Origin of the sequence: Ornithinibacillus bavariensis, assembly GCF_018333235.1 — a bacterium.
Taxonomy (GTDB): Bacteria; Bacillota; Bacilli; order Bacillales; family Amphibacillaceae; genus Ornithinibacillus; species Ornithinibacillus bavariensis.
In genome coordinates this window covers 1-51199 of record NZ_BORP01000010.1, presented here as the reverse complement: position 1 = coordinate 51199, position 51199 = coordinate 1, and the positions used below count along the sequence as shown (strand labels likewise).

Annotated in this window: 47 protein-coding genes and 1 other annotated feature; of the genes, 13 read left to right on the top strand and 34 right to left on the bottom strand. The window is 35.8% G+C overall.

Features of this window, described 5'->3' with window-relative positions:
- Nucleotides 1-152 precede the first annotated feature (152 nt).
- The 5 genes from KI338_RS17435 to refZ all read right to left on the bottom strand — a co-directional run bounded on the left by KI338_RS17435 (nucleotide 153) and on the right by refZ (nucleotide 5452).
- Nucleotides 153-356, bottom strand: coding sequence for an alpha/beta-type small acid-soluble spore protein (locus tag KI338_RS17435; protein ID WP_212922307.1), 204 nt, complete (start codon nucleotides 354-356; stop codon nucleotides 153-155).
- A gap of 127 nt (nucleotides 357-483) precedes the next feature.
- A complete protein-coding gene (gene thiI, locus KI338_RS17430) occupies nucleotides 484-1686 on the bottom strand; it encodes a tRNA uracil 4-sulfurtransferase ThiI (RefSeq protein WP_212922306.1) in 1203 nt (400 codons plus the stop codon).
- 6 nt (nucleotides 1687-1692) lie between these two features.
- Entirely contained in the window at nucleotides 1693-2832 is a 1140-nt protein-coding gene (locus KI338_RS17425; RefSeq protein WP_212922305.1) for a cysteine desulfurase family protein, read from the bottom strand.
- 95 nt (nucleotides 2833-2927) lie between these two features.
- The gene (gene ezrA, locus KI338_RS17420; protein ID WP_212922304.1) at nucleotides 2928-4619 is read right to left on the bottom strand and encodes a septation ring formation regulator EzrA; all 1692 of its coding nucleotides are present in this window, start codon (nucleotides 4617-4619) and stop codon (nucleotides 2928-2930) included.
- Between the two features lie 224 nt (nucleotides 4620-4843).
- Complete coding sequence (gene refZ / locus KI338_RS17415; RefSeq protein WP_212922303.1) at nucleotides 4844-5452, bottom strand: forespore capture DNA-binding protein RefZ; 609 nt, start codon at nucleotides 5450-5452, stop codon at nucleotides 4844-4846.
- Nucleotides 5453-5601: 149 nt separating this feature from the next.
- Here refZ and msrC point away from each other — a divergent pair, with 149 nt between their 5' ends.
- Entirely contained in the window at nucleotides 5602-6087 is a 486-nt protein-coding gene (gene msrC, locus KI338_RS17410; protein WP_212922302.1) for a free L-methionine (R)-S-oxide reductase MsrC, read from the top strand.
- Nucleotides 6088-6138: 51 nt separating this feature from the next.
- Here the strand turns inward: msrC and KI338_RS17405 are convergent, their stop codons facing one another.
- The gene (locus KI338_RS17405; protein ID WP_212922301.1) at nucleotides 6139-8040 is read right to left on the bottom strand and encodes a sensor domain-containing diguanylate cyclase; all 1902 of its coding nucleotides are present in this window, start codon (nucleotides 8038-8040) and stop codon (nucleotides 6139-6141) included.
- Nucleotides 8041-8372: 332 nt separating this feature from the next.
- Here KI338_RS17405 and rpsD point away from each other — a divergent pair, with 332 nt between their 5' ends.
- Complete coding sequence (gene rpsD / locus KI338_RS17400) at nucleotides 8373-8975, top strand: 30S ribosomal protein S4 (RefSeq protein ID WP_212922300.1); 603 nt, start codon at nucleotides 8373-8375, stop codon at nucleotides 8973-8975.
- Nucleotides 8976-9241: 266 nt separating this feature from the next.
- On the top strand, nucleotides 9242-10297 hold the full coding sequence (locus tag KI338_RS17395; protein WP_212922299.1) for a P-loop NTPase family protein: 1056 nt from the start codon (nucleotides 9242-9244) through the stop codon (nucleotides 10295-10297).
- A gap of 117 nt (nucleotides 10298-10414) precedes the next feature.
- Here KI338_RS17395 and KI338_RS17390 read toward each other — a convergent pair whose 3' ends face one another.
- From KI338_RS17390 to tyrS, 3 genes are all read right to left on the bottom strand, one after another.
- Nucleotides 10415-11371, bottom strand: coding sequence for an acetamidase/formamidase family protein (locus KI338_RS17390; protein ID WP_212922298.1), 957 nt, complete (start codon nucleotides 11369-11371; stop codon nucleotides 10415-10417).
- Nucleotides 11372-11675: 304 nt separating this feature from the next.
- Complete coding sequence (locus tag KI338_RS17385) at nucleotides 11676-13361, bottom strand: methyl-accepting chemotaxis protein (protein WP_212922297.1); 1686 nt, start codon at nucleotides 13359-13361, stop codon at nucleotides 11676-11678.
- A gap of 331 nt (nucleotides 13362-13692) precedes the next feature.
- Nucleotides 13693-14964: a tyrosine--tRNA ligase gene (tyrS, locus tag KI338_RS17380; RefSeq protein WP_212922296.1), complete on the bottom strand. Its 1272-nt coding sequence runs from the start codon at nucleotides 14962-14964 to the stop codon at nucleotides 13693-13695.
- Between the two features lie 55 nt (nucleotides 14965-15019).
- Nucleotides 15020-15238, bottom strand: a binding site (T-box leader).
- A gap of 121 nt (nucleotides 15239-15359) precedes the next feature.
- Here tyrS and KI338_RS17375 point away from each other — a divergent pair.
- The 4 genes from KI338_RS17375 (at nucleotide 15360) to KI338_RS17360 (ending at nucleotide 20928) form a co-directional block, all read left to right on the top strand.
- Nucleotides 15360-18320, top strand: a complete 2961-nt coding sequence (locus tag KI338_RS17375) for a transglycosylase domain-containing protein (RefSeq protein WP_244853735.1) — start codon at nucleotides 15360-15362, stop codon at nucleotides 18318-18320.
- A gap of 153 nt (nucleotides 18321-18473) precedes the next feature.
- Nucleotides 18474-19127, top strand: a complete 654-nt coding sequence (locus tag KI338_RS17370) for a GNAT family N-acetyltransferase (protein WP_212922294.1) — start codon at nucleotides 18474-18476, stop codon at nucleotides 19125-19127.
- Nucleotides 19127-19777: an acetoin utilization AcuB family protein gene (locus KI338_RS17365; RefSeq protein WP_212922293.1), complete on the top strand. Its 651-nt coding sequence runs from the start codon at nucleotides 19127-19129 to the stop codon at nucleotides 19775-19777. Before KI338_RS17370 ends, KI338_RS17365 begins: the two co-directional genes overlap by 1 nt.
- Nucleotides 19774-20928, top strand: a complete 1155-nt coding sequence (locus KI338_RS17360) for an acetoin utilization protein AcuC (protein WP_212922292.1) — start codon at nucleotides 19774-19776, stop codon at nucleotides 20926-20928. The genes KI338_RS17365 and KI338_RS17360 overlap by 4 nt, the downstream gene beginning before the upstream one ends.
- 13 nt (nucleotides 20929-20941) lie before the next feature.
- Here the strand turns inward: KI338_RS17360 and motS are convergent, their stop codons facing one another.
- From motS to KI338_RS17340, 4 genes are all read right to left on the bottom strand, one after another.
- Nucleotides 20942-21727: a flagellar motor protein MotS gene (motS, locus tag KI338_RS17355; protein WP_212922291.1), complete on the bottom strand. Its 786-nt coding sequence runs from the start codon at nucleotides 21725-21727 to the stop codon at nucleotides 20942-20944.
- Nucleotides 21717-22541, bottom strand: coding sequence for a flagellar motor protein MotP (motP, locus tag KI338_RS17350; protein WP_212922290.1), 825 nt, complete (start codon nucleotides 22539-22541; stop codon nucleotides 21717-21719). The genes motS and motP overlap by 11 nt, the downstream gene beginning before the upstream one ends.
- Before the next feature lie 48 nt (nucleotides 22542-22589).
- On the bottom strand, nucleotides 22590-23585 hold the full coding sequence (gene ccpA / locus KI338_RS17345) for a catabolite control protein A (protein ID WP_212922289.1): 996 nt from the start codon (nucleotides 23583-23585) through the stop codon (nucleotides 22590-22592).
- 177 nt (nucleotides 23586-23762) lie between these two features.
- The gene (locus KI338_RS17340) at nucleotides 23763-24848 is read right to left on the bottom strand and encodes a bifunctional 3-deoxy-7-phosphoheptulonate synthase/chorismate mutase (RefSeq protein ID WP_212922288.1); all 1086 of its coding nucleotides are present in this window, start codon (nucleotides 24846-24848) and stop codon (nucleotides 23763-23765) included.
- A 165-nt stretch (nucleotides 24849-25013) separates the two neighbouring features.
- On the opposite strand from KI338_RS17340, the gene KI338_RS17335 reads away from it, so the two are divergent.
- A complete protein-coding gene (locus tag KI338_RS17335) occupies nucleotides 25014-27143 on the top strand; it encodes a cell division protein FtsA (RefSeq protein ID WP_212922287.1) in 2130 nt (709 codons plus the stop codon).
- A gap of 97 nt (nucleotides 27144-27240) precedes the next feature.
- On the opposite strand, the gene KI338_RS17330 is transcribed toward KI338_RS17335, so the two are convergent.
- The 8 genes from KI338_RS17330 to KI338_RS17295 form a co-directional block, all read right to left on the bottom strand.
- Nucleotides 27241-27564, bottom strand: coding sequence for a YtxH domain-containing protein (locus tag KI338_RS17330; protein WP_212922286.1), 324 nt, complete (start codon nucleotides 27562-27564; stop codon nucleotides 27241-27243).
- Between the two features lie 15 nt (nucleotides 27565-27579).
- A complete protein-coding gene (locus KI338_RS17325; RefSeq protein ID WP_212922285.1) occupies nucleotides 27580-27981 on the bottom strand; it encodes a DUF948 domain-containing protein in 402 nt (133 codons plus the stop codon).
- Nucleotides 27982-28258: 277 nt separating this feature from the next.
- Nucleotides 28259-29566 carry a UDP-N-acetylmuramate--L-alanine ligase gene (gene murC / locus KI338_RS17320; protein WP_212922284.1) on the bottom strand — a complete coding sequence of 436 codons (1308 nt, stop codon included), beginning with the start codon at nucleotides 29564-29566 and terminating at the stop codon, nucleotides 28259-28261.
- A gap of 143 nt (nucleotides 29567-29709) precedes the next feature.
- Complete coding sequence (locus KI338_RS17315; RefSeq protein WP_212922283.1) at nucleotides 29710-30852, bottom strand: nicotinate phosphoribosyltransferase; 1143 nt, start codon at nucleotides 30850-30852, stop codon at nucleotides 29710-29712.
- 73 nt (nucleotides 30853-30925) lie between these two features.
- Entirely contained in the window at nucleotides 30926-33166 is a 2241-nt protein-coding gene (locus KI338_RS17310; protein WP_212922311.1) for a DNA translocase FtsK, read from the bottom strand.
- A 113-nt stretch (nucleotides 33167-33279) separates the two neighbouring features.
- The gene (gene ytpR, locus KI338_RS17305) at nucleotides 33280-33885 is read right to left on the bottom strand and encodes a YtpR family tRNA-binding protein (RefSeq protein ID WP_212922282.1); all 606 of its coding nucleotides are present in this window, start codon (nucleotides 33883-33885) and stop codon (nucleotides 33280-33282) included.
- 19 nt (nucleotides 33886-33904) lie between these two features.
- Nucleotides 33905-34708, bottom strand: a complete 804-nt coding sequence (locus KI338_RS17300; protein WP_212922281.1) for a DUF1444 domain-containing protein — start codon at nucleotides 34706-34708, stop codon at nucleotides 33905-33907.
- A 198-nt stretch (nucleotides 34709-34906) separates the two neighbouring features.
- The gene (locus KI338_RS17295; RefSeq protein ID WP_212922280.1) at nucleotides 34907-35413 is read right to left on the bottom strand and encodes a hypothetical protein; all 507 of its coding nucleotides are present in this window, start codon (nucleotides 35411-35413) and stop codon (nucleotides 34907-34909) included.
- 154 nt (nucleotides 35414-35567) lie between these two features.
- Here KI338_RS17295 and KI338_RS17290 point away from each other — a divergent pair, with 154 nt between their 5' ends.
- Complete coding sequence (locus KI338_RS17290; RefSeq protein WP_212922310.1) at nucleotides 35568-36008, top strand: YtoQ family protein; 441 nt, start codon at nucleotides 35568-35570, stop codon at nucleotides 36006-36008.
- Between the two features lie 72 nt (nucleotides 36009-36080).
- Here the strand turns inward: KI338_RS17290 and KI338_RS17285 are convergent, their stop codons facing one another.
- Entirely contained in the window at nucleotides 36081-36587 is a 507-nt protein-coding gene (locus KI338_RS17285; RefSeq protein ID WP_212922279.1) for a DUF84 family protein, read from the bottom strand.
- Nucleotides 36588-36666: 79 nt separating this feature from the next.
- Nucleotides 36667-37731, bottom strand: coding sequence for a M42 family metallopeptidase (locus tag KI338_RS17280; protein ID WP_212922278.1), 1065 nt, complete (start codon nucleotides 37729-37731; stop codon nucleotides 36667-36669).
- Nucleotides 37732-37906: 175 nt separating this feature from the next.
- Between KI338_RS17280 and KI338_RS17275 the strand changes: the two genes are divergently transcribed.
- Nucleotides 37907-38221 (top strand): PepSY domain-containing protein, encoded by a 315-nt coding sequence (locus KI338_RS17275; RefSeq protein ID WP_212922277.1) that lies wholly within the window; start codon nucleotides 37907-37909, stop codon nucleotides 38219-38221.
- A 58-nt stretch (nucleotides 38222-38279) separates the two neighbouring features.
- Here the strand turns inward: KI338_RS17275 and KI338_RS17270 are convergent, their stop codons facing one another.
- Entirely contained in the window at nucleotides 38280-39134 is an 855-nt protein-coding gene (locus KI338_RS17270) for a YtnP family quorum-quenching lactonase (RefSeq protein WP_212922276.1), read from the bottom strand.
- A 157-nt stretch (nucleotides 39135-39291) separates the two neighbouring features.
- On the bottom strand, nucleotides 39292-39933 hold the full coding sequence (trmB, locus tag KI338_RS17265; RefSeq protein ID WP_212922275.1) for a tRNA (guanosine(46)-N7)-methyltransferase TrmB: 642 nt from the start codon (nucleotides 39931-39933) through the stop codon (nucleotides 39292-39294).
- Nucleotides 39934-40013: 80 nt separating this feature from the next.
- On the opposite strand from trmB, the gene KI338_RS17260 reads away from it, so the two are divergent.
- Entirely contained in the window at nucleotides 40014-40301 is a 288-nt protein-coding gene (locus tag KI338_RS17260; RefSeq protein ID WP_212922274.1) for a YtzH-like family protein, read from the top strand.
- Here KI338_RS17260 and KI338_RS17255 read toward each other — a convergent pair.
- From KI338_RS17255 to KI338_RS17230, 6 genes are all read right to left on the bottom strand, one after another.
- Nucleotides 40293-41099, bottom strand: a complete 807-nt coding sequence (locus tag KI338_RS17255; protein WP_212922273.1) for a phosphotransferase family protein — start codon at nucleotides 41097-41099, stop codon at nucleotides 40293-40295. The two genes, KI338_RS17260 and KI338_RS17255, sit on opposite strands and share 9 nt — an antisense overlap.
- Nucleotides 41100-41251: 152 nt before the next feature.
- Nucleotides 41252-42175, bottom strand: a complete 924-nt coding sequence (locus KI338_RS17250) for a diacylglycerol/lipid kinase family protein (RefSeq protein ID WP_212922272.1) — start codon at nucleotides 42173-42175, stop codon at nucleotides 41252-41254.
- Between the two features lies 1 nt (nucleotide 42176).
- Complete coding sequence (locus KI338_RS17245; protein ID WP_212922271.1) at nucleotides 42177-43100, bottom strand: NERD domain-containing protein; 924 nt, start codon at nucleotides 43098-43100, stop codon at nucleotides 42177-42179.
- 14 nt (nucleotides 43101-43114) lie between these two features.
- Nucleotides 43115-43672 (bottom strand): RNA 2',3'-cyclic phosphodiesterase, encoded by a 558-nt coding sequence (thpR, locus tag KI338_RS17240; protein ID WP_212922270.1) that lies wholly within the window; start codon nucleotides 43670-43672, stop codon nucleotides 43115-43117.
- Between the two features lie 16 nt (nucleotides 43673-43688).
- Entirely contained in the window at nucleotides 43689-44402 is a 714-nt protein-coding gene (locus tag KI338_RS17235) for a pseudouridine synthase (RefSeq protein WP_212922309.1), read from the bottom strand.
- Nucleotides 44403-44414: 12 nt separating this feature from the next.
- Nucleotides 44415-46037: a putative polysaccharide biosynthesis protein gene (locus tag KI338_RS17230; protein WP_212922269.1), complete on the bottom strand. Its 1623-nt coding sequence runs from the start codon at nucleotides 46035-46037 to the stop codon at nucleotides 44415-44417.
- Nucleotides 46038-46218: 181 nt separating this feature from the next.
- On the opposite strand from KI338_RS17230, the gene KI338_RS17225 reads away from it, so the two are divergent.
- Together KI338_RS17225 and KI338_RS17220 are read left to right on the top strand one after the other, a co-directional pair.
- A complete protein-coding gene (locus KI338_RS17225; protein WP_212922268.1) occupies nucleotides 46219-47487 on the top strand; it encodes a BaiN/RdsA family NAD(P)/FAD-dependent oxidoreductase in 1269 nt (422 codons plus the stop codon).
- A 57-nt stretch (nucleotides 47488-47544) separates the two neighbouring features.
- A complete protein-coding gene (locus tag KI338_RS17220; RefSeq protein ID WP_244853733.1) occupies nucleotides 47545-47757 on the top strand; it encodes a hypothetical protein in 213 nt (70 codons plus the stop codon).
- 323 nt (nucleotides 47758-48080) lie between these two features.
- Here the strand turns inward: KI338_RS17220 and KI338_RS17215 are convergent, their stop codons facing one another.
- From KI338_RS17215 to KI338_RS17205, 3 genes are all read right to left on the bottom strand, one after another.
- Complete coding sequence (locus KI338_RS17215) at nucleotides 48081-48776, bottom strand: response regulator transcription factor (protein WP_212922267.1); 696 nt, start codon at nucleotides 48774-48776, stop codon at nucleotides 48081-48083.
- Nucleotides 48776-49870, bottom strand: coding sequence for a sensor histidine kinase (locus KI338_RS17210; protein ID WP_244853731.1), 1095 nt, complete (start codon nucleotides 49868-49870; stop codon nucleotides 48776-48778). The genes KI338_RS17215 and KI338_RS17210 overlap by 1 nt, the downstream gene beginning before the upstream one ends.
- A gap of 433 nt (nucleotides 49871-50303) precedes the next feature.
- The gene (locus KI338_RS17205) at nucleotides 50304-50705 is read right to left on the bottom strand and encodes a hypothetical protein (protein ID WP_212922265.1); all 402 of its coding nucleotides are present in this window, start codon (nucleotides 50703-50705) and stop codon (nucleotides 50304-50306) included.
- Nucleotides 50706-51199: the final 494 nt, after the last annotated feature.

Genomic DNA, 51199 nt, shown 5'->3' with positions numbered 1-51199 from the left:
AATTATTGTGTGGTAACTTTAATTTTATCAAAAGGTGTCCTTTTTGTGTGCATAAAAAGAGTGGTATTCACCTGTTTAGGTAAGTACCACTCTTTTTTTTATTTACTGGGGTTTTGTCCCAGCCTCTAGCCATTTATGCTATTAAATTGTCATTAACCGTTCATTCCACCAAACTGTTGTTCAGCCATTTGAACTAAACGCTTAGTGATCTCTCCACCAACAGAACCGTTAGCGCGAGAAGTAGTATCAGCACCAAGATTCACACCAAATTCTTGAGCGATTTCATATTTCATTTGGTCTAATGCTTGTTGAGCACCAGGTACTACCAACTGATTTGAATTGTTGTTGTTTGCCATGGTATCTCACCTCCTTGGTACACTTATATTGTGTAAAAAAGAGGTTCTTCATTCGAAAAATTATTGGTAAGTGTTGCTAAATATCTAAAAAATTATATCATCAATAAATCAATTCAAGATTGCTAAATTAGAATAACCCTTCAAACACATCCTCTGCTCTTTTCTTCTCTGATATTTCAATGACCTCGATACCATCTATTGCTTCCTGTATTAATTCTTCATAGTCATAATTGGATTCATAATAGTTTACCCGATCCCTTTTTGGCTTTGTTTTTGGTGCTTTGGGGACAAATATGGTACAGCAATCCTCATACGGCCGAATAGAAATATCAAAGGTATCAATTTTTTTTGATATCTCTATAATTTCATCCTTGTCCATTGTTATTAAAGGTCGAAGAATAGGGTAGTTTGTAACTTCATTGATTGTATACATGCTAGTCATTGTTTGGCTTGCAACCTGGCCTAAATTTTCCCCGGTTGTCATCGAAAGAATCCCTTCCTTTTGACAAACACGCTCACTAATCCGAAGCATCATTCTTCTCATTACCGTCATTCCATAGTTATCCGGAGTTTCTTGAAAGATCTTTTGTTGTAATTTAGTAAATGGTACAACATGTACATTAATTTTAGAACCATAGCTTGTTAACTTTTCAGCTAGGTCAATAACCTTTTGTTTTGCACGATCACTTGTAAATGGTGGTGAATGAAAATGAATAGCCTCAATTTCTACTCCACGCTTCATAGCCAAGTAACCCGCAACAGGGCTATCAATACCACCTGATAACAGTAGAAGTGTTTTTCCAGAGGTACCAACAGGAAGACCACCAGAGCCACGAATAATACTAGATGTAATATAGGTTGCTTCCTGACGAATCTCAACCTTCACATCTATATCTGGGTGGTGAACATCGACAGTATAATCTTCTGTATTACTTAATAAATGTCCACCTAGTATTTGATTTAGTTCTTGTGATCGTATAGGAAAACTCTTATCTATGCGCTTTACTGTTACTTTAAAAGTTTTTATATTTTCTCCATTTTTCAACGCGTATAGTGCTGCTTCCTTTATTTTCTCTAAATCATTCTCAACTTTTATCGCTAAACTAAAGCTATGAATACCAAATATATTCTTACATTTTTCTAGGACTTCGTGAGGATCATGCCCATTAAGCAAAACAAACATCCTTCCTTGTGTCCTTTTAACTTTTACATTTTCAAATTCTTGAAGCTTATGACGGATATTTTGTTGTAGTTTCTCTACAAAACTTTTGCGATTTTTACCTTTTAAGGCTAATTCACCATAGCGAATTAATATATGATCATATTCCATAATTATCTACTCCATTACTTCTTTTAATTGGCTCAGTGCCTCTTTTAACTGCTTTAAAAATATCTTTATTTCATCCATCGTATTGTCATAGGTTAAACTTACTCGAAGAGCTGATTTTGCTCGTTCCGATGAATATCCACACGCTTTAACTATCCTACTTTCGTCAAGGCTCTTTGAGGAGCATGCAGATTTAGTTGAAATATAGGTACCTTGCTTACCTAGAGTATGAATCATTACCTCTGGTTTTAAGCCAGGGATAGAAAAATTCACAATATGCGGGGCAGAATTCGCTGGGCTATTAAGTTGAACGAAATCAATTTTTTCCAGCTCTGCTGCCAAATACTGATGCAATTGGCGTAATTTATCCCCATCATTTACTTCTCGTTCTTTTATTAGTCTTAGTGCCTTTACAAATGAGACCACTCCTGCTAAATTCTCAGTTCCCGAACGTATCATTCTTTCCTGCTCTCCACCATGGAATAATGGAAATAGCTTGACTCCTCTACGACAATACAATATTCCAGTACCTTTTAAACCGTGAATTTTATGACCTGACATTGAACAAAGGTCAATACCACTATTCTCAAGAGTAAGAGGAACTTTACCAAGGCCCTGAACATGATCCACATGAAAAAACAGTTTAGGATACTTTTTAGCTAGTTGACCAATTTCTTGAATTGGTTGGATTGAGCCGATTTCATTATTGACATGCATGATGCTTATTAAAATAGTATCTTTCCGTATGGCTTCTGTAACATCCTTTACTGATACTACACCATTTTGGTTCACTGGTAAATATGTTACTTCAAATCCTAAAGATTCTAAACTTTTACATGCCTCATAGACAGAAGGATGCTCAATTTCAGTCGTGATAATATGTTTTCCACGACCCTGATGCTGTAGAGCAATACCTTTAATTGCAGTATTGTTCCCTTCCGTTCCACCAGAGGTAAAGATAATCTCATCTTCATGCACACTAAGAAGCTTTGCAGCCTGTTGTCTTGACTTTATAAGTAGCTTTTCGGTCTCTCCACCTAATTGATGAATCGATGAAGGATTTGCAAAAAACCTTGTTGATACTTCTTGAAAGCTTTTTAATACTTCTGGATGTGGATTCGTTGTTCCACTATTATCTAAATAAATCACTAAAATTTCTCCTTTAAGTAGAAAATGGAAAGGCTGACTTTAGGAAAACTTTCTTCCATAAAGCAGCCCTTGACTGTAATCGTTATTTTCAATTCTTAATGTAAAATTAATTGATTTTCCTCAATTCGTTTTAATGCTCCTGGCTCCACTTCTTCTAGTGCTTTAGCAGCATTTTCTAGAGCAACCTCATATTCATAATTGCGAAAAAGTGCTTCTGATTCAGCTAACTTAGCTGCAAGTAAAGGAAATTTACTACGATAACGGTTAGCATATTGAATTACCTGTTCTGTTAAACGTGCTTGATCCAACATAATCTCTGTTTTCTCTAATAGCATCTCAACAGAACTCTTGGCTGCAAATAAAGCCCGTTGAACTTCCCCAATATCTAAAGGACTCTTTTCCAATGAAGTTAACACATGATTACATTTTTCCGTTGCCTCTTCCATTGCGTTCCATATATAACTTGGAACACCAGGAATATTACTCTTTTTAATTCTTCGATTCGTATCATTAATTTGATCACGAATTTCGTTTAATTTTTCCTTTGCTTCTAATTCATCTTTTCGAAGGTTAAAGACACTTTTCTTAAAGTCATGATGTTTCTCTTGAATTTCTTGAAGTTGGTTTAATCCACTTTCTAGCTTAGCCCTTAAATCCGAATGAGGAATATTGTCATTTTCTAATCCTTCGACAACTTCATCGTAAATCTTTTGTAGCTGTGTAATCTTTTTATCTAGTGCTAAATACTTCTCCATATCTGAATCTTCGAAGTAATAAGCGTCTCTTAAATTATCTACCTCATCCTTTGTTTCTTCAAAGGATGCTACTATTTCCTCTATAGACTTTTGATAACCTGGTACCTGAGATTCCGTAAAGCTCTTATCAATAGCTTCCTTCTCTAAAAGTTGATACATTTCTTGGATACGGTCTTCCACCTCAGTCCGAAGTGCCTTTGCATCAATAGCTTTCCCTTTTTCAAGAGCATCCACACAATCAATTAATCGTTGTTGATAACCCTGTAATTCCTTTTCAAATCCAAGATGGTCTATACGGTAGCCATCTTCCTTCATTTCCCTAATGCCTGCATAAAGGTCATCGATTTGGGAAGGAATATCCTGTTTACATGCTCGATAAATGTCAGGGAACTCGTCAATTTCGACCTGCAAGAGTTCTAAACGTTCCTTTAAATCATCAACTACCGTTTTTGCCTCAATATAATTACCTGAATCAACTAGATCATGATAATGTTGCAGTGCGTCTTTGAGCTCATCTAGCTCTACCTCAAAACGCACCTCTGCTTTACCATATTGGAATCTATTTTGTGAAATCTTCTTATTCAATTCTTTAATAGCGGGCTGAATGGTTTCTACACCTTTACGGCTGGATTCCTCTGAATCAACCAACTCGTCAAGCTCCAATAGTATTTTTTCTATATCTTTTTCAACTGCTTGTAAATTTTGCTCTGTTTTGCGCAATATCTTTTTCGCAGAAGAGAATCGGAACTTATCTGCCGCTTCTTCAGCATCAAATAACAGCTCTTCTATATCCGGTAGCTCTCTCGAGAGTATAAGCTCCCAACGGTCCTTCCAGGATTCAAATCGGTCCTGTGTCTCACCAGATAAATTAAGCGTCTTAATTCTAGTTAGCTCAGAAGAAACATTCCTATTCATAATTTCTAATTTCCAACTATCTAGACGATCAACATTATCGTAGACCCTCTTACGCATAATAAGGCTTATGATAATTAACGCAATAATGACTAGTATAATTCCAATAATAATCTCCATCGTAAAGCCCCCTAAAAAAATCCAAAACATATTCCATCTTTTTCACGTAAAACTATGTATTCTATTCCCTATGATACCATGTATTTGCGAATTTTGGCTAAGAATTTCCATGAAAACAGGAGTTTTTTTAAATTTTTTGTCGCTATTTGCTTTTTTTCAGACTTTATATGCTATTTTACTTGTTTTAGAAAGCAAAAAGGCTGTTTGGAAAACAACCTTTTCTTTTATCTTGCAATATAATCCAACCAATTACAGATTGTTTGTACATACCTTTTAATAAATAAAGAATGGGAATATTCTCCAACTATTTGGCTTCTCCATTCATTGTGTAAAATATACGGTGTTACTAACATTCCTTTTAGCTGCATGAGAAGATATTGTCTATCAGGTTTGCTCTTATCTTCAGTTTTGTTCTTAAATAACGCTGAAAAAGCATTGCCAATAATATAATTTTCCTTAGCAAGATACGTTACTGCCATTTCACGAACAAATACAGAATCCATTGATAATTCACGATGGATAAAACAGGATAATTGTAGATTCATATGCTTATATTGTATAATCTTATATATTAAATTTTTTAAACTTTCGAGCGCATCTAGTTCGATAGACTCTTCAAGAGTTGTTTCAATGATGGAAAGATACTCTTCGTAATAATTAGATACTGCAAATTCTAAAAGACCTTGTTTCCCCTTAAAATAGTAGCTTATAGAGGATACATTGACAGAGGCCTTTTCAGCAATATCCCGTACAGAGGTACCGTGGAATCCTTTTTGATAGAAAAGAGCAGATGCTGCCTCCACTACCTTTCGTTTCGTTGGGATATCATTCATTGATATCAACTCCTTATGGGTAGAAATAGGTGACTATATGTATATATACGACAAAGAGATCGTTTTTCCTGCATTTTTTTATTTTCAACAGCCCATACGATAGTTATCATATAAAGCGATTATATTCAAATACTGAAGGGAAGAATACTATGTTTCAAACGACAGCTTATTCAGGAGATAAAGTGAAAGATTATGAATTAGTCATCAAACAACTCGAAGCACTGCTTCATGATGAGACCGATACAATAGCCAATCTCTCGAACGCTTCAGCATTACTAAATCAATTTCTTGACCAAGTTAATTGGGTTGGCTTTTATCTCTGGAAAGAAGATCAGCTCGTGTTAGGTCCATTCCAAGGGCTACCTGCCTGTATTCGAATTCCTTATGGAAAAGGCGTTTGTGGTACAGCAGTTAAAGAAAGAAAAACAATGCGTGTAGAGAATGTTAACCAATTTCCAGGCCATATTGCCTGTGATAGTGCTAGTCAATCAGAAATTGTAATTCCACTAGTTAAGAATAATGAAATACTAGGTGTTTTAGATATTGACAGCCCAATTCTTAACCGTTTTGATGAAATCGATCAGCATTTTTTAGAGAATTTCGTAGAAGCTTTAATAAATCATATTTTCAACTAATAAACTAAAAAGGTCTGTCTTTCCAATTAATTTGGAGGGTCAGACCTTTCATTATTCACGAATCAGTTCATCTGTATTCTCATCTACACTATATCTTACAACACAGTTCTTCCCAAAACCTTTTGCTTCATATAAGGCTTTATCTGCATGAATGAAAAAGCTCTTCGGAGTAACCTTCCTTTTGTTTGACCAGGAGGATACACCAGCTGATAACGTTACCCGTGGCTCTGTAAAAGATTCCACTTGATCTCCAATGTTTCGTGCTACTTGCACTGCTTCGTCTATTTCTGTATTGGGTAAATATACTGCGAGTTCTTCCCCACCCCATCTAGCTGGAATATCACGATCTTCAATAGTAGACATAATAATCTCTGCCACTTGTTTAATTACCTCATCACCAATATAGTGACCATACGTATCATTCACCTTTTTAAAATCATCAATATCGAACAAGATTAATGTACCATATTCGCCATTTTTCATATGTTCAACAATTTTCTTATCTAAATAGTTTCGTGAAAATAACTGTGTTAAATAATCAGTTGAAGCTGCCTTTTGCAACTTTTCCTTCAATATGGTATTGATAAATGCTAGTGTTGAATGACGCAATATCGATTGTAATAATTTATATTGTTCAAAAGAAAAAGCATATGGCTTACGATGTAGAATGATTACTAAACCATTGATTGAACCACTGTTTTCCATTGGTATTGCCATAATGGAACGAAAAGGTATATCCTCACTCTTAAGCTTAAATTCACCAGAAAAAATAGCCTCCTGCTGAAGTTCAACTTCTCCGAGCAAGTATTTAATAAATCCTTTTCCCTCAACTGTATCAAAAAATGCTGTACTACCTTCTAACGTTTCAAATAATCTGGTGTTCTCTTGAATGTTGTATACAAACCCTATTTCCTCTGGAGCACAAAGTAGCGTAATTTGATTTCGAATTATTTTGGTAATTTCTGTTAAATTCAGATTAGAATTTAATTGATGAATTAAATCATTAATCATTGTTAAATCTGATACAAGATGCTTTGAATTCAGGTATAGTGTCGTACTTTCTATTGCTTTTCCAGCAGCATTTGCAAACCTTGAAATATAGTCTACTTCAGCTTTTGGAATATCCAAAAGCTTTGGAATAATAATTTGTAATACCCCATAAACTCCCTGCTGTCCCGCTAAAGGAGCATACACATACGTCATATTCGCGTCTAACTGATTTTCAATCTGTATTTCGGCAGTTAAAAAAGCTGTTGAACTGGAGCTTTGAACATCATTCCTAATCTCTAGAAGCTTTACAGGGAGATCTGTATTTTTTTCATATTCTTGGGATAGATGAAGATAAAAGTCAAAATTAGGATAGACCTTTTTTAATGCAGTAATAATCTCTGTAAAAATTTCTGTTTTTGTTTTTAGGTTTAAGAAATGCGAGATCATGTCAAATAGAACCTGATTCTTTTTCTCATTCTTATCTCTTTGTTCAATGATATAAATATAATCTAACAGTAATTCTACTTCTTTCCTTATTACTTGCTGTATCCCCTCTGAAATGGCGCTTCCGTTCTCCATTCCGACAACCATCATGCCGATAGGACCATTTGTCGGTTTTAGAGGGATGAGTTGATAGTTCATATGCGATGAGCTCACTGTAAATAAGTCATTATCATTTATCCTTAATTTCTGTTCATCTGCAATTGCCCGTCGATATGTGAGTGTAGGATCATATATCATCTGATTTAACAGTATTCTATTTTGCTGAATGTTTTTCGTTTTTAAAAAGAAACTATTTGTCCACTGATCAAACAAATAGATTACTAGAAAAGATGATTCTAGTAGTCCACTTATTTGATAAGAGAGTTTTTCATAGAGATTCTCACTCATAGGTGATGTTGTCATCAGTAACTCATAATTAATTAATTGTAATTTTATTTGTATTGTCTTCTCATCTATCATTTATATATCACCCGGAGTAATAACTAATATATTTTCATTATATAATAAATATAGATTTTTCTCCTACTTTGAGTTAATGAATTCAACAATATTTTAAAATTTTTATAGAATGTTTGACTAAACCTCTGAAAAATTATATACTATTCTTTGTGTAAAATAATATGGCAGCCTAAGTGAATCACCACTCGACCATTTTATTCCTCTTCCATATGAGGTGTATCGTGTAACTCTCTGCTGCTGGAGCGATGGTACATGAAAATAAAATGGCGTGAGGAACGATCACGGTTGGATTTTTATTTTATGCAAATAAAATAAAAAGGAGGAAATGTCCCATGGCACGATATACTGGTCCAGAATGGAAAAAATCACGTCGTCTTGGCATTTCACTAACAGGAACTGGCAAAGAGCTAGATAAACGCCCTTATGCTCCAGGGCAACACGGAGCAAACCAACGCAGAAAGCTTTCTGAATATGGTTTACAGCTACAAGAAAAACAAAAACTACGCTTTATGTATGGTTTAAACGAACGTCAATTCCGTACACTATTTAATAAAGCTGGTAAAATGAAAGGTGTTCATGGTGAGAACTTCATGGTTCTTCTTGAATCTCGTCTTGATAACCTTGTTTATCGTCTAGGTCTTGCACGTACTCGCAGACAAGCTCGTCAGCTTGTAAACCATGGTCACGTGACAGTTAATGGATCTCGTGTAGATATTCCATCATACCTAGTAAAACCTGGTCAAACAATTAGCCTTCGCGAAAAATCAAGAAATCTTGATATCGTGAAAGAAGCAATCGAAGTAAACAACTTCGTTCCAGATTATTTAACATTTGATGCTGATAAACTAGAAGGAACTTTCAATCGTTTACCAGAACGTTCTGAGCTTCCATCTGAAATCAGCGAACAGTTAATCGTTGAGTTCTACTCTCGTTAATCTGTATAATTATTATGCATCAATGCCCTTGAAATATTGTTTTATCAATGTTTCAGGGGCTTTTTTATGTTATAAAATAAAGAGATAAATTCTTATTTGGAGAAAACAATACTATTATGCATGAGGGGATTATTCTTTCAGTAAAAATATCTAATAGTGTAAGATGAAGTAAATTACCTTTAATTAATACTGAAACAAACATTCTTGTTACACTATGATTAGAGATTTAAAATATACATATCCAAGAAGTAAGGGAGCATCAGTCAGTGGATAATTTAAAACTTAATGTTTCATTACTGCGAAAGCGAGTTCCTAATTTAACGATAGCAGCTAAAGAAAAAGGATTGCGCCCTGCAACCGTATCTAATTTATGTACTGGCAAGACTCCGTTAGAACGTGCAGAAGTGCGAACGTTAGTAGCATTAGCAGAACTTGCAGAGTGTAAAGTCGATGATTTAATCATTCGTGGGAATAATGTGCAAATGATTGAAACTGGTATTAAAGCATTGGATTTTTTAGCTCCGATAACGAAAGGAGGAATAAATGGTTTCATCGCTAGACCGGGAATGGGACAATTGGTACTACTAGCTGAAATATTTTATCGGTTAAAAGAAAGAAATTATGCTACTGTACTTTTAATGCCAAGGTTGGATAGTCTTGAATTAAACGAGGTTAGAGAATCTGCAAATATTCTTTGCCAAGACACAGAAAGCGCATATGAGAAAATGATGCGACTAAATGACAAACAAGATGTAGCATTAGCTACTGATCGATCCTTAGTTGTCTCAGGAGAAATCTATTCATTACTCGAAAAAGTGAAGCTACCTGAAGGAAAAACGATTACGACATTCCTTATCGACCCTACTGGAGAAGCGGTAGATGAAGAACTTCCATATGGACCTTTAGATACACTCATGATTTTTGATGCAGAACAAGTGTCAAGAAAACTTTTTCCAGCAGTAAATCCTGTTTCTTCTACCTCCGTAATGATTGAAGATGCTCAACTTGATAAAAAGCATTTCAATCTTCAACAAAAAACACGGAAGATTATGCGCCGGTATCGGGAATTACGTTTTTTAGTTAATGCTCTTGGTTTTGATAAATTACCATTTGCAGACAAGGAAATTTATAAGCGAGGCGAGCGCCTTGAAGCCTACTTCACGCAACGTTTTTTTGTTGCAGAACCCTTTACTAAAAAGAAAGGTGCTTCGGTATCATTATCGAATACATTAGATGATGTCAGTCGCATTTTGGAAGGTTATTTAGATAACGTAACCCCTGACAATTTGTTCTATATAGGAACATTAAACGATGGTATATAAATAGTTGGAAAGTTAATAGTTAGCCGGCCAAAAGAGCGTAACAAATAAATAACAGACTTCCATAGCCACGGAAGTCTGTTATTTTGTTTTAGCTGAAAAAAATAATAGATTAATCTATCACTTTAAGGCATCAAAAGGTAAAAAAGCATGGACTCCTTTTGAGAAATTGACAATTTGTGTAACACGTAAATCCACCACTAATGTTGCGTAAGCATAAGCTTCTGTTCGGGAAATATTGTATAGCTCCGACATTAAATCCAGCATATCATTTAATGCAAGCCACATAGCTTCATCCAGGTCTTCATGAAATGCCATGGTGATCCATCCTGAATTCGTTTTTGCTCGTGGTCTCTCTATTTTTATGTCATCTCTAACACAAAAAGTTAAACTCACCCGTTCCATTGGGCACTCTAACGCAGGGCCCGCCACTTCACCATCCCCTTGAGCTGCATGACCATCTCCTGTAGAAAAAAGACCACCCGGAACAGATATCGGTAAAAACAAAGTACTCCCTGCTTGTAATTCTTTGCAATCGATATTTCCGCCAGTTTCTCGAGGAACGAATGTAGAATGTTGACCTTCTTCCTCTGGGGGCATACCCATAATCCCCATGAATGGATGTAACCCAACAGTGTAGTCAAAATCGCCAAATTGACTTGTACCCACCATTTTTTCAATATCAAGTTCGAAATCCAGAAGTACTTCTTTCTCTTGATCCAAGCCTAGCTTTTTATTCCAGTAACTCGGAAATCCTCCTCCTGAAGTCCATCCCCATGAGCCTGGAATAATCTCATTAACCTTTACCTCTAAAGTAAGTCCTGGCTTTGCACCATGAATGTAGACTGGGCCAACTAATGCATGGCCAAATTGCTCCGCTTGTCGTTCTGTCTTAATCTCTGTAAATCGCTTTCTTTGTGCACCCGGAGATAAACGCTTTTCTAATCCCCATGCCGAATCTAATGTTTGAAAAATAACAGTATCTCCTGAATGAATGTGTAATGCAGGTTCTATATCTTTGCTAAAAAATCCATGCAAGGTGTCAGAAGTAGGATCTAACTCATAAATTTTGGACATAGATTTAACCTCCATAGAAAAATATGGTTTGGATGAAGGAATAACACGGCTTCTTGTGGTCCGGACACATGAAAATGTAATATGTTTTCATCCAGTACAACTTAATTATAGAGTAATAATATTTACTTTGTAAAGTAAATATTATTCTGAATCTTTATCAATTGGTTGAAAGGTTACAAATCCTTGTTTTAATGCTAGTAGGTAAAATACTTCTATTTTCCCTTCTCTAAAGTACTTATATAAAGTTATTAGAAAAACTAGAAAAGGAAAGTCACTTTATTCCTCAGTGCTTTCCTTTTCTTGTCTATAGCTTAAATTGACGTGTTAAATTATTCAGTTGCTCGGCTAATTTAGCAAGTTCTTCTGAGCTTTTTGCTACTTCCTCCATCGAACTGCTTGTCTGTTCAGAAGCTGCAGAGGTTTCCTCTACACCAGCTGCTGATTCTTCTGATATGGAGGCAATTTCCATAATATTAGCATTCATTTCTTGACTACTAGCCAAAATATCGGATAAATTGTGGGACACCGTATTTATGTTATTTACCATACCTATTACTGCCTTACTAATATCTTCAAAGGTTTGACTAGTCTTCTTAATTTGTCCAGTTCCTTGGGCTACTTCCTTGTAGCCACCTTCTAATGATTCTGATACACGTTGAGATTCATTCTGAATGTTCGTAACGATATTGGTAATATCCATAATAGACATGGACACCTCTTCTGCAAGCTTTCTTACCTCGTCCGCAACTACTGCAAATCCTTTACCAAGTTCTCCTGCCCTTGCTGCTTCTATTGCCGCATTAAGTGCTAATAGATTTGTTTGCTCCGATATATCTTTAATTACATATACTAGCTTCGTAATTTCTTTAGCATGAATGTCCAAGCCTTTAACACGTTGAACAGCATCATGTACAATACCATCCACTAATGCCATCTGATTTGTAGACATCTCCATTAATTTACTACCCTCGGTAGTCATTTCAAGAACTTCATTTGAATTATGTAGAGCCCCTTCCCCATTTCTGTTCGCATCTTCGACCTTAACTGTAAATGTATTCATGGCAGTAGATAAATCACTTGCATGGTTAGCTTGGGCTTCTGCCGCTGAAGCTAGTTCTTGCATTGTTACAGCTACTTGCTCGGAACCAGACTTCACTTCATTTGTTGTTTGCGTTAATTCTTCACTATGACCGCTAACAGTCTCTGAAACGATTTGAATTTGATTTAGTAAATCTCGCATCTTACTATTCATTTCATTTGTTGCCGCAATTAGCTGTCCTGATTCATCTTGCAATTTAGTTTCTAGTGGCTTATTACTTAAATCTCCACCTGCAATTGCCTTCATTCGATTCATAACTAATCGTATAGGATTCGTAATGGAAGAAGCTGTAAATAAAGCTACTACAAGCGAAAGTATAACTATACTAATAGGTATAACAGTCTCAAGTACTAGATTCGTCTTACCACTAGCTACAATAGAGTCACCAGCATCATTTATTTCTTCTTCCATTTCAGTAGCTAGTTTTTCATACCCTTCTCTTAATTCCCTCGCAGTTACGCTATTAGCTTCCAAGTTTTTGATTGCTTGGTCCTTATTGCCTTTTTCATACTCAGCAAATACTTGTTCCTTTATAAATTGTCGCCATTCAACTGTTTGATTAATAAGCTCATCAAATTCCTTCGAATCTGCTAAACTTTTAAATAGCTCTTCATATTCTGTACCTTTCTCTGTATATTGGTCAAAGATGTCTTTATATTCCTGCTTGCCAAATAGTACATATCCTCGGGCTGCAGCAATTCTGTTCGACATGGTTGAAGACATCTGTTCATTAGCTATTAATAATTGAACCTTCCGATCAACCATTTCGGTTGTTTCCTGATTCATTTTATACACCGAAATGAAATTATACACTCCTAGAAATATAACTAATATAATTACCACTGAAAATCCTAGTAGCATCTTTTGTTTTATACTTTTAAAATTTAGCATTATGCTCTCTCCTTAGTTGTCTTTAGTTTAATGTTTCTCCTATGTATAATGCCTAACTACTACCAAAATGATTAATACCTTTTCATTCCCTTCCTTTCATATGAATCAAAATACCTATATAGTATTTAAAATCTACTCTTTAATGGGTTAATTTGAATAGTTAGGAAATCTGTTTTAATTGACCATTCATATTTATAGGTATTTAGAACTAGCACTACGTAATAGTAATGCAACCTAGATATCTTTTCAACCATTAAGCATATCAGTTAACCATCTTGAAACTATCAAAAAAAGCTGTTCAAAGATCTAAACCTTTGAACAGCTTTCCTTCCTAATTATATCGAATCATAAAATACTTCTTCTTCCCTCTTCTAATAATGGTAAACTTCCCTTCAATCTGATCCGCTTCCGATAATACATAGTCTAAATCCTGTTGTCTTTCACCATTAATATAAATAGCACCATTCGTAATGTCCTCTCTTGCTTGGCGCTTAGAAGACGAAATGTTCGCATTAACAAGTAAATCAACTAATCCTAAATCTTCTCTATTCATTTGGAATGTAGGTACATCCTTAAATCCTTGTTCAATTTCACTTGCAGATAAAGCTTTAATATCCCCACTAAATAAAGAAGCTGATATTTTTTGCGCCTGCTCAACTGCCTCTTGACCATGAACCATCCTGGTAACTTCTTCGGCTAATCTAGTTTGAGCCACTCGCTTTTCTGGACGAGTGTCTACCTCCTGCTCTAATTCAGCAAGGGCTTCTTCACTTAAGAAAGTGAAGTAACGTAAAAATTTCATTACATCACGGTCATCCGTATTAATCCAAAATTGATAAAATTCATAAGGACTGGTTTTCTCAGCATCTAACCAAACTGCATTACCTGCTGATTTACCAAACTTAGTTCCATCCGCTTTCGTTATGAGTGGAACCGTTAGCCCAAATACCTTTACATCTTCCTCTTCATTTTCTCGTCCACGACGAATTAATTCCATACCAGCAGTTATATTTCCCCACTGGTCACTACCACCAATTTGTAAGGTACAATTATCCTTCATGTATAGCATTTGAAAATCTAGAGATTGAAGAATCATATAACTAAATTCCGTGAAGGAAATCCCCTGTTCGATACGTGCTGAAACAGATTCTTTTGCCAACATATAGTTAACACCAAAGTGTTTACCAGCATCACGTAGGAAGTCAATAACAGTCATGCTTCCAAGCCACTCGTAATTATTTCTAACAACCACTGGATTTTCATCTTGATCTACTTCTAGAATTTTCGAAATTTGTGCTCTTAAGCTGTCACTATAGCCCTTTACCACATCTTCTGTATTTAACGAACGTTCCGTAGAACGACCACTCGGATCTCCAATCATACCAGTTCCACCACCGACTAAAGCAATTGGTCGATGTCCAGCCTTTTGGAATCGTTTTAGCATCATGAGTGGTACTAAATGTCCGATGTGTAAGCTATCTGCTGTAGGATCAAATCCACAATATAAGGTTACTACATTTTCAGAAAGATGCTTTTCTAAACCTTCTCTATCTGTCACTTGATTAATAAGTCCTCTACGCGCCAAATCCTCTAAAATATGCATAGTTTCACCCTCCAACTTTTCTAAAAATAAAATAAAAAAACTCATTCCTCTATAATAAAGGGACGAGTTTTAACACGCGGTACCACCCTTGTTGCAATTGAAATTGCCACTTTGGGGTTGTTAACGATGACTACACCGTCTTAATTTCACCTATTTGGCTCATTAAGAATGCTCCAGAATTGTAATTCGCAAGCAAATATATACTGGTTTCCACCTACCACCAGCTCTCTTGAATAGGGATTTGCATTACTACTATTTCTATCATAGCTTTTAAATATAGTATTACTTCTTATCATATTAAATAATATTAGAAAATGCAATTATTTTATTTTTCGTCTACCTCCCTTTACATCGTCTATGCTATAATTAATCTTGGTAAAATAGGGGGGTTAAACGTGGACTTTAAACAAATTCTCCATAACTTTGTAAAAAAGACAAAATCCATGTGGAGCACAGGTAAAATACAACGTGCTTCTCGAATTACATATGATGTTATTTGGAATGTTATTCTATTCTTCATTGCAATTGGAATCATCGGAATGTTCTTTGGGGTTGGAATAGGATTCGGATATTTTGCATCCTTGGTAAAAGATGAACCAATCCTATCATATGAAAACATGGAAAAGGATATTTACAATTATGAAGAAACATCAAAATTATATTTTGCAGGAGATGTATATATCGGTGATATTCAATCCGATTTACACCGTGAAGAAACAAAATTGGAAGATATCTCTCCGACTTTAATTGACGCTGTTGTTGCTACTGAGGACGAATACTTCTTTGAACATAATGGTGTTGTACCTAAGGCAATTGTCCGAGCTATAGTACAAGAAATTACCAATTCTGACCTAAAATCTGGTGGTAGTACGTTAACCCAGCAGCTAATTAAAAATCAAATTTTAACAAATGAAGTATCTTTTGAACGGAAGGCAAAAGAAATTTTATTAGCAATGCGCTTGGAACAGTTTTTTGATAAGGAACAAATATTAGAAGCGTATTTGAATATTATCCCATATGGCCGTGGACCAAATGGTCGTAATATTGCTGGAGTTCAGACTGCAGCTAGAGAAATTTTTGGCATAAATGCAAATGAAGTAAATTTACCTCAGGCTGCCTTTTTAGCTGGATTACCGCAGAGCCCATCATACTATACTCCATTTGAAACTGGTGGTGGATTAAAAAGTAAAGAAGGTATAGAGCCTGGTATAAATCGTATGAAAGTTGTTCTTAGCCGTATGTATGAGTTAAATTACATTACGGAAGATGAGTACAACAAAGCAATGAATTATGATATTACTGCAGATTTCGTCTCAGAATCCGAGTCACCAATGGAAAAATATCCTTACCTAACGTTTGAATTAGAGAAACGAGCAAAAGAAATTATCATGTATATACTAGCTGAAAAGGATGGATATTCAAAAGAGGATTTAGCAGAAAATGATGAACTTCGTGAGCAGTATATGATACTTGCATATCGAGACTTACGTAGAAATGGTTATAACATTCACTCCACGATTGATAAGGATATATATGATGCATTTCAAGAGGTGGCAAAAAACTTTAAACATTATGGACCCGATTGGACGGGTACAGTGAAGGATCCAGTTACTGGAGAAAAGAAACGGATTACCCAGCGCGTTGAGGCTGGTGCCATTCTTATTGAAAACAATACAGGAAGAATAATTAGCTTCTTAGGTGGACGTGGGTTTAGTTTAGAGAATCAAGTAAATTATGCTACTGGAGCAATACGCCCCAATGGTAGTACCATGAAGCCTTTACTAGTATATGCCCCTGCGATGGAAATGGGTGTCGTTCAACCAGGTACTCCTGTTGCGGACGTAAAAACTACGTTTAATACTGGTAGCGGGCCATATAATCCAAATAACTTTGATTATAAATTTCATGGACTCCTTTCGGTACGGGCAAATTTAAAGGATTCCTATAATATTCCAGCAATTAAGGTATATACACAAATCATGAATGATAATATCGTTGATAAATATCTTCGGAAAATGGGGATAACATCAATCATGGATAACGAGTATGGGAATCCTGCTTTGGCAATTGGTGGAACAACCTATGGTATATCCATAGAAGAAAATACAAATGCCTATGTTACTTTTGCAAATGGTGGTAAGTTTGTAGATGCATACATGATTGACAAGATTACCACACAGGATGGAGAAGTAATTTTTGAACAAAAGAGTGAACCTGTGGATGTATTTTCTCCGCAAACAAGCTATTTAACGTTAGATATGATGCGGGATGTTATTTCAAATGGTTCTGCAGCCTATCTTCCATCACAGCTAAAATACAAGAATGTTGATTGGGCTGGAAAAACTGGTACTTCACAAAATACACAGGACGTACATTTTGTAGCTAGCAACCCAAATGTTACGATGGGCGCTTGGCTAGGATATGATATTCCTCAATCATTAGTATGTAATAGCTGTCAATTGTACCATGGCGATCGAAATATAAAACTATGGGCAGAGCTTATAAATGCTGCCTCAGATATACGACCAGACTTAGTAGCACCTAGCAAAAGATTTCAACAGCCATCTGGAATAGTATCTCGAAATATTTGTGCTACATCTGGAATGCTTCCATCGAAATTATGTTCACAGGTAGGACTTGTTTCCAGTGATATATTTAATGTTAATTTTGTACCAACAAAGGTAGATGATAGTTTAATCCAAGGATCCTATGTTCTCGTGGATGGTAAGGCAGTTCCTGCAGGACCAAATACGCCAAAAGAATTCGTTCAAGATGATGGGGTTTCGTTTAATCCAGATTGGTTAAAACGTAACGGTTATGATCTCTTAAAGGATATAACGCAGCTGTATCCTTCATTTAGAAAGGAAGCATGGGAAAAAGTAAGTATGCCAAGCATAAAAGGACTAAGCACCATAGTAAATGACGATGGAAAAGCTCCAACTGTTCCGACATCCTTAAAAAACAGTGGTCGTGCACTAACCTGGACGGCTTCAAAGAGCAAAGATGTCATTGGATATCGAATCTATCGTGCATCAGAGCCAGGTGAAGAATTTAAGCTAATCGGAATTTCCGTTGAGACAAAATTTAATGCTCCTAGTGGTAATGGTGTTTATGTTGTAAAAGCAGTCGATTATTCTGGTTTAGAATCAGCCGGATCCAATGAATTAATCATAGGAAAATTCACGAAACCTGATGATTCTAAGAAACCAGATCCTCCAAAAGGAGACCCAGATCCAGATAAGGAGCAACCAGCAACTGGTGATGATGATAATGGTTCAGATAATAATGACCCTGGGAACGGGAGCGAGAATGGAAACGACAATACAAATGGACGAGGCAACAATGGCAGAGACTAAGAAGAGGGTTTATAGCCCTCTTCTTTTTTACATTGATTAGCTAAATGCTTTTTTAACTATTCCATTACATCTATTAGAAAAAGACTAAAAATTAGCACGATAATACGGTATAATAAAAGCAATAATTGATAAATCGGTGGTGGAGAGTATCCAATGGAGCATTTGAAAACGCACTTCAGAAAGGAACTTCATATAAAAGATGAAGCAATCATTATTGAGGGTCCTATATCAACACCTTCCTTAATGAATTATCACTTTCACGAAAACTTAACTTCATTTAGACCTGCTACAAAGCAATTTCAAGCAATATTGAGCATTGCTGATTTATCAGAAGGCCGAATTATCATTGCTAGGAAAGATAACACCATCATTGGATACGTAACCTATCTGTACCCAGATCCATTGGAAAGATGGTCTACTTTCCAAATGAAGGAATTAATAGAGTTGGGTGCAATTGAAGTAATCCCAGAATATCGTGGGAGTGGCATTGCCTCAAATTTACTTAAGGTTTCTATGATGGATGAGTTTATGGAAAACTATATAGTAATTTCAACTGAGTATTACTGGCACTGGGATCTAAAAGGGACAAATTTAAGTGTTTGGGAATATCGGAAGGTGATGGAAAAAATGATGGCTGCTGGAGACCTGTTACCTGCGCCGACTGATGACCCTGAGATTATTTCCCATCCAGCAAATTGTTTAATGGTTCGTATCGGAAAAAATGTTTCGGAGGATTCCATTAAACAATTTGAAACACTGCGATTTTTTAAACGCCATCAATTACGTGACATGAGGGAGGGTTTATAATGCATGTAGAGGAGATTATGAAGCAAGATGTAATTACACTTCAACCCACAGATTCTATCGTAACTGCCCATCAGCTGCTCCTTGCTCACCGAATAAGACATATCCCGATAGTTGATGAGGATTATTCTATTGTTGGTATCGTATCCGATCGTGATATTCGTGATGCAAGTCCTTCTATTTTTTCGGCAGACGAGAACCAAGATATTCTCAATAAAAACATTGCAACCATTATGAAATCCCCTGTTATTACGGTACATCCTTTAGACTTTGTTGAAGAGGTTGCTCGTATATTTTATGACCATGAAATTGCTTGTTTACCCGTTGTAAGTAATGGTGTGCTAGTTGGAATCATTACTGAAAAAGACTTATTATATACATTAATCCAACTTACAGGAACACATATTCAAGGATCACATATTGAAGTGAAGGTCCCAAATAGACCTGGTATCCTTCCTGAGGTAGCATCTGTTTTTGGGAACCGTGGATTAAACATTTCATCTGTATTAGTTTACCCATATAAAAATAATCCTGAATATAAAATATTAGTTTTTCGAATTCAAACGATGAACCCACTTCCAATCATTCGTGACTTGCGTCAAGCAGGCTATGAATTAATGTGGCCAAATAATATTCCGGAGCCAAAATTATGAGTAAATTAAATAGATTTGTCTATGATGAGCACTTATTAAGCTATCACTTTCATGAAGAACACCCTTTTAATCAAAAGCGTGTGCTGTTAACAAAAGAGTTACTAGAAGATGCAGGCCAACTGAATCATGAAAATATCATAAAGCCGCGAATTGCAACTGAAGAAGAAATTGCTTTAATTCACGACAATAGCTTTATCCATGCTGTAAAATCAGCCAATACATTAACAAAAGAGCAATTATTAAAGTATGGGCTAGGTACAGAGGATACCCCTGTATTCCCAAACATGCATGATGCAACCTCACGCATAGTAGGAGCTACTCTTACGGCAGTTGATGCTGTCTTAAAAGATGGTGCAAAAACAGCAGTGAATTTTTCCGGGGGGCTCCATCACGGTTTAAAACATAAAGCCTCTGGATTCTGTATTTATAATGATGCTGCTATTGCCGTCCAATATATTCGTAAAAACTACAATTTAAGGGTACTTTATGTAGATACTGATGCCCATCATGGTGATGGAGTACAATGGGCTTTTTATGACGATCCTAATGTTTGTACGTTTTCAATCCATGAGACTGGAAGATATTTATTTCCTGGAACAGGGAATGTAACAGAAAGAGGAATTAAGGAAGGTCACGGCTTCAGTTTTAATTTACCAATTGATGCATTCACCCAAGACGAATCTTTTATTCAAATCTATGAAACTGCCTTATATGAAATAGCAGATTATTTTAAACCGGATATTTTAATTACACAAAATGGTGCTGATGCCCATTATTATGACCCACTGACGCATTTATGTGGATCCATGGCAATTTATGAGAAAATACCGAGAATCGCACTAGAAGTTGCAAATAAATATTGTGATGGGAAATGGATTGCACTAGGTGGTGGCGGCTATGATATATGGCGAGTAGTTCCACGAGCATGGTCACAGGTTTGGAATGTAATGAAGGATGGAAAAACTGTAAGCGGTTTATTGCCAGAAAAGTGGATAGAGAAATGGCAAGAGCAAACAACAGAGCTATTACCCAAAACCTGGAATGATCCAATACAAGACATTCCATGCATCCCAAGAAAAAAAGAAATTGAGGAAAAAAATCAAAATACCCTCTCTCAATTGCTAAAATATACGAAAGTTAAAAGGAGTTGATGATCAACTCCTTTTAACTTTCTTGGCTTTTCTCTAAGATTACAATTTCCACGCGTCTATTTTTACTTCGATTTGTCGATGTATCATTTGTAGCAACTGGACGAGTATCACTATACCCCGCTATTGCAAAACGATCTTCAGACAATCCATTTTCATCTACTAGAAAGCGAACAACACTACTTGCCCTTGCTCCAGATAACTCCCAGTTAGATGGATAACGGTAGCTTGACATTGGAACATTATCGGTATGTCCCTCCACCTTTATCTGATTATCAATCTGTGATAACAGATTTCCAACCTTCGTTAAAAATGGTAAAGCGGAAGGTAATATATCTGCTTCACCTGGGTCAAATAATATACTATCCTGCAACACTAAGACAACACCACGTTCTGATCGATTAGCAGAAACTACATTATTTAATTTATTTTGGTCTAAGTAATTCTCTACCTCAACCATTAAGTCATCTAGTGTATCTTTCGTTTGATTAGTGTCAGTAGATCCACCAATTTCTTTGTCCTTCGTTGAACTAGCATTTTCAAAACCATTGGCTGTTTGTCCTTTTTCTTCGCCACTTGTATTTCCAGTTGAATTTTCCATTGGTACAGCTGAAGAGGAAAAATCAAAGATCATTCGATTTCGAAATGATTCAGAAATCTCTTCGAACTTTGCTGCGTCAATTTGTGACATAGAGAATAATAAAATGAAAAAGACTAAAATTAATGTGACCATATCTGAATAAGTTACCATCCATTTTGGTGCACCTTTATCAATCCTTTTTCTTCTTTCTCTACGCTTCATTTAGGCCCTCCCCCACGAATGTTGATTTTTCATCGTTCCATTGCTTTAATTTGGAATCCTTAGCTAGGAAAGCACTAAGTTTTTCTTCCAATATTCGTGGATTTTGACCAGATTGTACGCCAATTATACCTTCAATAATAATTTGTTTGATAAAAATTTCCTCTTCCGTTTTGTTTTCTAATTTACTCGCTACAGGGATAAAAAAGAGATTTGCAAGGACTGTACCATATAAGGTTGTCAATAATGCAACAGCCATGCTAGGACCTAATGAAGATGGATCCTGAAGATTATTTAACATCAATACAAGACCTATTAATGTTCCAATCATTCCCCACGCAGGGGCATAATCACCACATTTCACTAGTATCATACGACCACGTTCATGACGTTCTTCCATTGCCGTAATCTCAGCATTCATAATATCATGGATGACCTCAGGCTCGACCCCGTCAACTGCTAATAATATTCCTTTTTTAATAAATTCATCCTCAACATCTTCTACTTCATTTTCTAAAGCCAAAATTCCTTCTCTTCTAGCTTTTTCAGATAAACGAATAAAAAGCTTAATAAGATCTGGTAGTTTGCGTTCATTTTGATTAAAGGATTCCTTCAACACTCTGCCTGTTAATTTTATCTGTTCAACATTGAAGTTAATCAGCAATGATCCGATTACCCCTCCTATTACAATTAGAATAGAAGCAACGTCTAGAAAAGATACAAAGCCTTGTACTCCGGCATTTGCTAATATCGCAAGCATGATTATTACAAAGCCAACAGTAATGCCAATAGGAGTTAAAAAATCCCGTTTTCTCATATTCTCGCTCCCCAAAATTCTGGTTTCTATATTTTTAGCGACATAGTTTTACTTCGTTGAGTTTCTTTCGATAAGACGATGTGGTAATACTACTTTTTTCTCTTCTACTTCTTCCTTGTTCATATACTTCGTTAATAAACGCATCGCTACCGCACCAATATCGTACATTGGCTGTACAACCGTAGATAGGGTTGGCCGTACCATGTAGGCTAGCTTTGTATTATCAAAACCAAAAACCTCAATATCTTTAGGGACCTTATACCCTAAATCCTGTGCCCCATGAATGGCACCTAGAGCTATTTGATCTGATGCAGCAAAAATAGCAGTTGGCTTATCATTTAAGCTCATAAACTTATTAACCGCATTGATTCCGGACTCGTACGTATATTCTCCACGCACAATAAAATCATCAGTTGGTGTTATCGATGATTCCTCTAGTGCACGTAAATATCCCTTATATTTCAAATCATTAATGGTATATTCTTCTTTCCCGGAAATAAATGCAACCTTCTTATTACCTTTATCAATGAGATACTTAGTAGCTTCATATCCAGCAGCCTCATAATCAATATTCACAGAAGGAATTGTATCCGAGTCATCTAACGTTGCTGCCAATACTACCGGAACAGATGCAGATGAGAATTCATGAACATGTTCTTCTGAGATATTACCACCCATAAAGATGATTCCATCCACTTGTTTTTCTAGCATCGTATTAATTAATTGAAGTTCCTTATCTTTATTTTGATCTGAATTACTTAATATAATGTTGTATTTATACATGGTTGCAATATCCTCAATACCTCGAGCTAATTCTGCAAAAAAGATGCTCGATATATCAGGAATAATTGCCCCTACTGTTGTCGTCTTTTTACTTGCAAGACCACGCGCAACTGCATTAGGTCGATATCCTAACCGTTCAATTGTTGCTAAAACCTTTTTTCGTGTTGTTGGTTTAACATTTGGATTTCCATTAACAACACGGGAAACCGTTGCCATTGAAACATTTGCCTCTCTCGCTACATCATATATTGTTACTGTCATAACCATTACCTCCTCTAATCCGTTCTATCATATAAGATACGCAATAACTATTAATTATCATACTCTACCATGTAAAAAAATACAAAAATATTTATCATTTAAATGGAACTTCTTCTAAGCAAAATTTGATGGAAAATAGCAAAAAGCATCCCACCTGTACAAGGGGAATGCCACTATTTATTCATAACTATGAATCGTTGCAGCAAAATTCGACATTTCGTCAATGAAATGATTAAAGGTTGGAATATCCATCTGTTGTAAAGAATCCGATAAGGCAACAGCAGGGTCTGGATGTACCTCTGCCATAACACCATCAGCACCGATTGCGATTGCTGCCCTTGCAGTAGGAATGAGTAAATCACGTCTTCCAGTAGAATGGGTAACATCAACCATTACAGGTAAATGAGTTTCCTTTTTTAGAATTGGCACTGCAGAAATGTCTAACGTATTTCTTGTTGCCGTCTCATAGGTTCTGATTCCTCTTTCACAAAGTATAATATTACCATTACCTCTTGAAATGATATATTCTGCAGCATTTATAAATTCAGAGATAGTTGCAGATAGACCACGCTTTAAGAGAACAGGCTTGTTCACCTCACCTGCAGCTTTTAACAGCTCAAAGTTTTGCATATTTCTAGCACCAATTTGAATCACATCTACATACTCTAATGCTTCTTCAATATGTGCTGGATTTACAATTTCACTTACAACTGCTAAATCAAACTCATTAGCAACCTGCCGAAGAATCTGTAAACCCTCTATTCCAAGCCCTTGAAAATCATAAGGAGATGTACGCGGTTTAAATGCTCCACCACGGAAAAGTTTTATTCCTTTGCTTTTGACAGCTTGAGCAACTTCTTTCACTTGTTCATAGGTTTCGACAGCACAAGGTCCCATTACAAAATGAACCTTCCCTTCCCCGATCAATTCTCCATTAATATCAATAACCGTGTTTTCTGGTTTTCTTTTTCTAGACACTAAAAGTTCTTTTCGATCGTCGTCCTCTATTAGCTCAAGACCCGCCTTGAATATTTCCTTGAAGATATGCTCAATGGTAGAATTTTCAAAAGGACCATTATTAAATTTTATCAGCTGATCAAGCATTTGTCTCTCACGCACTGGATCAAATCTATTCATACCTTGCTTATTCTTAATTTGACCAATTTGTTTTACAATAGCTGCTCGTAAATTCACAAGCTCTAGCAATTGTAAATTCACGTCATCAAGACGTTCACGTAACTGGTCTAACTCATTGAATTTCATATTAAAGCCTCCTGAACGGAAAGAAAACATTATCAAACATTATTTTACATAATGTGACACAATTATAGCGAATAATTTTCTCTTTGTCATCTTTCAGTTATAATAAAGAATAGTAAAATAGTTAGTCAGTGGATATTTAGCGTTTGACTTTGGGGGGATAAACAGATGAAAAACGAACCTATATTTGCATTAGACATTGGTACACGTTCCGTTACCGGGATTCTATTAGAAGAGCATGGTTCGAATTATACATTAATTGACTATTGTGTCAAAGAACATAAGGTCAGGTCCATGCTTGATGGACAAATTCACAACGTTGTGGAAGTAGCAGAGATTATTCGGGAAGTAAAGGAATCCCTTGAAAAAAATTCTGGAACATTACATAAGGTTTGTGTGGCAGCTGCTGGTAGATCCTTAAAAACAGTCGTATCTCAAGCAACGATAGAGCTGAATCAAAAGCCTATAAGTGACTTTGAAACCATAAAACATTTAGAATTAAGTGCGGTACATACAGCACAATTAAAAGTAGCTTCAGAATCTGCAAGTGATTTTTCTAATTATTATTGTGTAGGTTATTCTGTCTTGTACTATAAAATTGATGAAGAGAACATTGGTTCACTTATTGACCAAAGTGGGCAAACTGCCACTGTAGAAGTAATTGCGACCTTCTTACCAAAGGTTGTAGTGGAATCATTAATTTCTGCATTAAATAGAGCTGGTTTAGAAATGGAAGCATTAACATTAGAACCAATTGCTGCCATTCAAGTACTGATACCTGAATCGATGAGACGACTAAATGTTGCATTAGTTGATATTGGTGCTGGAACTAGTGATATTGCTATTACGAATAGTGGAACAATTAGTGCTTACGGAATGGTACCGATTGCTGGTGATGAAATTACAGAAGCGGTTAGCGATCAGTACTTGCTAGATTTCCCCTTAGCAGAGGAAACAAAACGGACAATTGTAAACACTGGAAAAGCAATTGTAGCTGATATTTTAGGTTTTGAGTCTACGATTACTTATGAAGACTTAGTTCAACGTGTTGATGATAGCATTAATAAATTGGCATCCTCTATTTCCGAGGAAATATTACGACTGAACGGAGCACAACCAAAAGCGGTGATGCTTATTGGGGGTGGGAGTCAAACTCCAGAGTTCACCAAAAGGCTGGCAAATAAACTACAGCTCCCCGAGAACCGTGTTGCTATACGGGATATCCAAGCTATTCAATCACTAGATAAGACAGAAAACCTACCACAAGGGCCAGATTTTGTGACCCCAATTGGTATTGCTATAGCTGCAAAACAGAATCCAGTACATTATATATCGGTTAAGGTTAATCAAAAAGTAATTCGCATGTTTGAGATGAAGCAATTAACCATCGGAGATTGCTTAGTGCATGCTGGAATTGAAATAAATAAATTATATGGAAAGCCTGGATTAGCTAAAGTCATTACCCTGAATGGAAAGCAGATTACCTTACCAGGTAATTTCGGTAAAGCACCTACCCTTTTATTAAATCAAGAACAAGCTACTGTTGACACAACCATCCAAAATGGAGATGAAATTGTAATTAAGAAAGGTATGGACGGCGAACAACCAACACTTACGTTGGAGGAATTAATTGGTGAAGTCCCTACCATAGTAATTCATTTTAATGGAAAACCGTATGAATTGAAAACTCAATACTACGTAAACAACAGTCTACAACAAAAAGAATATATGGTATGTGACAGAGATGAGATAGTACTTACTACACCAAAAACTATTAAGGAATTTCTATCTTCAATAAGTGGAATAAAGCTCCCGACGAATGAGGAGTTCATTGTTTTCGTCAACAATAAACCGGTAAATCTCGGATTAGCTGAGTCAACATTAACTGTCAATGGTAAGGCTACAAGTCTTGAATATAAATTAAGAGCCAATGATGATCTGCGTATCACTACAGATAATACAGTTACAGTGAAAGAGGTTATTGAAAAGCTCCAAATTGATTTATATACCGAGTTGCATGTTTCATTTAACCATGAAAAGATTACCATGAAACAGCCAAAGGTTGCTATTAAAAGAAATAATGTGATTTTAACCGAAGATACTATTCTCTACCCGAACGATCGTTTATCATTAGAAGAGAAAAAACAGGAAATGTTTATTTTTCAGGATGTTTTCAGATATGTGGATATTGATCTAACCCAGGCGAATGGCAAATTCACTCTGTCAAAAAATGATCTCCCCACTACCTTCTATGAACCAATTGAAGCTGGAGATAGGTTAGCGATTATTTGGAACTAAAGAAAAAGCTGTAGCCTTTTTATCTTAGCTACAGCTTTTTTTAAATCCTAATTTTATATTCGGATCTTTCCATCTGCGCTTATTCATCGAATGAATTCTAGCGTTCTCGAATATCCTGAATTTTTGCTTGAACATTGGAAGTAACATGTTGGGTCTTCTCTTTTAATTGTGAACCTTTTTGTGTAGCAATATCTAGCCATTCCTGACTTTTAGATTGTGCAATATCTTTCCACTCAAGTCCTTTTGCTTGAGCGATATCCTTCCATTCTGTTGCACGTTCCTTTACCTGCATAGCACCTTGGTTTATATCACTACGTAACTCTTTACCAGATTTAGGTGCAAATAACAGTGCTAAGCTCGCTCCTACTGCTGCACCAATTATCGTGCCTATTATGAAATCTCTTCCATTATTATCTGCCATGATAATTCCTCCCTATTATTTTCTCTTTTTAATTAAATCAAATAGAGCAGCACCCCATGTTACGGCTTGAGACGCCTTATCCTGATTTTCAGCAGCTGCCCTGGAAATACTTGAGGAAAATTGTTTTAATGTTAGATTAAGATCTTGTACTGTTTCGCCGATACCTTTTGCACCATCAAATAAACCATCCAACTTTGCCGTTTTTTGACTGAAATCATCAGCAAGTTTGTTTGTCTTATGCAGGAGCTGTGTTGTCTCAGAAGTAATTCCTTCAAGTTGCTTTTCTAAGCCTTCTAACGTATTTGCCACATTATTTAATGTTCTTGTTGATGCCTTTAATGTCATTGCTAAGTATATTACTAGCACTGCAAAAGCAACGGCAGCAATGATTGCAGCAATGTATAACAAAATTTCCATAACGACGACCATTCCTTTCTTGGTAACTTGTGAATTGCCAATATGCAAGTGCTTGTTTATTAACACTTTCCCTAATAATTCGACATTTAAACATTGGCATTGTAAAAACAATTCTTTATTAGTATATCACCATTATAGGCTTTTCTATCATAAATTTCGAATAAAAAGTAGAAAACATTACCAATTATCAACATAAGACCCGAGCTTCGAAAGTTATACATCACAAAAAAGGCCTGTCACAGCTTATAGCTCGTAACAGGCCTTTAGTTAGTATTTTTTATAGCTGATTTGGAGAAAGTGTTCCTTCATATGCTTTCTGGAACTTTTGTATATCTCCTGCCCCCATAAAAACTAACACACTATCATGATACTTACTTAATTCGGCAATATTCTCCAATTGAAGTACTTGACTATCTTGAATTAGTTTCTGAAGATCATAAATTGTTAATTGTCCACTTTCTTCTCTAGCAGAACCGAATATATCACAAAGATAAACTGCATCCGCACCCTTTAAACTATCAGCAAACTCCTGTAAAAATGTCTTTGTACGAGTAAAGGTGTGTGGCTGGAAGATAGCTACTACCTTCTTTTCTGGATATTTTTTACGTGCTGATTCGATGGTAGCATTAATCTCACGAGGATGGTGAGCATAATCATCAATTATAATTTGATCATTAACTTTCTTCTCGGTAAAGCGACGTTTAACACCTTTGAATGTACTAATATTCTTCATGTCTTCTGCTGATAATCCCTCGTAATGGCAAATAGCAATAACTGCTAAAGCATTCAATACATGATGATTTCCATACATCGGAATAGTAAAAGTATCGTAAAATGTGTTTCGAACAAACACATCAAATTCAGTTCCATGATCTGTTTCTCTAACATTCTGGGCTTGGAAATCATTGGTAGGTAAAAATCCATAATAGACAACAGGTACTTTTGTTTGTATTTGCTGCAGTTTTTCATCATCACCACAGGCAATAATACCTTTTTTCACGTTATCTGCCATGGATTGAAATGCATCAAACACATCATTAATACTAGAAAAATAATCTGGATGATCGAAATCAATATTCGTCATAATAGCATAGTCTGGTTCGTAAGCTAAAAAGTGTCTTCGATATTCACATGCTTCAAACACAAAGTAATTGCTATCTACATGCCCTTTCCCAGTACCGTCACCTATTAAATAGGAGATTGGAAAAACGGATTCTAATACATGTGCTAACAAGCCTGTTGTAGAGGTTTTTCCATGTGCTCCTGTCACTGCAATACTCTTATATTGTTTTAACCACTCACCTAAAAATTCATGGTATCGATAAAATGGTAAGCCAAGACGTTTTGCCTCTTGAATTTCCACATGTTCATCTGGGTATGCATTCCCTGCAATAATTGTTAAACCCTCTGTTATATTTTCTTTTGCGAATGAATATATCGGTATGTTTTTATTCTCTAGGGCCTCTTGTGTAAAAAATCTCTTTTCCACATCTGAGCCTTGTACTTGTTCACCAGAATCACGTAGAATCTGAGCAAGCGCGCTCATTCCTGTACCCTTTATACCAATAAAATGGTAAGTTGTCATATAAAAGAACCTCCAACTATATGTGTAGGACGGTACATATGTACCTTCCTTTTGGCATCAGCACTTAGGCAGCCTCTAACTATCAATTGTTAATACAACAATCAATAAGTAATTATAACAAATCTTATCTTTCAATGAAATAGTCATTTAGTTGTGTCAATAATTATTCTATCATGCTGATTAGCATGGTATTCAACTTTTTCTAATCTTGGGTTTGGACGATAACGCCGTCCCTCTTTCGCCTCTGGAGAGCCGTTGAGCAATACATTATCACCAGTGAAGCCAATTCCCATTTTCAATAGGCTTCTCCCAACACCGTAAGTATTAACTGGTACTCCTAAAGATTCAAAATAACGAATTTTTTCCTCTGTGAAACCACCCGTAACAACAATTTCAACATGCTGAAAACCATTTTCATCAAGTGCCTTGCGAAGTGCAAAAACTAATTCTGGATTAACTCCACGTGGATCAAAGGAACCCATCAAATGATGATTTCTTAAGAAATATTTATCTACTAGCGTATTAGAAGTATCCAACCGGACACCTTTAAGCTTCTTACCAAATGCACGCGCTGCTTTTAACGAGTCGGTAATGACATCATTATTATAATCAACAAGTGCTACTAGCTCATCTTCTGGGAAAACCTCATGATATGCCTGAAGTGCCGCTACAATATCACCTTTAAACATTTGGATCATAGCATGTGGCATCGTTCCCATACCTTCTTTTCCCCACCACTCATTCATAGCGTGAGTTGCTTGAGCAGTAGAACCACCAATAAATGCAGCATATCCATCTCCAGCTTGTGTCGTATAATGATCATCTCTGTCTCCCATGAAAATAACAGGTTTTTCTTTGCCAGACGATTTAGCCGCTTTTACTACATTATATACATTTGTAGCGACTGATGTTCTTCTTGCCAATATCCCATCAATAATACCCTCTAAATAACCAAATTGCTGATAGGAACCTGTAATAGTTAATACAGTTTCAAATGGACTTATTTTATCCCCATCCTTCAAGGAGTATATTTCCAAGGTTTCTGGATGATCAGCAAATGTATGGACTAAGGCAATAGCCTCATCAGTTCCACAGAGTACGGCATCATTCTTCTGAAAAAATTGCATTGTCACTTGATTGTTTGGAAGCTTCTTTTCAACAATTTCCTTTGTCTTAAGGAAATATACTGCTGAAAACCACCCTTCTTTAATTCTCTCATCAAATTTAAACGTTTTATTGGTTAATCGGTCAATTTCCCCATTAAGCTTTTGTTCTATCTCTTTCATTATTTTCTCCTTATGAATCAGATATTCCTTCTATATCATATAGCCAGGCTACTGTTTTAACAAGGTAAAAATCCTAAAGACCCATATCAAGAATTTCTTCTAACTCCGTTCTTGTAATCAAAACATCTCGTGGCTTACTGCCATTTTGACCGGAAATAATACCTTTATTTTCAAGTGTGTCCATTAATCTAGCTGCACGATTGTAGCCAATTTTAAAATGTCTTTGTAGAAGTGATGTACTTGCACTATCCTGTTCAAATACAAATTGGATGGCTTCTGGTAGTAATTCATCCTCTTCTTCATCTGCTATAAATTGCTTTAATAATGTTTCTTGCTCGAATAAATAATTCGGTTCAGCAAGCGAAGAAACATAGCTTGTTATACGTTCAATTTCCTCATCCGATACGAATGGTCCTTGTAAACGAACACTTTTTCCAGCACCATTTTCAATAAATAGCATGTCTCCTTTTCCTAATAGCTTTTCGGCGCCACCTGAATCAATGATAGTTCGGGAATCTACCTGAGAAGATACACTAAAGGCTATTCTCGTTGGGATGTTTGCTTTAATCAGCCCAGTTAATACATCTACAGACGGACGCTGAGTCGCTAAAAGAAGATGAATTCCACAAGCTCTTGCCTTTTGGGCAATTCTGCTAATAGCATCCTCTACATCCTGTGGCGAAACCATCATAAGATCTGCAAGCTCGTCTATGACGATGACGATAAAGGGCATTTTTTCATGCATGCGGTTTTGCTTTATTACCTTTTGGTTATAGCGCTCTATATCACGTACACCCTCTTGAACAAAGCGCTCATAGCGTTCTTCCATTTCATTAACAGCCCATTTTAAAGCAGCTGTTGCCGCCTTTACATCTGTTATGACTGGAGAAACAAGGTGAGGAATCCCATTATACGGCGATAACTCTACCATTTTTGGATCTATTAACAAGAACTTAACATCCTCATAGCTAGCTTTATAGATTAAGCTTAACAAAATAGTATTGATACAAACACTTTTTCCAGATCCTGTAGCACCTGCAATTAAACCGTGTGGCATCTTTTGAATATTTGTTACAATTGGGGCCCCCTCTATATTCAAGCCGAGTGCCACCGTTAACGGGGAGGAACTGGATTGAAATGTATCGGACCCAATTATCTCCTGTAGACTAACCATTTGCGAGGACGGATTTGGTACCTCGATACCTATTGTATTTTTACCAGGGATCGGAGCCTCAATTCGAATATCCTTTGCAGACATATTTAGCTTTAAATCATCACTTAAATTCTTTACTTTACTAACCTTCACTCCTAATTCTGGTTGTACCTCAAAACGAGTTACAGCTGGCCCTTGAGTAGCATTGACAACCTTTGCACGAACATGAAAATACTTTAACGTTTTCTCTAGTAATTGCTGCTGTTCAAGAATCCATTGGTCATTTTTATGGTTTTCCTGTTCTGAGTCATTTAAGAGATATAAAGGTATTTGTGCTTGTTCCCCTTTATCTGTACGATCATGTTGCCTCTCATCCGGAACAGTTTTCCTCGAATGATCAACATTTTGCGTTGTATCCACAGATTTAAAAAGTAATTTTTGTTTATCCTCTGGTGTCATTATGACATTGAAAGGAGATAGTCTAGATGAAGATGATTTCTTTACATCTAATGGTTCCTTCATTTGCGTTTTCTCTTTTTCAGCTTCACGTCTACCCCGAGTATTCTCTCGAGTGCTATCAATTGGTTGACTATTGGTACTCTCATACTCATCTAAATAACCGTTTTTTTCTACTAGTACCTCTGGTCTATGTATTTCTTCATCTGCAGTATTTTCTTGAGTAATAGTAATTATTGGCGTCTTTTGCCCTTCCGTCCCAAGAGACACATCTTCAGAAGGGGAGTCTAACTGCTTACGCATGAATGCAGGTATTAAATCGACTTCTTTTTGTTGCTTACGGCTACGAAATCCATAAACCGGTGAAGGTACGTCTGTACGTTTAAACGGTTCCTTCTCTACTTTCGTTTCTTCTAGTTTATCGGATTGTATACTAGTTTCTTGTTTTTGATTTTCAACTTGTCGTTTACCCTTACGGAGATATGCAGGAGTATCCATATCCATTTTTGGCTGACTACCTGTCCGCTTTAAGCTAGAGATTTCTGGAATATGGTAAGAATCATTATTTGGATATTGATACGTCATTCTTGTCTTGATGTCTTGTACGGAATCTTGGAATTCTTGCTGTAAAAATTCTTGTTCGTCTTCCACTTCCACTTCCTTCCATATAAAGTTTTCAATTCGTTTCTTCCACTTATCCCACATCTTTTTCACTCTTTCTTTCCATAATCCAAACGTTACTCTATTATATCGTTTTATTGCCAAATATTGTTGATTAAAAAAGCAACCTAGTCCCAAAGAACATAGGCTGCTTTCTATTATACAGGAAAAGCCTCCCCAACAGTATAAGAATCGTCTAATACATAGATACCTTTTTCTTTCGGCGCATTCGGCATGCCTAGTTCCTTTTGTGAACAAATCATACCATTTGAAGGGACTCCTCTAAGTTCTGTTGGTTTAATACGAAGCCCACTAGGCATTGTAGCACCTATCTTTGCCACTACTACCTTTTGCCCCTTTTCGACATTTGGTGCACCACATACGATTTGTAATTTTTCCTCTCCGACATCTACTTGGCAAACACTTAATTTATCTGCATTTTCATGTTGCACTTTCTCCATCACGTATCCAACAACAAACTTAGGGCTTAAATCAAAGTCTAAATTATCCTCCAACTTCAGTTTTGCAAAAAGTTCCTTTAACGAAGCTAATAATTCAGGAGTGACTTTGATTTTATTTGAATCAGGTAGATTGAAGTAGGTTGATGCATTCTGAATATTATAGCCAAGCACCTTTTGATGTTTGTCCACAATTCTAGTTACATCGCCTATCGTTTCAATGCTTATATCATAACGATCGGTCGCATCTCCTAAAGGAATAATTAGTACATCCCCAATACCTTTTGAATTATAAAAAACGTCCACTATACTCACTCTTTCCTCATTATTTTTCGGGTCTATTTTTAGCAAGAATAAAAATCGGTGTTAATTTCTTATCCTCGAATATAAATGGTAACGAAGTAATTGGTATTCTTCCTTCGGTAAAAAACTGCATGGTCATTTGCGCTAAAATGTCATAGCCGGTTTTATTTTGAATATCAGCAATAATTAATACATCCTGATGCGGTGTGGCAACTGCTAAATCACCCTTACTATTCGCTTTCATCTCTTCTAATAATGCTTCATTTAAAATTCTGCTCGCATCGTATCCATCCTGCTTTGCAAAAAAGTAAAAATCATTATCTGCAACTGTATCAAGCTTATAGTCATTTTCAAGCGATCGTAGATTGAAGGATGCAATTTCGTCAATTCGGTTCTTCTCCCATCCTTCTTTTTCTAGCATAGAATAATCAATCAATCGATAGGATTTCCCTAAATCTAAAGCATAAAATATCCTTGTTTCTGCAGTATGATCCTTCCATACGAGCTCTAAGCCAGCATTTGATTTCGTTGGAAATGAGGTAGAGCGTATGACAGGAAATATATTTTTTTCCTTTCCTTCAAGCTGATACGATTGATTCATAATTTTTAGTGACTCATCAATATGTTCTATTAATTCATCTATTGCTTCTTCACCACGAATACTGTATTTACTAATTATATTTGAAAGCTTAATGGTCACACCCTGTTTGGAGTTCTTCCATTCTACACGGAAGGTTCCATTTTCCCTATTATACTCCGTATGATAATCAGGGTGGATTAGCCTATCCTTTAAAAGCCTACTCATCGTAAGACTAGTCATTTTCATATAATACACCCGGTTATTTTATATTTTCTTCATAACAACCAGGTTGTCACCTCCTTATGGTTTAGGAAAACACAAAAACCTCATTTAAGACTATTTTCTTTATTCATCTTATTATACTAAATATCCATGTCAACCATTTTACTTTTCGTAAAAAAGAAAAAGCTAGCACAATGCTTATTGCTAGCGAGAGTCTTATCTTTACTTTACAATTGATAGGGCTATTTTCATAATTCTTTCGGCATCTTCAATAATTTCACTTTTTTCGGTATAGGTCGTCACCTTTACACCACCTACACCTACCTGCAATTCATAATCTTTCTTTTCCGGAAGAATACGAATATAACCAAACTTTTCTTCATCCTTAAAGGACTCCAACAAAATTGCTTCCTTATTTTGAGCTGCATTGAAGTTTAAATCACTCTTTTTCGTTTCCAGTGGATTATAAAAAACAATAAACATTTGATCACCGTGCTGAAGTACAGCATTATTCGCATCGGCTTCTGCCGCTTCCATATCCTTAGGCAAGTAGAAAGAAAAGTATGAACCCTGAAAATTCTCTTCTGGGATATCTTCATTACTAAAAATAGTTTGGGCCGCTTCCCCGGCTTCCTTTATAACCCTGTCCTCTGATTGATAGTTAACTGTACTCAATACAAAAATAAAAAGTACTAACAAGGCAGTTACAATATAAGTAGTCTTTGTCATCTTCACTTATCCCCCTACTTTTAGCCTACTCCATATTTTATATTACTATTATTTCGAGATATTTCAAGCATTCCTACCAAATAACTTCCCATTTCCCCATTCATTCGTTACTATTAATATAAATGAATAGTATTGAAAAGTGGAGGGAAGTATGATGGAGTTTATCGTTTATTTAGCGGGTCAAATTCATGATAATTGGCGTGAGGAAGTAAAGAAAAAAGCACAGGAACGTCAGCTGCCATTAAAGCTTGTAGGTCCTCAAACAAACCATGATCGTTCTGATAATATTGGGGAAGAGATTCTAGGAAAGCAACCTGGCAGTTATTACAAGGATGATGCTGCTTCTGATATAAATAATTTTAGAACGCAAGTATTGATGGAAAAGGCAGATATCGTCATCGCACTCTTTGGTGAACAATATAAACAATGGAATACAGCGATGGATACAAGTGTTGCGATTACGATGAATAAACCAACCATTATTATTCGCCCGAAGAGTCTCATACACCCACTAAAAGAACTTTCGAATAAAGCAAATGTTACCGTAGAAACGATTGATCAAGCATTAGATGTTATCGGTTATATTTTTGAATAATTTTTCATTTTAATAAATAATAGGGTTAGTCCAGCAACTTATAGCTACTACTGACTAACCCTATTTGTATGACTACTTATCCTTCCAGAAATCCCATTGTCCTTTTAGTAAAACCACAACCTGGGAGAACATATCCATGCGATTCAATAACCCATTAGTGAAAATTCCGATTGCACCCTCTTTTTTAGATACGCCTTTCTTATGAGCATATTCATCCATAATAATTCCCAGCTCGACACCTTTTTTAAGTTCGATTTCAATATTTTTTGGTAATACAACTCGCGCACCACTAGCTACAAATACTTCTCCAGTTGGCGTTACAAGCGCTCCCCAATTACATAAATATAATTCATCCCTAACATACATGACACCGCCTTCAAGCCCTATGCCAACACTTCCAGACCTTGAATTAGCACATTGCTTTGCACGGTTTATTGCCCCTTCCATTGTCTCCTCGTCGGAAAAAGGCTGTGCAGATACGAGTGATGGAACTTCTATGCCTTTTACGTCAGCATCTTCGAATATTGCTTGTACAGCATTAACTTTAGTTGGATTTTTTGAGCCAACAATTATGTTCATGGCAATTATCTCCTTCTGTGAACGGGCGAATACCCATGATTAAAAAACAGCTACTCACAAGGGGCAGCTGTTTTTCAGATTATTGTTTACGTATTGTGTCAACCGCATTCTGATCAGTTGCTTTCACAAGCTTAATTAATAGTTCTTTTGCAGCTGCATAATCATCAACATGAATAATTGATGCGGATGTATGAATGTAACGTGAGCAAATTCCAATAACTGCAGATGGTACACCATTTCCAGAAAGATGTACACTACCTGCATCTGTTCCACCTTGTGAAATAAAATATTGATAAGGAATATTATTAGACTCTGCAGTATCTAATACAAATTCTCGCATTCCTCGGTGTGTAATCATAGACCGATCGTATATACGTAATAATGCACCTTTCCCTAAATGACCAAATTCACTATCACTACCTGTCATATCATTTGCTGGTGATGCATCTAATGCATAATATATATCTGGATTTATTAAATTTGCTGCAATTTTTGCACCGCGGAGACCAACCTCTTCTTGTACGGTTGCCCCAGAGTATAATTGGTTAGGAAGTACTTCGTTTTGTAGTTCTTTTAATAATTCTATCGCAAGACCACAGCCATAACGATTATCCCATGCTTTTGCTAAAATCTTTTTAGGATTTGCCATTGGTGTAAATGGACAGATTGGAACAATGGATTGGCCTGGCTTAATTCCAATTTTTTCAGCATCTGCTTTATTATCGGCACCAATATCAATTAACATATTTTTAATGTCCATTGGTTTCTTACGTTGTTCCTCTGTCAAATTATGTGGAGGAATAGAGCTAATAACCCCAATCACAGGACCATTATCTGTCATAATCTGTACTCGTTGTGCTAGTAGTACTTGGTTCCACCAGCCACCAAGCGTCTGAAAGCGAATTAATCCTTGCTTTGTTATTTGAGTGACCATAAATCCTACTTCATCCATGTGACCAGCCACCATTACCCGTGGACCTGTACCATGTTTTACCCCATATACACCACCAAGATTATCATGAATAACTTCGTCAGAGTACTTCTCTAATTGTGATTTCATAAAAGCTCGGACTGGATGTTCATTCCCAGGCGCGCCTTGTAATTCTGTTAGCGTTTTAAATAGTTCTAACGTTTCTTGATTCATAGGTACCCCTCCATTAAATATGTATCATACCATTTTAGTATAACGAATGCCTATCCTTGTTTCCATTAAGAACGCTTAATATATTTTTAATTTTAAGGCTTTTACGTTATACTTACTACCATACACTTAGGGAATAATAGTAATGAAAACCAATCTACACATGAGGTGATAGGTAATGAGTTGGAAAAAGACAGTTTTAGCTGCAGGCTTAGGCTATGCAGCAGGGTATGTTACCAAGCAGCAGCTAAACCGAAATCAAAAAACAACACCAGAAAAAGCATTAGTAAAAGTGAAAGAAACCTTTAAAAAACTCGGACCAATCAGTGGCTCTTGGATTTATATGAAACCAGAGACCATTGAAAAAAACGGATTACAATACACTGCTTATCATGGTGGTGTAACACGAAATATAGACGGGCAAAATAAACAGTATGAATTTTATGCAGATGCGACTACTGGTACTGTCATTGATGTGATAGAATCCATTTAAATAGTCAAACAATGGGTCTGCACTAAAAAACTTCTTAGCACAGACCCATTTTCTCATTTTAATATTCATATCTTTCTCTTCTAACAACATCTTCTTGCTCACCAAATTTATTAAATTTTATCGCACGAAAATAAGCATCATGATAAAATGTAAACCATGCATTTCTTTGATAGCCGAAGTCCATCCATTTTTCTTTTTGATGTACGGAAGTAACCGGATAATCATCATAGGCCATTGCCCATAATTTATTTTGATGTGCATTTGTAGCCATTAAATCTGCCATATGTATGAACATCTCACCACTATCCTCAAAAATGATAATAGCATGGCCGTCACTATGTCCTCCAGAATGAATCATTCTTAAGCCTGGTAATAGTTCAATCTCTTGCTGAAAGGTCTTTACTTGATGTTCAACTGGTTTCCAATTTTCTTCCCAATACGTATTAATAGACCTAATATTTGGATTGCGCATTTCTGCCCATTCTATATCCGTCGTGAATATATCTGCGTTTCTAAATACCGATGCATAGCCGCCTTCATCTGTCCTACTCGTAAGCCCACAGGCATGATCAAAATGGAGATGTGTCATTAATACGATATCTATATCATCTGCTGATAAATCTAATTCGCTAAGGGATGACTCCACAGACGATTCCTCTAACACACCAAAATTTCGCAGCTGCTTTTCTGTTAGTTTGTGATTGCCGATTCCTGTATCGATTAGCAAATTTTTTCCATCGATTTGGAATAACAAAGGATCTGTTCTTAATTCAATTTGGTTTTTATCATTGCAAGGATATTTTTTTCCCCATAACGGCTTTGGTACAACCCCAAACATGGCTCCCCCATCTAGGAAATTCACCCCACCATTTAGCCAGGTAATCCTTCCCCGTCCTATTTGTAATGATTCCATTATATACTCCCCTTTCTTTCCTACTAAGAGTTTATCAAACAGTATATCAAAATGAAAACGTTAACAAATGATACGAATAAGAAAGGCGTTCGGAAGCTTTTAATGAGCGAACACCTTCTAAAACATTTTATAGTTAAAACATATGATAAGAATCCGATTATTTCTTGAATGCTGCTTTACAACGATAGATTTGCTGACCTTTTGCGGAGAATTTTTCCTCATATTCTGTCATAATATTTTCAGGATCGTTTAATTGATGTAAATCAAGACTTACTTCTTTTAGAACCATGCCATAATTGGAGAAGCTAACTAATGAATACTCAAATAAACCTCGATTATCAGTTTTAAATACTAATTCACCGGATGGATTTAATACATCCTCATATCGTTTTAAGAAGGCATGAAATGTAAGTCTTCTTTTTTCATGACGATTTTTCGGCCATGGATCAGAAAAATTTAAATAAATGGTAGCAATCTCATTACTCCCGAATATATCCATTACGTTTTCTGCATTCTCGTTTATGAGACGAATGTTACTCTGACCTGATTCAGTGACTTTTTGTGCTGCAGTAACTATTACACTCTTTGCCAATTCAATCCCGATAAAATTAATGTCAGGATACTGCTTAGCCATCCCAGTAATAAATTGACCTTTTCCGGTTCCTATTTCTACGTGGACTGGATTAGAATTACCAAATAGCTCTTGCCACTTATTTTTATACTCACTTGGGTTGGGAATTACTAAATTAGTATGTTCTAGTAAATACGTATCTGCCCAAGGTTTATTTCGTTGTCGCAACAGAGCTGCACCTCTTTCTATTTGATACTTATACATAAATTTAGTGAAATATCGAATACTAGTCGATGAGGTGAAAAAAGATGACATTAAATGTAAATCATCAACTAGAATTACTTACAGATTTGTTAGACGAGCATCAATCAGAATGCTGTGCACAAATTTCAGAATATCAACAAATAAAACGCTTAGTTAAATCAATAATGGCAAATAATAGCATCACCAATGAACAGATTCAACAACTCTTACCTGAAATATACAATTACGGTAGGCAAGGTGAAAGTGTACAGAATCACGAAGAACATATTCTTTCTAATAAAGACAATATAAATAATTGGATTAGTGCAATCGAGCAATCGAATCTACAGTAATTTCATTTGCATGTTCAGATCTTGAAGCTTTTCCAGCCTCTCCTCAAATTTATCTTTTTCATCCCGTTCAAAATGAAAGGATAAAAATGCTAAGGAATCAGCAATCAAGTACCAATACATTCGAATAATAAATTGTCTATTTAATGTGATCCCATATCTTTTCAACCAATTATTCCAATTTTCTTTTGGTATATATGAGTTTAAAATCATACCATAATCGGCAATTGGATCAGCAATCATGGTTTGATCCCAATCAATTAAAAATAATTCATCTGTATCTGTTAATAATAGATTGTGATGGTTGATGTCGCCATGACATACAGTTAATCGTTGTTGACGAGTAACATCTAAATGTTTATATAAATTATCGATTCCTTCTCTAATTTCAATAGAGAAACCCTCAAGCTGGTTGGTCAACAATCGTTGGCGAATGGTTTGAAAATGATCCTCAGCTGTTTTTGGCTTTTTACCTAAACGTAACAGCATGGAGAAAAGCTCTGCTGAATGATGGATTTTATGAATAAGATCAGCGACTCTATTGTGTTGCATTTCAGCTGGTCTTAATTCTCTTCCCGGAAGCCATTTTTGAGCAGTGACAACATCACCATTATCCAGTCGTTTCGTCCATACTAGCTTCGGTACGAAGCCTCCCGCAGATAAAACTGCTAAAAATGGCGATGAATTTCTCTTTAAAAAAAGTTGCTTTGAACCTTTTCTTGCAACAAATGCCTCTCCTGTTAATCCACCTGCTGGCATGATATTCCATTCTTTATCTAATACTTTGCCTATCCAATCCATCCAACCATTCCTTAAACAACTAATTTATCTATAGCTAAATCTATCTTATTTAAAAACAGACATGATTATAGATTAACGAATTCTATCATTATTTTCAAGATACCTGTCTAAAAATTAGCCTTGGAAATACATGTTAATAATTTGATAGTTTACTAGATATTTGTCCCTAGAACTTGAATTTCCCTACTGTTTTTCAATAATGTACATGTGTTACATTTACTTGTTTGTCCGTCTACCTGATAAAAAATTAAATTAGTAGAGGAAATACTAACCTTCTCAGCCTCTAAAACCGTTACTTCTTTAAAAGAGGTGTGCTTACCTGTAAAAACCGTTAAAAATAAACCTAGAATCTTCCATTTCGATATATCTTGAATAATAAGAACCGGCATTCGTTGTGGTTGAATTTTAGCAGTTGGAATTATTTTCATACCACCACCATAATATTGATGATTAGCAATGGTTACCATCCAACATTTCTTAATAACTTGTCTAGTTCCATCGACTTCAATTTCGATTTCAAACGGTTTAAATTTAAATAAAACTAAAATAAGTGCAATAACATAAGTAATCTTACCGATATGAAATCGATTTAATAATTTTTTATATACCGATTGATTCGCATGTTCTGCAATTTCAGCATCAAAGCCAAATCCAATACTATTCACAAAGTGACGCTTTTCGCCATTCTCTAATAAATAATCACCAATCCAATAAGGAGTAACATCAGAATCCTCAACAATCCTTCGTAACATTTGCTTTGGCGTCCCTCTAACCTTACATCCACGTCCAAAATCATTTCCAGAGCCTCCAGGAATATAGCCTATTGGAATTCTACCATTCCCAATTCCATTTACTACCTCATGAATCGTCCCATCTCCACCAACCACGATAATTGTCTTTATATTTGTGTGTGCTTGGAGAACGAGTTGCCTTGCGATTTTCTCTGCATGTCCCTGAAAAGCTGTTATATATACTTTAGAATCCAATCGTTTAAAATAATCCGTCTTACTAAGACGACGATAGATCTTCTCGCCTCGACCATTGCCAGCTACAGGGTTTACAATAAATACATACATACTATTCTTCTCCATTTTCAAATACAAAACCCTGGGTTTGTTCCTCTACCCACTCTGGGCGTCTTACATAGATGGATTGACAATGCTTTAGAAGAGCTTCAGCTGCTTTTATTTGATTCCCTTTCAATGGAGAAGCTAATGAACGCTTTTCCTTAAACCAAGCATTATAATCATGCTTACCTATAATTCTAGTAAGATATGGTTCTGATAAAAAGTTAATGATATTTGTTCTTGATAGAACAACTTTTTGTATCGGAAATGTAACACCATGTTTACTCAGTATTCCCTGAATCAATTTCTCTGTACGCTTTAAAGCGAATAAAGGGCTTAAACGCTTTGTTTGTCGATTACCATGCTCTAAAACCCAGCTACGGTCATCTGAGGCCATAATAATTGTATCCGGTTTCTCCTCTAGCAAATAAATTATTTCAATTCCAATTGGACTAATAAAGATAATAATTTCACTTTCTATAGGCGCATTACGAATCTCAAATATAGGGTAGTACATGACAAGATATGTGTCTGGAAAGCGCTGTAAAAAATACTTAAGTGTCGGATCAGTATGATACTTGCTGTCCACAAATGATACATTAGATACCGTAGAGGTTGCCCATTTCACTTGGAATTGAAATAGCTGATCCAAGAAATACAATTTAAGTTCTTCTTCTGTACTAGGAAGTCTTACTTCCGTTGTATCAGAAGTTTGCAGGAAATCCTCCTGCTGTTTTTTTCTCAATAATCCCTTCCACTTGGATTGCTTCGGTATCTCTTCTTCTCGAGTAGTGGCAATAGGCTCCTGATTTCGCCATAGATAATGAAGTTTATTCCAATTATCTTGTTTAAGACGAATAAATTGACTAGGGTAGCGATACATGTCCCACTCATATCGGGATACATAATTTTGCATCTTGATTAATTGTGCCATCTACACACCTCCTGCTATAGCTTATATAATTCTACCACTTCATATTTTGGTCGCTTAGACGGGAAGATCTGGTATAACACGAAGGAATCTACATTCATCGGGAAGGTTAGCTCCTGATAATGTTCCTTAATTTCTTGTAATTTTTCTGGGCTAACATCATTCCCATTCCATTTTTTTGCTAATGTTATATGTGGAGTATATGGTCTAGTTTCTTTTGGAAAACCAATAGAAGTAACAGCATTTTCAATTTGTTTAAATAAGATTTCTAATGGCTCTGTTTTTTCCACACCAGCCCATAACACCCTAGGGCTATTATGTCTTCCAAACGTACCAATTCCACCAACTGATATTGAAAAATGGTTTTGCTTAGCAATAGTTCGAAGTAATTCTTGAAGTTGTATAATCCTTTCCTCTTCAACTGCTCCTAGAAATTTCAACGTTATATGTAAATCTTCTTTCCATGGCCATTGCTTATAAGATACAGACTTTTTAAGTTCTTCCTGCCATTTAGCAAATTCTTCTTTTACGTTAGCAGCAACTGGGATTGCAATAAAATAATGGGGTGTATTCATTTTACTTCCCTCACAATTATTTGATTGATTGACAATAGGAAAGCTCCTCCGCATTCAGTTCACGATACTCACCTAAGGCTAAAGTTTTATCAAGTACTAAGTCCCCCATACTAAGACGTTTTAAATACATAACCTTCTTGTCTATAGCCTCAAACATTCGTTTCACTTGATGGAATTTACCTTCTGTTATGCTTACCTCAATTTCAGAGATGTCTCCTCCCGAAAGGACGTTTAAGACTGCGGGCTTTGTTTGGTAACCATCCTCTAATTGTACACCTTTCGAAAATTTAGCTACATCCTCTTTGGTTACCCTCCCCAGAATCTTAGCATAATATGTTTTTATTACCTCCTTTTTTGGTGAAAGCAATTGATGTGCTAATTGACCATCATTCGTTAAAAGAAGTAAACCCTCGGTATCCTTATCTAGGCGTCCTACAGGAAATGGGTTATAATGCTTGTATTTAGAAGGTAATAAATCTATTACAGTTTGGTCAAATTTATCCTCCGTAGCTGAAATCACGCCTGGAGGTTTATTCATCATTAAGTAAATATATGGTTTATATTCAACTTTTTCACCATCAAGAAGTACGGTGTCATGAATGGGATTGATGTTTAATCCGCTGTCCTTTACCACTTGATCATTTACGAGAACACGTTTACTTTTTATCAATTGTTTAACATCTTTACGCGAGCCAAATCCCATATTCGCTAGTAGTTTATCTAATCTCATCATGACACCTCATTAACGAAATATTTTCCCAAGTTTCCTTACCCGTTCTCCAAATATCCGCTCTAAGAAAGTGGACTTGTAGGCAAACCATAAATAAGCATATCCACCACAAATAACTCCCAATATTAAAACAAGCATTAATCCCCATCGTGAATCTTCATAGGAGAAAATAAATCCGATTATTAGTTTTATACTAACCACTACTAAGCTCATAATGAGAACAAATATTCCAACTAATATCGTTCGCTTAAAAATTTGTCTAAATGAAAAATTGATAGCACGATTAATTCGAATTAAATTAAGTGCAACAGCGACACCACCCGCAATTGCGGTTGCAAAGATGGATCCTTTGGCGCCAAACATATGGATTAATTGCATATTAAAGATAATTTTAATTAATAAAGCGACAGTTAAATTTATTACAGCATGATTTTGTTGATTTATCCCTTGAAGGATAGCCGCTGTAACACTAATTAACGCAAAAATTATTCCAACTGGTGCATACCATCCAAGAAGTGATCCTGTAAAATCTAATTTTTCAATTCCTCCATATAAAGTTCCATAGGCTTCCTTCGATAACAAGGTTAAGCCAATAGACGCAGGAACAACTAATGCAATAATAATTTGTATAGATTGATTAATTTGATGATTCAATTGAGAATTCGCTTTAGCTGTAAAGGAGTTAGTGATCGCAGGCATAATAGCTAATGACAACCCTGTCGCAAGTGTAACAGGAATAATTACTAACTTATGCCCCAATACATTAATAACAGCTAATGCCGTTTCAGATATCTCCGCTTGCCCAATTGCATCCATCGCCCTGTTGAATGTAAAATTATCTACTAACTGGAACAATGGTATTGCAATAGCAACGATTACAAATGGTCCTGCATACATAAATAGCTCTCGTAATAGTTCCTTTTTCGGAACATCATGAACATATTTTTGTTGTGCAATTTTTTGATCCAGAAAATGTTTTCGTTTCTTCCAATATGTCAGGAGTACAATATAAGATCCAATTGCCCCAATAAAAGCTGCAAATGTTGCAAATCCAACCGCTAAAGACATCGTTCCCTTAAAAACATACATGATTAAAAATGTAGTAATTAATAAAAAGACAATGCGAACAACCTGCTCAATTACCTGTGATACAGCGGTAGGACCCATCGATTGATTCCCCTGAAAGAAGCCTCTAAAAATACTCATCGAAGGGGTAATAATTAATGCAAAGCTAATCATCCGAATTACCATTGTTACATCTTCTACTGTATTATCAAACTTATCGGTTGTAATAATTTGCTTTGCTATGAACTCGGCACTAAAAAACAAAGCTAAAAACGTAAGGATACCTGTTACTGCCATAATGGACATTCCAGTTTTAAACATCCTCACGCCAGTATAATAGTCCTCTAAGGAATTATATTTTGACACAAATTTAGATACAGCAGCAGGAATCCCTACAGTTGCTACAGAAATTAATATACCATATGGTGCATAGGCATAGTTGTACAAGGCCGCACCTTGTTCACCTACCATAGCATTAAAAGGAATAACATAAATCATTCCTAAAAATTTGGATAAGAAAGAGGCCGCTGTTAGTAAAAACGCACCTCTAATCATGGTTGATTTCGACATTTTTTCACCCGCATCTACAATATAAAATAATACACATTAAGCCTATTTTATCACACAACAAGAGGTATGGATAACTTGAGATAACACAAATATAGTATTCGACAATAATCACTATTTTTTGACTAGAAATTGTGGAGAACAAGCTGAAATGATAAAATAATTTGGAAGGGAATGAGTGTGCTTGAACTATGATGTAATAGTAATTGGTGGAGGACCATCTGGATTAATGGCAGCTATTGCTGCAGCAGAACATGGTGCAAAAACACTACTACTAGAAAAAGGAAATAAATTAGGTAAGAAATTAGCCATATCAGGAGGCGGACGTTGCAATGTGACTAATCGTCTTCCACAAGAAGAGGTTATCAAGCATATACCTGGTAATGGCCGCTTTCTTTACAGTGCTTTTTCAGTGTTTAATAATTATGACATTATTGATTTTTTTGAAGGACTTGGTGTTGCTCTGAAGGAAGAAGACCATGGAAGAATGTTCCCTGTTTCAAATTCAGCAAAAACAGTCGTAAATGCATTAATCCATAAATTAGAAGAGCTACAAGTACAAATATATTTAAATACACCAGTAGAGGCCGTACATTACGGGGAACATAATCATACAGTTATTCTTAAAGACGGTAAAAAAATTGATACTAGATCAGTTGTGATAGCAGTAGGTGGAAAAGCAGTACCTTATACTGGTTCAACTGGAGATGGATACGCGTGGGCAAAAAAAGCTGGACATACTATAACAGAACTTTACCCAACAGAGGTTGCCCTAACGTCACCAGAGCCTTTTATCAAACAAAAAATACTTCAAGGTTTATCGTTAAGAGATATTTCTCTTTCCGTGTTAAATGTAAAAAACAAAATAATAATTTCGCATAAGATGGATATGATTTTTACCCATTTTGGAATATCAGGTCCAGCTGTTTTACGGTGCTCCCAATTTGTTGTGAAGGAACTTATGAAAGGAAGAAATTCGGTAACCATGCTATTAGATGTGTTACCAGATAGTCATGAAGAAGAATTAATACAAGAAATCAGTAAATGGGTTAAAGAAAATCCTAAAAAGACCGTTAAAAACATCTTGAAAGGAGTAGTACCCGAACGGTTTTTGGATTTTATTCTAGCTAAAAATAATGTCCAAGATGATCAAAAGGGTGCTAATTTATCAAAAGAAGGCTTAAGGTCAATTGTACATGACTTTAAACAATTTACTTTCAATGTAGATGGATCACTTCCATTAGAAAAAGCATTTGTAACTGGAGGAGGTGTTTCCATAAAAGAAATCGTTCCTCACACCATGCAGTCTAAAATGATGGATCGACTATTTTTTTGTGGAGAAATATTAGACATACATGGATATACTGGTGGTTATAATATCTCCTCTGCACTAGTTACAGGGAGACTTGCTGGAATGAATGCAGCATCTGACACTTCCTCAACTGGTATTTGATTCCTCTTATCATTTCGGTTTTTTGAGACATTCTAATAAATGTACGGGGACAACAAAATGCCAAATAGAAAGGGTTGGTTTCGAGTGCAAAAGAAAGGTATATGGTTACCAATTATTGCATCCGTTGGAGTTGGAGCAGCAACTTATTATACGATGGCGAAAAACAACCAAAATTTTGGCCAGACTATTGCTAAGATGATTCCATTTGTATCTGGAATGGGTGGCAATGGAGGAAACTCTCAAAAACTTGGCACATTTGGAATGTCCTAGTTTAAAAAAAACATTATGGGTGGTAAGTCCCATAAGTTTAAATCTATAACTGATTGACTGGAGTGAGTTTAGTATTCAACTGGACTCATCCCAGTCTTTTTTCCTTTTGATCACGCATGATTATATAAAAGATATACTTTTAAAATTGTCTTGTTAGCTCTGGCGTTACTAATTCTTCCCTTCAATGGTCCAGACTGTAGTAATAACCTCACCAGACATTCCTGCATGTAGCCTCTACTGAACTCACCTTACTTTAACCTTTGCCAATACAAACCTGTATTGGTCAAATAAGAAGTTAAGAAATCATATATTTAATGTATTTTTTACGAATCAACCTTTACAAAACGATAGCCGACTCCCCAAACGGTTTCAATAAATTTTGGCTTGGCAGGGTCTGGTTCTATTTTCTCCCTTATCTTCCGAATATGGACCGTCACAGTTGTTAAATCCCCCATTGAATCAAAACCCCATATACGCTCAAATAAGTGCTCCTTACTAAACACTCTATTGGGATTTGTCGCCAAAAATACCAGCAAATCAAATTCCTTTGCGGTGAAGGTTCTCTCTTCACCATTTAAAAAAACCTGTCTTGCGTTTTGATTAATAGACAATTCTCTTATGTGAATATCGCTTGGTTCCATATGACGATTAACTAGACGTTCGTATCTGGATAAATGGGCTTTAACCCTTGCAACCAATTCATTAGGATTAAATGGCTTAACAATATAATCATCTGCTCCACGATCAAAACCCCGTATTTTATCTATATCCTCCTTTCTAGCTGTAATCATTAATATAGGAATATCCATTGTTTTTCTTAGTTGTTTGCATAGTTCAAATCCATCAATACCCGGGAGCATGAGGTCCAATAAAATTAGATTATAAAAATTTGTTTCTGCCTTTTTAAGCCCTTCCTCACCTGTTGTGGCAATATCACTGGCGAATCCGTTAACTTCAAGGTAGTCCCTTTCTAGCTCTGCAATACTTAATTCGTCTTCGATAATCAAGATTCTTTGCATTATAACACCTTCTTTAGTGTGAAATTAATACTTGTACCTTCACCTAATCTGCTATCGGCATAAATAGTTCCACCATGTTCACTAATAATTTTCTTTACTATTGATAATCCAAGTCCACTGCCACCAGTTCCCGTGTTTCGCGATGAATCTGTCCGATAAAAACTATTAAAAATAAATGGAATATCTTCTTTGGCGATTCCACTTCCATTATCTTTTATTTTCACGACTACATGATCCAATTCGGCTTTTAAGTGGACTTCAATTTTTTGACATTCTTTATCCATATATTTAAAGCTATTTTGAATAATATTTGTTACTACTCGCTTTATTTGCTCGCGATCTGCCTTTACAATATAGGATTCTCCCCCCTCGGCAAAAAGGGCGGCACTCCCCTGGTCTTTTTCAATATTAAGCTTTAGCTCATCAATAAAGTCATTGAAGAAGGAATAAAGATCAACATCCTCAAACTTGAATGGAATACGTTCCAGGTCTAGTTTAGAGTATAAAAAAAGTTCGTCAATTAATCCATCCATATCATTTGCCTTATTATATATAGTTTCGAGATACCTTTCCATTTTTTCTGGAGTATTTGCCACCCCATCCTGAATACCTTTCACATAACCTTTTATTGATGTTAACGGCGTTTTCAAATCATGGGAGATACTGGCAATGAGTTCCTTACGATCTTTTTCATATTGTAATTGTTTAGCTTTCGCATCTTTCAAATCCAAACGCATTCTTTCAAATGTATTAGAAAGGGCACCAAGTTCGTCCTTTTTATCCGATGCAACACTAAAATCCAAATCTCCTTCACTAATTTTCCTTGTCGCATTGGATAACTTTTTTATCGGTTTAATAATACTTTTTGATACAAAATAAGTTAGTAGTCCATTTGTTATAATTAAAATGATTAACAAACCAATAAATCGAAGGCCGATAAATAAATCAAGTTCTCTACCGTGAGGATTTCCTTTGAAAACAATAAATAATAAATAGCCAAGCAATATTTCAAAGATAAAGACGGAAATAACTGGAATGATAATCATACCTATATTAGATAAGATTAATCTTTTCTTGATTAACAATATAACCACCTGCTCACCTGATCAATTATTATTCGTTCCATGGCATAATTTAGCCTAAACATAAGAATATACTCCTATATTTTAAAACCCGGTTATAGTCATTATATAAAATAAGCTGTCGTTTTACGACAGCCTTTGATAGAAGTACTTTATGATTTTTAACTACCTTCCGTTTTGTAAGTTAATCGAGACTGGTTGGTGTTAGTTTATGAACGTCTACTTTAATTTCATAGGATGTAATTACTTAAAAAATGCTCTACTTTTTATAGACTTGCATTTCCTCAAGGCCCTCTCGAGTTCTTTCCACATTTATATCGCATGATATTAGAAATTGATCTACTAGTTTATTGCGGTGAACCCTTTTGTGTAATTTTATAATATCAGGATATCGCTACCCGGATTTGTCGCCTACAAAAATCCAAAAGTGATTTCTAGTAAATTTCTAGTTTGCATTAACCTTTAGTAAGACGCCGGCAATTAAGCCTGTTATTAAACCCCATATAGCGTTTGTAACCAAGACACTGACAATCGCAATTGGATTAGTTAAAGGGCCTTGTAAGTGACCTGTAAGAATAGGTGATAAAATACCACTAATAATGATTGCCAATATACCGTAACCAATCCCTACAAAAACTAATGTTAATATAGGTTGGGAATCCTGTTTTATATAAACTGCTATTATCCAAACAATTGAAATGATTATAGTTGCAGTGATGCTTACGACTGGTTTTCCAATGGCATCTGATATTCCTAAAATACTCATAAGTGGTCTTATAAGTGCAAAAATGGATAGTACTGCAATAAAACCCCAATTCAAGGTTTTATACGCGCTATTGTTCGACATTTTATCTACTTCCTTCCTTGTTTAATCTTTACTACTATTACGATAAACGTAATACCTTATTAAAACATTAAACATTTATTAATTATTTCTTAAATTTATTTTGGTTGATAAACTTCTTCACTGTGTTTAGAAAAAAAAGCCCCCGAAAGTTAGCTATTTTCACTCTAACCTTCGGGGGCGGTATCAGATAGATGCATTTTTAATTTATCTTAGATTCTAGGATTAGAAATATACCATTCCACATTTGGAGATACTTCCATCTAACATAAGCATGCTTTTACTAAAAAATATTCGACACATCTATTATTTCGGGCATACGAATACCATTAACTAAATCCATATAGTTTTATCTACTAAACACAAATAAAGAGGCTGGGACAAAACCCCAGTAAATAAAAAAAGAGTGGTACTTACCTAAACAGGTGAATACCACTCTTTTTATGCACACAAAAAGGACACCTTTTGATAAAATTAAAGTTACCACACAATAATCT

What these genes read in the sequence shown, in the direction of transcription:
- KI338_RS17435 (WP_212922307.1), bottom strand. Translation starts at nt 356, where the DNA reads ATGGCAAACAACAACAATTCAAATCAGTTGGTAGTACCTGGTGCTCAA.
- thiI (WP_212922306.1), bottom strand. Translation starts at nt 1,686, where the DNA reads ATGGAATATGATCATATATTAATTCGCTATGGTGAATTAGCCTTAAAA.
- ezrA (WP_212922304.1), bottom strand. Translation starts at nt 4,619, where the DNA reads ATGGAGATTATTATTGGAATTATACTAGTCATTATTGCGTTAATTATC.
- refZ (WP_212922303.1), bottom strand. Translation starts at nt 5,452, where the DNA reads ATGAATGATATCCCAACGAAACGAAAGGTAGTGGAGGCAGCATCTGCT.
- msrC (WP_212922302.1), top strand. Translation starts at nt 5,602, where the DNA reads ATGTTTCAAACGACAGCTTATTCAGGAGATAAAGTGAAAGATTATGAA.
- KI338_RS17405 (WP_212922301.1), bottom strand. Translation starts at nt 8,040, where the DNA reads ATGATAGATGAGAAGACAATACAAATAAAATTACAATTAATTAATTAT.
- rpsD (WP_212922300.1), top strand. Translation starts at nt 8,373, where the DNA reads ATGGCACGATATACTGGTCCAGAATGGAAAAAATCACGTCGTCTTGGC.
- KI338_RS17390 (WP_212922298.1), bottom strand. Translation starts at nt 11,371, where the DNA reads ATGTCCAAAATTTATGAGTTAGATCCTACTTCTGACACCTTGCATGGA.
- KI338_RS17385 (WP_212922297.1), bottom strand. Translation starts at nt 13,361, where the DNA reads ATGCTAAATTTTAAAAGTATAAAACAAAAGATGCTACTAGGATTTTCA.
- tyrS (WP_212922296.1), bottom strand. Translation starts at nt 14,964, where the DNA reads ATGCATATTTTAGAGGATTTGGCGCGTAGAGGACTTATTAATCAAGTG.
- KI338_RS17370 (WP_212922294.1), top strand. Translation starts at nt 18,474, where the DNA reads ATGGAGCATTTGAAAACGCACTTCAGAAAGGAACTTCATATAAAAGAT.
- KI338_RS17365 (WP_212922293.1), top strand. Translation starts at nt 19,127, where the DNA reads ATGCATGTAGAGGAGATTATGAAGCAAGATGTAATTACACTTCAACCC.
- KI338_RS17360 (WP_212922292.1), top strand. Translation starts at nt 19,774, where the DNA reads ATGAGTAAATTAAATAGATTTGTCTATGATGAGCACTTATTAAGCTAT.
- motS (WP_212922291.1), bottom strand. Translation starts at nt 21,727, where the DNA reads ATGAAGCGTAGAGAAAGAAGAAAAAGGATTGATAAAGGTGCACCAAAA.
- motP (WP_212922290.1), bottom strand. Translation starts at nt 22,541, where the DNA reads ATGAGAAAACGGGATTTTTTAACTCCTATTGGCATTACTGTTGGCTTT.
- ccpA (WP_212922289.1), bottom strand. Translation starts at nt 23,585, where the DNA reads ATGACAGTAACAATATATGATGTAGCGAGAGAGGCAAATGTTTCAATG.
- KI338_RS17340 (WP_212922288.1), bottom strand. Translation starts at nt 24,848, where the DNA reads ATGAAATTCAATGAGTTAGACCAGTTACGTGAACGTCTTGATGACGTG.
- KI338_RS17335 (WP_212922287.1), top strand. Translation starts at nt 25,014, where the DNA reads ATGAAAAACGAACCTATATTTGCATTAGACATTGGTACACGTTCCGTT.
- KI338_RS17330 (WP_212922286.1), bottom strand. Translation starts at nt 27,564, where the DNA reads ATGGCAGATAATAATGGAAGAGATTTCATAATAGGCACGATAATTGGT.
- KI338_RS17325 (WP_212922285.1), bottom strand. Translation starts at nt 27,981, where the DNA reads ATGGAAATTTTGTTATACATTGCTGCAATCATTGCTGCCGTTGCTTTT.
- murC (WP_212922284.1), bottom strand. Translation starts at nt 29,566, where the DNA reads ATGACAACTTACCATTTTATTGGTATAAAGGGTACAGGAATGAGCGCG.
- KI338_RS17315 (WP_212922283.1), bottom strand. Translation starts at nt 30,852, where the DNA reads ATGAAAGAGATAGAACAAAAGCTTAATGGGGAAATTGACCGATTAACC.
- KI338_RS17310 (WP_212922311.1), bottom strand. Translation starts at nt 33,166, where the DNA reads ATGTGGGATAAGTGGAAGAAACGAATTGAAAACTTTATATGGAAGGAA.
- KI338_RS17300 (WP_212922281.1), bottom strand. Translation starts at nt 34,708, where the DNA reads ATGAAAATGACTAGTCTTACGATGAGTAGGCTTTTAAAGGATAGGCTA.
- KI338_RS17295 (WP_212922280.1), bottom strand. Translation starts at nt 35,413, where the DNA reads ATGACAAAGACTACTTATATTGTAACTGCCTTGTTAGTACTTTTTATT.
- KI338_RS17290 (WP_212922310.1), top strand. Translation starts at nt 35,568, where the DNA reads ATGGAGTTTATCGTTTATTTAGCGGGTCAAATTCATGATAATTGGCGT.
- KI338_RS17285 (WP_212922279.1), bottom strand. Translation starts at nt 36,587, where the DNA reads ATGAACATAATTGTTGGCTCAAAAAATCCAACTAAAGTTAATGCTGTA.
- KI338_RS17280 (WP_212922278.1), bottom strand. Translation starts at nt 37,731, where the DNA reads ATGAATCAAGAAACGTTAGAACTATTTAAAACGCTAACAGAATTACAA.
- KI338_RS17275 (WP_212922277.1), top strand. Translation starts at nt 37,907, where the DNA reads ATGAGTTGGAAAAAGACAGTTTTAGCTGCAGGCTTAGGCTATGCAGCA.
- KI338_RS17270 (WP_212922276.1), bottom strand. Translation starts at nt 39,134, where the DNA reads ATGGAATCATTACAAATAGGACGGGGAAGGATTACCTGGCTAAATGGT.
- KI338_RS17260 (WP_212922274.1), top strand. Translation starts at nt 40,014, where the DNA reads ATGACATTAAATGTAAATCATCAACTAGAATTACTTACAGATTTGTTA.
- KI338_RS17255 (WP_212922273.1), bottom strand. Translation starts at nt 41,099, where the DNA reads ATGGATTGGATAGGCAAAGTATTAGATAAAGAATGGAATATCATGCCA.
- KI338_RS17250 (WP_212922272.1), bottom strand. Translation starts at nt 42,175, where the DNA reads ATGTATGTATTTATTGTAAACCCTGTAGCTGGCAATGGTCGAGGCGAG.
- KI338_RS17245 (WP_212922271.1), bottom strand. Translation starts at nt 43,100, where the DNA reads ATGGCACAATTAATCAAGATGCAAAATTATGTATCCCGATATGAGTGG.
- thpR (WP_212922270.1), bottom strand. Translation starts at nt 43,672, where the DNA reads ATGAATACACCCCATTATTTTATTGCAATCCCAGTTGCTGCTAACGTA.
- KI338_RS17235 (WP_212922309.1), bottom strand. Translation starts at nt 44,402, where the DNA reads ATGAGATTAGATAAACTACTAGCGAATATGGGATTTGGCTCGCGTAAA.
- KI338_RS17230 (WP_212922269.1), bottom strand. Translation starts at nt 46,037, where the DNA reads ATGTCGAAATCAACCATGATTAGAGGTGCGTTTTTACTAACAGCGGCC.
- KI338_RS17220 (WP_244853733.1), top strand. Translation starts at nt 47,545, where the DNA reads ATGCCAAATAGAAAGGGTTGGTTTCGAGTGCAAAAGAAAGGTATATGG.
- KI338_RS17215 (WP_212922267.1), bottom strand. Translation starts at nt 48,776, where the DNA reads ATGCAAAGAATCTTGATTATCGAAGACGAATTAAGTATTGCAGAGCTA.
- KI338_RS17205 (WP_212922265.1), bottom strand. Translation starts at nt 50,705, where the DNA reads ATGTCGAACAATAGCGCGTATAAAACCTTGAATTGGGGTTTTATTGCA.